The sequence below is a fragment of the Marinobacter sp. genome (assembly GCF_039977835.1).
In the GTDB taxonomy this organism is placed as follows: Bacteria; Pseudomonadota; Gammaproteobacteria; order Pseudomonadales; family Oleiphilaceae; genus Marinobacter.
In genome coordinates this window covers 57,672-106,030 of record NZ_JBDWCL010000037.1, presented here as the reverse complement: position 1 = coordinate 106,030, position 48,359 = coordinate 57,672, and the positions used below count along the sequence as shown (strand labels likewise).

Annotated in this window: 43 protein-coding genes and 1 pseudogene (1 of these 44 only partly in view); 35 read left to right on the top strand and 9 right to left on the bottom strand. The window is 57.6% G+C overall.

The annotated features are described in order from the left end of the window. Positions 1-367: 367 nt before the first annotated feature. Positions 368-667 carry a hypothetical protein gene (locus ABJM11_RS10960; RefSeq protein ID WP_008169415.1) on the top strand — a complete coding sequence of 100 codons (300 nt, stop codon included), beginning with the start codon at positions 368-370 and terminating at the stop codon, positions 665-667. A gap of 2 nt (positions 668-669) precedes the next feature. Here the strand turns inward: ABJM11_RS10960 and ABJM11_RS10955 are convergent, their stop codons facing one another. The 3 genes from ABJM11_RS10955 to ABJM11_RS10945 form a co-directional block, all read right to left on the bottom strand. Continuing rightward, positions 670-1,359: a hypothetical protein gene (locus tag ABJM11_RS10955; protein ID WP_053113969.1), complete on the bottom strand. Its 690-nt coding sequence runs from the start codon at positions 1,357-1,359 to the stop codon at positions 670-672. Between the two features lie 877 nt (positions 1,360-2,236). Beyond that, entirely contained in the window at positions 2,237-3,565 is a 1,329-nt protein-coding gene (locus ABJM11_RS10950; RefSeq protein WP_348292753.1) for a sensor histidine kinase, read from the bottom strand. Next, positions 3,552-4,217, bottom strand: coding sequence for a response regulator transcription factor (locus ABJM11_RS10945; protein WP_008169420.1), 666 nt, complete (start codon positions 4,215-4,217; stop codon positions 3,552-3,554). Before ABJM11_RS10945 ends, ABJM11_RS10950 begins: the two co-directional genes overlap by 14 nt. A 201-nt stretch (positions 4,218-4,418) precedes the next feature. Here ABJM11_RS10945 and ABJM11_RS10940 point away from each other — a divergent pair, with 201 nt between their 5' ends. The 9 genes and pseudogenes from ABJM11_RS10940 to ABJM11_RS22510 all read left to right on the top strand — a co-directional run. After that, entirely contained in the window at positions 4,419-4,946 is a 528-nt protein-coding gene (locus ABJM11_RS10940) for a cupredoxin domain-containing protein (protein ID WP_092031103.1), read from the top strand. Positions 4,947-5,033: 87 nt separating this feature from the next. After that, a complete protein-coding gene (locus ABJM11_RS10935) occupies positions 5,034-6,815 on the top strand; it encodes a copper resistance system multicopper oxidase (protein ID WP_348292752.1) in 1,782 nt (593 codons plus the stop codon). Continuing rightward, the gene (locus ABJM11_RS10930) at positions 6,812-7,561 is read left to right on the top strand and encodes a copper resistance protein B (protein WP_008169426.1); all 750 of its coding nucleotides are present in this window, start codon (positions 6,812-6,814) and stop codon (positions 7,559-7,561) included. The genes ABJM11_RS10935 and ABJM11_RS10930 overlap by 4 nt, the downstream gene beginning before the upstream one ends. Before the next feature lie 146 nt (positions 7,562-7,707). After that, positions 7,708-8,064, top strand: coding sequence for a hypothetical protein (locus ABJM11_RS10925; RefSeq protein ID WP_008169428.1), 357 nt, complete (start codon positions 7,708-7,710; stop codon positions 8,062-8,064). Between the two features lie 11 nt (positions 8,065-8,075). Then, positions 8,076-9,431, top strand: coding sequence for an APC family permease (locus ABJM11_RS10920; protein WP_348292750.1), 1,356 nt, complete (start codon positions 8,076-8,078; stop codon positions 9,429-9,431). A 27-nt stretch (positions 9,432-9,458) separates the two neighbouring features. Further along, positions 9,459-9,677, top strand: coding sequence for a hypothetical protein (locus tag ABJM11_RS10915; protein WP_099615972.1), 219 nt, complete (start codon positions 9,459-9,461; stop codon positions 9,675-9,677). Between the two features lie 113 nt (positions 9,678-9,790). Then, on the top strand, positions 9,791-10,207 hold the full coding sequence (locus tag ABJM11_RS10910) for a hypothetical protein (protein WP_139043634.1): 417 nt from the start codon (positions 9,791-9,793) through the stop codon (positions 10,205-10,207). A gap of 151 nt (positions 10,208-10,358) precedes the next feature. Continuing rightward, positions 10,359-10,721: an NADH-quinone oxidoreductase subunit A gene (locus ABJM11_RS10905; protein ID WP_008169436.1), complete on the top strand. Its 363-nt coding sequence runs from the start codon at positions 10,359-10,361 to the stop codon at positions 10,719-10,721. Then, positions 10,718-11,221, top strand: a pseudogene (locus tag ABJM11_RS22510) (hypothetical protein); the annotation flags it as partial. The gene ABJM11_RS10905 and the pseudogene ABJM11_RS22510, both read left to right, overlap by 4 nt. Here the strand turns inward: ABJM11_RS22510 and ABJM11_RS10900 are convergent. Further along, complete coding sequence (locus ABJM11_RS10900) at positions 11,129-11,740, bottom strand: hypothetical protein (protein ID WP_348292747.1); 612 nt, start codon at positions 11,738-11,740, stop codon at positions 11,129-11,131. The pseudogene ABJM11_RS22510 and the gene ABJM11_RS10900 sit on opposite strands and share 93 nt — an antisense overlap. A 27-nt stretch (positions 11,741-11,767) precedes the next feature. On the opposite strand from ABJM11_RS10900, the gene ABJM11_RS10895 reads away from it, so the two are divergent. From ABJM11_RS10895 to ABJM11_RS10865, 7 genes are read left to right on the top strand one after another with little or no spacing between them, the layout of a single operon-like run. Continuing rightward, the gene (locus ABJM11_RS10895) at positions 11,768-12,712 is read left to right on the top strand and encodes a Ni Fe-hydrogenase III large subunit (protein WP_348292745.1); all 945 of its coding nucleotides are present in this window, start codon (positions 11,768-11,770) and stop codon (positions 12,710-12,712) included. Then, complete coding sequence (locus ABJM11_RS10890; protein WP_153741174.1) at positions 12,709-13,605, top strand: complex I subunit 1 family protein; 897 nt, start codon at positions 12,709-12,711, stop codon at positions 13,603-13,605. The genes ABJM11_RS10895 and ABJM11_RS10890 overlap by 4 nt, the downstream gene beginning before the upstream one ends. Continuing rightward, a complete protein-coding gene (locus ABJM11_RS10885; RefSeq protein ID WP_053113952.1) occupies positions 13,605-14,141 on the top strand; it encodes an NADH-quinone oxidoreductase subunit J in 537 nt (178 codons plus the stop codon). The genes ABJM11_RS10890 and ABJM11_RS10885 overlap by 1 nt, the downstream gene beginning before the upstream one ends. Beyond that, positions 14,138-14,449 carry an NADH-quinone oxidoreductase subunit NuoK gene (gene nuoK / locus ABJM11_RS10880; protein ID WP_053113951.1) on the top strand — a complete coding sequence of 104 codons (312 nt, stop codon included), beginning with the start codon at positions 14,138-14,140 and terminating at the stop codon, positions 14,447-14,449. Before ABJM11_RS10885 ends, nuoK (ABJM11_RS10880) begins: the two co-directional genes overlap by 4 nt. Next, positions 14,446-16,344, top strand: coding sequence for an NADH-quinone oxidoreductase subunit L (locus ABJM11_RS10875; RefSeq protein WP_199456071.1), 1,899 nt, complete (start codon positions 14,446-14,448; stop codon positions 16,342-16,344). The genes nuoK (ABJM11_RS10880) and ABJM11_RS10875 overlap by 4 nt, the downstream gene beginning before the upstream one ends. Before the next feature lie 15 nt (positions 16,345-16,359). Then, on the top strand, positions 16,360-17,829 hold the full coding sequence (locus ABJM11_RS10870; protein WP_248185538.1) for a NuoM family protein: 1,470 nt from the start codon (positions 16,360-16,362) through the stop codon (positions 17,827-17,829). Further along, positions 17,829-19,205: an NADH-quinone oxidoreductase subunit N gene (locus ABJM11_RS10865; protein WP_153741177.1), complete on the top strand. Its 1,377-nt coding sequence runs from the start codon at positions 17,829-17,831 to the stop codon at positions 19,203-19,205. Before ABJM11_RS10870 ends, ABJM11_RS10865 begins: the two co-directional genes overlap by 1 nt. Before the next feature lie 161 nt (positions 19,206-19,366). Here the strand turns inward: ABJM11_RS10865 and ABJM11_RS10860 are convergent, their stop codons facing one another. Continuing rightward, positions 19,367-20,668, bottom strand: a complete 1,302-nt coding sequence (locus tag ABJM11_RS10860; protein WP_348461496.1) for an IS1380 family transposase — start codon at positions 20,666-20,668, stop codon at positions 19,367-19,369. A 451-nt stretch (positions 20,669-21,119) separates the two neighbouring features. On the opposite strand from ABJM11_RS10860, the gene ndhC reads away from it, so the two are divergent. The 15 genes from ndhC to ABJM11_RS10785 all read left to right on the top strand — a co-directional run bounded on the left by ndhC (position 21,120) and on the right by ABJM11_RS10785 (position 37,761). After that, complete coding sequence (gene ndhC, locus ABJM11_RS10855) at positions 21,120-21,527, top strand: NADH-quinone oxidoreductase subunit A (protein ID WP_008169454.1); 408 nt, start codon at positions 21,120-21,122, stop codon at positions 21,525-21,527. Positions 21,528-21,614: 87 nt separating this feature from the next. Continuing rightward, a complete protein-coding gene (locus tag ABJM11_RS10850) occupies positions 21,615-22,292 on the top strand; it encodes an NADH-quinone oxidoreductase subunit B family protein (RefSeq protein ID WP_008169455.1) in 678 nt (225 codons plus the stop codon). A 48-nt stretch (positions 22,293-22,340) separates the two neighbouring features. After that, the gene (gene nuoC, locus ABJM11_RS10845) at positions 22,341-24,119 is read left to right on the top strand and encodes an NADH-quinone oxidoreductase subunit C/D (RefSeq protein WP_008169457.1); all 1,779 of its coding nucleotides are present in this window, start codon (positions 22,341-22,343) and stop codon (positions 24,117-24,119) included. Then, positions 24,119-24,634, top strand: coding sequence for an NADH-quinone oxidoreductase subunit NuoE (nuoE, locus tag ABJM11_RS10840; protein WP_348292739.1), 516 nt, complete (start codon positions 24,119-24,121; stop codon positions 24,632-24,634). Before nuoC ends, nuoE begins: the two co-directional genes overlap by 1 nt. Next, a complete protein-coding gene (gene nuoF / locus ABJM11_RS10835) occupies positions 24,631-26,031 on the top strand; it encodes an NADH-quinone oxidoreductase subunit NuoF (protein ID WP_303291899.1) in 1,401 nt (466 codons plus the stop codon). The genes nuoE and nuoF overlap by 4 nt, the downstream gene beginning before the upstream one ends. A gap of 60 nt (positions 26,032-26,091) precedes the next feature. Further along, complete coding sequence (gene nuoG, locus ABJM11_RS10830) at positions 26,092-28,848, top strand: NADH-quinone oxidoreductase subunit NuoG (protein WP_348292736.1); 2,757 nt, start codon at positions 26,092-26,094, stop codon at positions 28,846-28,848. Continuing rightward, positions 28,845-29,822, top strand: coding sequence for an NADH-quinone oxidoreductase subunit NuoH (gene nuoH, locus ABJM11_RS10825; RefSeq protein WP_008169464.1), 978 nt, complete (start codon positions 28,845-28,847; stop codon positions 29,820-29,822). The genes nuoG and nuoH overlap by 4 nt, the downstream gene beginning before the upstream one ends. 9 nt (positions 29,823-29,831) lie before the next feature. Then, positions 29,832-30,392 (top strand): NADH-quinone oxidoreductase subunit NuoI, encoded by a 561-nt coding sequence (nuoI, locus tag ABJM11_RS10820; RefSeq protein ID WP_039881756.1) that lies wholly within the window; start codon positions 29,832-29,834, stop codon positions 30,390-30,392. Positions 30,393-30,410: 18 nt separating this feature from the next. Continuing rightward, a complete protein-coding gene (nuoJ, locus tag ABJM11_RS10815; RefSeq protein WP_008169466.1) occupies positions 30,411-30,935 on the top strand; it encodes an NADH-quinone oxidoreductase subunit J in 525 nt (174 codons plus the stop codon). After that, the gene (nuoK, locus tag ABJM11_RS10810; protein ID WP_153741180.1) at positions 30,932-31,240 is read left to right on the top strand and encodes an NADH-quinone oxidoreductase subunit NuoK; all 309 of its coding nucleotides are present in this window, start codon (positions 30,932-30,934) and stop codon (positions 31,238-31,240) included. The genes nuoJ and nuoK (ABJM11_RS10810) overlap by 4 nt, the downstream gene beginning before the upstream one ends. After that, positions 31,237-33,105 (top strand): NADH-quinone oxidoreductase subunit L, encoded by a 1,869-nt coding sequence (gene nuoL / locus ABJM11_RS10805; RefSeq protein ID WP_008169468.1) that lies wholly within the window; start codon positions 31,237-31,239, stop codon positions 33,103-33,105. Before nuoK (ABJM11_RS10810) ends, nuoL begins: the two co-directional genes overlap by 4 nt. Then, positions 33,102-34,625, top strand: coding sequence for an NADH-quinone oxidoreductase subunit M (gene nuoM, locus ABJM11_RS10800; protein WP_348292735.1), 1,524 nt, complete (start codon positions 33,102-33,104; stop codon positions 34,623-34,625). Before nuoL ends, nuoM begins: the two co-directional genes overlap by 4 nt. Further along, the gene (nuoN, locus tag ABJM11_RS10795) at positions 34,622-36,067 is read left to right on the top strand and encodes an NADH-quinone oxidoreductase subunit NuoN (RefSeq protein WP_407069991.1); all 1,446 of its coding nucleotides are present in this window, start codon (positions 34,622-34,624) and stop codon (positions 36,065-36,067) included. The genes nuoM and nuoN overlap by 4 nt, the downstream gene beginning before the upstream one ends. 136 nt (positions 36,068-36,203) lie before the next feature. Continuing rightward, positions 36,204-36,524: a P-II family nitrogen regulator gene (locus ABJM11_RS10790; protein WP_092031077.1), complete on the top strand. Its 321-nt coding sequence runs from the start codon at positions 36,204-36,206 to the stop codon at positions 36,522-36,524. Between the two features lie 100 nt (positions 36,525-36,624). After that, positions 36,625-37,761: an FAD-dependent monooxygenase gene (locus ABJM11_RS10785; protein WP_348292732.1), complete on the top strand. Its 1,137-nt coding sequence runs from the start codon at positions 36,625-36,627 to the stop codon at positions 37,759-37,761. Positions 37,762-37,969: 208 nt separating this feature from the next. Here the strand turns inward: ABJM11_RS10785 and ABJM11_RS10780 are convergent, their stop codons facing one another. Further along, the gene (locus tag ABJM11_RS10780) at positions 37,970-38,473 is read right to left on the bottom strand and encodes a hypothetical protein (protein WP_348292731.1); all 504 of its coding nucleotides are present in this window, start codon (positions 38,471-38,473) and stop codon (positions 37,970-37,972) included. A gap of 480 nt (positions 38,474-38,953) precedes the next feature. On the opposite strand from ABJM11_RS10780, the gene ABJM11_RS10775 reads away from it, so the two are divergent. Then, positions 38,954-40,309: a hypothetical protein gene (locus ABJM11_RS10775; RefSeq protein ID WP_348292730.1), complete on the top strand. Its 1,356-nt coding sequence runs from the start codon at positions 38,954-38,956 to the stop codon at positions 40,307-40,309. A gap of 167 nt (positions 40,310-40,476) precedes the next feature. Here the strand turns inward: ABJM11_RS10775 and ABJM11_RS10770 are convergent, their stop codons facing one another. Then, complete coding sequence (locus tag ABJM11_RS10770) at positions 40,477-41,241, bottom strand: copper resistance protein B (protein ID WP_199451743.1); 765 nt, start codon at positions 41,239-41,241, stop codon at positions 40,477-40,479. Between the two features lie 20 nt (positions 41,242-41,261). Next, positions 41,262-43,100, bottom strand: coding sequence for a copper resistance system multicopper oxidase (locus tag ABJM11_RS10765; RefSeq protein ID WP_348292757.1), 1,839 nt, complete (start codon positions 43,098-43,100; stop codon positions 41,262-41,264). A gap of 234 nt (positions 43,101-43,334) precedes the next feature. On the opposite strand from ABJM11_RS10765, the gene ABJM11_RS10760 reads away from it, so the two are divergent. Both ABJM11_RS10760 and ABJM11_RS10755 read left to right on the top strand, forming a co-directional pair. Further along, on the top strand, positions 43,335-44,006 hold the full coding sequence (locus ABJM11_RS10760) for a response regulator transcription factor (protein WP_104270570.1): 672 nt from the start codon (positions 43,335-43,337) through the stop codon (positions 44,004-44,006). Positions 44,007-44,031: 25 nt separating this feature from the next. Further along, positions 44,032-45,354, top strand: a complete 1,323-nt coding sequence (locus ABJM11_RS10755) for an ATP-binding protein (RefSeq protein ID WP_199451741.1) — start codon at positions 44,032-44,034, stop codon at positions 45,352-45,354. 52 nt (positions 45,355-45,406) lie between these two features. Here ABJM11_RS10755 and ABJM11_RS10750 read toward each other — a convergent pair whose 3' ends face one another. Beyond that, positions 45,407-48,359, bottom strand: the 3' portion of a protein-coding gene (locus ABJM11_RS10750; RefSeq protein WP_348292728.1) for a CusA/CzcA family heavy metal efflux RND transporter. 245 nt of this gene lie beyond the right edge of the window; 2,953 of the gene's 3,198 nt are visible here — the last part of the coding sequence; its start codon lies off the right edge, out of view; it ends in the stop codon at positions 45,407-45,409.

Sequence of the window (48,359 nt, the reverse complement as noted above, 5' to 3'; positions counted from 1 at the left end):
GCTTTATCCAAACTCATAATGAGAAGCTGGCGAAGCCATTCCGCTGGCACAAGAGCGCAGAATCGATTATGACTTCAGTGGCGCGAGCAAAGCTGAGTGTCATTGATAATAAATAAATGGATTACCCAGACGGGACACTAGTCAATCAGGATTATCAGAATAATGTTCGAATATTCAGTTTTGGGTCAGAGGTGTTCCATCACTCTCAATGAGCATCGGTTACTGTCCGCATTGCCTTTGGAAAGGTTACGGTATTTGCCTTCTGACCTTACTAGTTGGAAATCCACGTGAACGGGATTAGCGAGCTGAGGACGGAGTTTCGTCGCCGACACAATATGACTACGCCACCCTTCAAGCGTTTGCGTCAATGGAAACCGTCGGCATCGTTACAGAAGATAATATTGAGCTTTCTCATTGGCTCGGCGTGGCGGACCGCAGGATTCTACGATTAGTTCTAGAGTTAAAGTCGGTTCTATTGGATATCGAAGCTTGGCGAACGATGATTCTTGAGCCCTACAAACGGCTTGGCCCCGGTGTCTACATGGTAGGGGCTTTCATCGGACATGACAGAATTGTTGGCGTCGTGGAAGGACGACAGCCAATGGTCAGGGTTTTTTCGTCTAAACCGGACGCGCTGGGCCGGTCCTTCGGCCAAGACACTGAATAGATCTAATTCCGAAACTCTGACACCTGGCGCTCTAGGTTCGCGTACATTGCCAGAAGATCATCCTCGTTGAGCGTTCCTCTGGTGGTTGCCTTAGCCTTATGTTTTTCCAGCTGGCTACGTTGTTCGGCGTAAACATGATGGAGGACGCTGGCTTGATAGTCGCAGCCCTCGTGATTGTTCAGTTGTTTTCGAAGCGATTTGAACTGATCAGGACTGGGAACCTGTTCGAGCTTTTTAGCTATGTCTTTGGGTCGGATATTGAACACTTCTCCCCAATGTTTTACGGCATGCTCCCAGGCCTGAGATAGAGATGCCCGCTCATCTATGTAGAATTTGTTAGCAGCTCCTCGTTTGTTTACGGAGAAATAGCAGGTTTCCTGTGCAGCACTTTTCCCGCTTCCGATGCCAAGCGTGATGCCCTGGAAGCCAACACCGCGACAGGGGAGGGTTGAGGGATGGTCTTTTCCAATGAAATCCAGATATTGAAGTGCTGCGGAGCGGGCCATGTAACGGGCCTCATAGTACTTGGCCCTGGTCTCTTGATACTGGTACCAGAGTTCTTGAGTAATTCTGTTGTTCGGCCTCTTAAGAGAGAAATACTTCTGATAGCGTTTGCCTCGGATGGTGGCAACAACTCGCCAACCGTGGAAGCCAGAGGTCAGCTCCCCTTTTTCATAAAAGCTAATAGCCATGGATAGTCGATCTTTCCCGTCCAAATCACGTTAAAGATAGTACGCAGCCAAGCAGGCGTCGCCTGCTCTACTCTGAGGCCTACGTCAGCTTGCTGCAATCGAAAATGGTCAATAAACTTCTCAGCCTCTTTGGGCTGCAAACTGGAAACACCGACCTTCGGTCAATCGTTGTCGCTTCCTAGGAGTGAAGCATCGTCCATGGAGTGTAAGGCTGCGAGGGACCATACGTGTGCAGCCTTCCGTAAGTTTACACTTGAGAGAGCCTTTACACATCATGGTTTGCGCTTTAAGAATCCTCCCCCTCTTCGTTTTTGTGGTAGCAGGTCTTATCAGTGCTCCGGCTCATGCTTCCAATATAAAAAGTCGAGCAGCGGCCTTTGCCATCCACCGCAAGGAAGTTGGTATGAGCGAATCAAGAAATATCAACCCTACGACTCTGTTGATGCCTGCCTGGATTCAGGCGGTAAACTTCCGGATGGTGTCTCTTTGGCCTCGGTTCAACAGGTCCAAGAGCAGAAAGGCAAGTTACAAAGCTACGAACGGTCTGCGTTCGGGCAAGGTTGGGAAGACGCCGATGGAGATTGTCAAGACAGCCGTACTGAGGCATTGATTGCACAATCCACGACCAAGGTCCGGCTTGCAGATGAACGTCGTTGCAGAGTGGTTTCGGGCCGCTGAATCAGTCCGTTCACAGGCAAAGTCATCCAGAACAGCAGTGAGATCGACATCGAGCATGTGGTCCCGCTGAATGGTTGCCACCGTCAGGCCAGTGCGGTTGTGTGGCAAATCGTACTTGTTTGACTGCGTTGGTTCTTGCTAAGGGTAGAGTTGTCAGAGTTTTTCAGGCGCGATAACCCACTCGTTAACTTTCGTGAATTCAAAATTCAATCGTGACCTTTAATCCACCCCGTGGGCGATTTGAAAAGACGATCTTCCCACCATACCGGCTAACAATGTCTTGAACGATTGCAAGGCCGAGCCCGTGGCCCGGAGTCTGTTCGTCCAGCCTTAATCCTCGTTGACCAAGCTTGCTCAATTCAGCTTCCTCAACGCCGGGACCATCGTCTGTCACGACAATTCGTTTTGAGGGGCCGCATTGTTCCAATATTAGCTCCACCTCTCTATGTGACCACTTCCCCGCATTGTCCAGCACGATCCCCAGTATTTCAGATAGGTCGTATTCTACAATTGGCCAACGGCTATTCTCTGGGAGAGAACTTGATAACTCAAATGATTTTGCCGGGTATAGTCTTCCCATCATCCACAGAAGGTCCCGTGCTTTTTCTACTGGATAGCAGCTTTTTCCTACCTGCGGCCCAGCAAACCGGCTGCGGCGCATTTCAGCTTCAAGTTGTTTGTCAATATCCCCGAGACGCGCAGCTATTTGCTGCCTTAACTCGCTATCTAGCGGCGTAGAAGTGTCGCTGAGAATTTGTTGGACAGACGCAATCGGAGTTTTAACGCTGTGGGATAGGTTTGCCAGCGCATTCCTCGAGCGCTCCAATCGTTGATCAAGTGAGTCAAGCAGCTGGTTCAACTGTTCGACGAGAGGGTGGAACTCCTCGGGGACAGTCATATCTATACGCGAGACGCTCCCATCCTGGAGTCTTTTCAGTGACGCCTTGAGTCGTGTGACAGAATGCATGGACAAATTGACGCCGAGCCAGATTGCACAAACCAATAGCGAGATAAGTAAAAGAGATGCGATTGCCGTCCATGCATGTAGCTCTGCCTGGCTATTCTTCAATGCGCCGAGGTCTTCTGCAACGATAACAACAAACGGTTTTTCGTTTGCGATGAAGGAACTCCGATATGCCAATATGTCCGTTGGGGCCCCTGCTATTTCAGAATTTTCGACCCGAATCGTGCCCTCTTTTTCCGATTTGATGAGCGGCGATAGTAGCGGTTTCCATGATTCTGGCGAAATGATGGTCCTGGAATCGGAGTGTTGAACAAAAGCATGGTGGAATACGCGCTGAAAGTAATCGCCCGTCTTGAGTCCGTCGAAGGCTCCGTCACTGTCCCGAATCTGATGCTCTAAAAACGAAACCTCCTCTTTCAGCCTGTCCGTGACAAATTCACGGGACATTCTTTCGAGCAGAGCACCATGTGCAAACCAGGCTATTGCCATCAAGGCAACACCTGCGGGCAGCAGTATTACAAGCAGGGTGCCTTTTACAGAGGCAGGTTTCTTAAACGTTGTCATTGAACATATAGCCTTGGCCACGTCGGGTTGAGATTGTGGAATTTCCCACCAGTTTTCGCAGCCTCCGAATATATGCCTCGATAACGTTCGCGCTTGGGCTATCTTCGAGACTGTAAAGCTGCTCTAGCAGTTGGTCTTTTGAAAAGACATGGCCCGGCTTACTCATCAGGCAGCGCAGAAGACGAAACTCTGTGCCGGTAAGTGGATGTTCAGTTCCATCGTCCACCGACAAGCATTGACGATTTTCATCCAGCACAAAGCGGCCTGCCTTAACCAATGAATGTGTTCTCCCTTCGCTCCTGCGAACAATAGCATTCAGCCGTGCAATTAACTCTTCGGTCTGGAAAGGTTTTGCGAGGTAGTCGTCTGCCCCTGCCTTTAGTCCAGCCACTTTATCATGCCAGTCATCTCGCGCTGTCAGGATTAGTACGGGAAAGGCAATGTTCTTTGCGCGCCACTTTTTTAGAACATCTAAACCGTTGCCGTCGGGCAGCCCCAGATCCAAGATGCTGACCCGATAATCTTCCTGTTCACCCAGAGTCATTGCTTCTTTTGCCGTATACGCAGGGTCCACGCTGAACCCCGATTTTTCAAGTTGATGCAAAAGGCTGTTTGAGAGCATCTGATCGTCTTCAACCAGTAGTAAACGCATTTTTTTTCCTTTTTGCTGAGCGGCGACTGTGAATTCAACGTAATGTCTTTAGTAGTCCTGAATTCAGCCTAAATAAATTTTTTTGAATTTTCAGTAAGAATTCAGGTTGGTAAGCGATCTTATGTAACGATTCTGGACATTGATCAAGTGTCCTGAAAATACAATTAATTGTTGCTGAACGATTTCACAGGAGAAGATGGTATGAATGTATCAAAGTTGTTGGTAGCGGGTGTGGCCTTTTCAATGTCAGCGGGTGCTTTTGCAGCAGGAGCCCACGGTGGCGGGCACGGGGCTAGCAGCGGAGAGCCCGGCAAGGCCTCCGAGGTTGCTCGCACCATCACCGTGGAAATGTACGACAACTACTATGAGCCGGAAGAAATAACTGTGAAGCCTGGTGAAACCGTGAGATTTGTGGTGGAGAATAAGGGCAGTCTTGTCCATGAGTTCAACATTGGCACCCCCGCCATGCACGAGAGCCATCAAAAAGAAATGATGATGATGGTTGAGCATGGCGTGATTCAGGGCGGCAAGCTGAACCACGACATGATGAACATGGATATGGGCAATGGTCATTCCATGAAACACGACGATCCCAACAGCGTCTTACTGGAACCCGGGCAGAGCAAGGAAGTTGTCTGGAAGTTCTCTGATAAAGGCAATATCGAATTTGCCTGTAACGTGCCGGGCCATTACCAGTCAGGAATGTACGGTGACGTAAATTTCGAATAATACAGTGTGCTGAGCGCCGCACGATTGCAAGGGCTGGTGAAGGCTTTCCAGCCTAGCTCCAATGAAGTGCAGTTGGGAATAAAACAGATGAAGATACGCCTTTTGACAGGGCTTTTGACCCTGCTGATGCCGGCCATGGTCATGGCCGGTGAATACGGCCTGACGGTTGACCGGGTTAAAATTGATACCGGCGATTTCGTGAAAGAAGGTATCGGCTACAATGGTGCATCTCCGGGACCGGTGATGCGCTTCAAGGAAGGTGAAAATGTCAGGATCAACGTAACCAACAACCTGGACGAGATGACCTCGATCCACTGGCACGGACTGATCCTTCCCTTCGACCAGGATGGTGTGCCAGGTATCAGTTTTCCAGGTATCAAGCCGGGTGAAACATTCACCTATGAATTTCCTATCCAGCAAGCAGGCACCTATTGGTTCCACAGCCACTCTGGTTTTCAGGAGCCAGACGGAGCCTATGGCGCCATTGTCATTGAGCCCGAGGGCCGTGAACCGTTCCGCTACGATCGTGAATACGTGGTGCAGCTGACCGATAAACACCCCCATTCCGGTGACCGCATCATGCGCAACCTGAAAATGATGCCGGATTATTACAACCGTGAGCAGCAAACTGTGGGCGAGTTTTTCTCGGACGTGTCCGAAAACGGCCTGATGAGTACTGTCCGAGATCGGATGGCATGGGGCGATATGCGCATGATGAAAGCGGACGTTGAGGATCTGCAGGGCTTTACGGGCCTGATCAACGGTAAAGGACCGGACCAAAACTGGACCGGAATCTTTGAGCCCGGCGAACGCATCCGGCTGCGCTTCATCAACTCCTCGGCGATGACCTATTTTGACGTCCGGATCCCTGGCCTGGATATGACGGTCGTGCAGGCGGACGGCAACAACGTTCAGCCGGTTAACGTGGACGAATTCCGTATTGGTGTGGCGGAAACCTACGATGTGATTGTGCGCCCCAAAGATGAGCAGGCTTACACCATTTTCGCCGAATCCATGGGGCGTTCCGGTTATGCGAGGGCAACACTGGCCCCCGAAGAGGGTATGGAAGCGGCCGTGCCGCAACTGCGTGAAGCTGCCCGACTGACCATGGCGGATATGGGCGGTATGCCCGGTATGGACCATGGCAGCATGGCAGGCATGGATCATGGAAACATGGATATGGGCAGCTCAGAAGGTGTGTCCGGAATGGACCACTCAAACATGGGCAGCATGGACCATTCGAATATGAAAGGAATGGATCACTCCAACATGAAAGGAATGGATCACTCTGACATGTCCGGCATGGACCATGGTTCCATGGCGATGGGAAAAGGCGGTCCCAGCGATCCCTTCTATGCCAAGGGCAGTGGCCTTGTGCCGACGGCGGCCAATGGTGGCAAGTTCCTGTCCTATGCTGATCTGAAGGCTCAGGACCCGTTGTACGAAGACCGCGAACCGACTCGGGAGATCGAGCTTCGTTTGACCGGCAATATGGAGCGCTACACGTGGAGTATCAACGGTGTTAAATACGAAGACGCGGATCCCATTCGTCTCAAATATGGTGAACGGGTCCGTTTCAAGTTTGTGAACGAAACCATGATGACTCACCCCATGCACCTGCACGGTATGTGGTCCATCCTTGATGTTGGCGCAGGTCAGTGGAACCCGATCAAACACACCGTTAACGTGAACCCGGGCACTACGGTGTACATGGAAACCGAGGTTGACGAGCCAGGCCAATGGGCGTTCCATTGCCATCTTTCTTACCATGCGGCTGCCGGGATGTTCCGCAAGGTGATTGTTGAGGGTGGCCCTGAGTCCACGCAGGCCAAGACAGGCGTCGTTGCTGAAGATGGAGGTGAGGCATGAGCTGTATTCGATCACTTGCCGCAGTCAGTTTCCTTGCCTCTATTGGTTTCTCAACGACGGTGATAGCTCAGGAAATGATTTCCGATACCACCGCTCGTAAACAACCGCTCACAGCCTGGGGTGTTCAATTTGAGGAGTTTGAGTACCGATACAGCGATGATGATGAGGAACTGGGCGTCTGGGATGCGGATGCCTTCTATGGCACCGACGAGTTCAAAGTCCGGCTGCTCACAACCGGGGAATACGAGATAGAAGAACAGGCCTACGAAACACTGGAAAACCAGTTGGTCGGCCAGATCCCCATCTCCAAGTTCTTCGACGCCAAAGCGGGTGTTCGCTTCGACACCCCTGAAGGGCCGGATCGCACTTATGCCGTGCTGGGTGTCGCTGGGCTTGCCCCACAATGGTTTGAAGTCGATGCCAACCTGTATGCCAGCAAGGATGGTGATACGTCTGCCGAAATCGACGCGGAATACGAGCTGCTTTTCACCAATTACTGGATCCTGTCTGCAACCCTGGATGCGACGGTAGCATTCAGCGAGGATGAGGAAATTGGCGTGGGCAAAGGCTTGGTTTCCACCGAAACTGGGCTCCGGTTACGCTATGACCTGATCGATCGCGCATTCTCGCCTTACGTGGGCGTGGTGCATGAGCGCAAGTACGGTGATACCGCAGATCTCGCTAAAGCCGAAGGCGGTGGCACAGAAGACTGGTTCGCAGTCGTCGGTGCCCGCATCTCGTTCTGATCGGAATGAATAAGGAGCCAGGGGTTGCCCTGGCTCTATTTTATGATGTACGTCAATTTCATCGAAAACCTTCACTGATTTTCAGTCGCAGTTCAGGTCCGCATGTTGTCATTGAGGGGAAATGATGAGGCGAAGAGGGGCCCGCCATGACTAAAGCACATAAAACATCGAACCAGGAACAGTTCCTGCTGCGACGGAAACTTGTCGTGGAAGGTTTTGAAGAGAGTGAATGGTCTGACTTTATTCACGAACTCAATCATCACCCCTGTGTTGATTTTGCCGAACGCAAGCCAAATAATCTGTTAGACGTTACCTTCGATGGGACTCATTGGTCTACCGACGAGTTATTGGAGGTGATTGGAGCACATGGTGGCCGGTTGAAGGCGGGGTGGTGGGCTCAAAGGAAGCTGGCGTGGTATCGATTTACAGATGACAACGTTCGTGCCAATGCCAAGCATGATCCGTTTTGCTGTTCAAAGATCCCGCCCATGAAACGAAAATAACCGGAGGTTAAATGAGCAGGGAACAAGATAGAACCACTCGCTATAAGGAAGGCAGTCTCACACTCGCGGGAACCGTTATGCTCGGTACCGGAGTCATGATCGGCGCCGGTATCTTTGCACTTACCGGGCAGATGGCGCAGATGACCGGTGTTCTTTTCCCATTGGCGTTTCTGGCGGCTGCGGTGATCGTCAGCTTCAGCTCTTATTCCTATATCAAGATTTCTGATGCCTACCCCTCAGCCGGGGGCATTGGCATGTACCTTCACAAGGCTTACGGAAACCGGCTGCCGACGGCGTTTAACGCCCTGCTGATGTATTTCTCGATGGTGATCGCCCAGAGCTTTCTTGCGCGCACCTTTGGTTCCTACACCATGCAGCTGTTCGGTGGCGATGAAAGCGGTCGCATGGTGCCCATTCTCGGCGTGTCCCTGATCCTGGCAGCGTTTCTGATCAACCTGCTCGGTAACCGAATGATTCAGGGGGTGGCCTCCTTCATAGGCATCCTGAAGATCGGAGGCATACTGATTTTCGGGGTCGTGGGTGTTTGGGTTGCAGATAGTCTGTCAGTCGACTTTTCAGGCACGGGCGAAGCCGGAGCAACGGGTAATTTCCTGGGTGCAACGGCACTTGGAATACTGGCCTTCAAGGGCTTTACTACGATCACTAACAGCGGCTCTGAAGTCATAGATCCCAAGCGGAATGTAGGGCGGGCCATCATTATTTCCATCGCGGCCTGCGTGGTGATTTATACTTTGGTTGGTTTTGCTGTGGCCAGTAACCTGTCGCTGGCTGAAATCATCGAAACGCAGGATTACTCGCTTGCTGCCGCCGCGCGCCCGGCTCTGGGAGAGTACGCGGTCTGGTTCACCGTTGCCATTGCCATGATGGCCACCGCCGGCGGTATTCTGGCCAGTATTTTTGCGGTCTCACGTATGCTTGCGATGTTAACCGAAATGAAACTGGTTCCCCATCGTCATTTCGGTATGCCGGGCAGTATCCAAAAGCACACGTTGGTGTACACCGTGGTCCTGGGGCTGGTTCTGACGGCTTTCTTTGATCTCTCCCGGATTGCAGCATTAGGTATCGTATTCTATTTGGTAATGGATATTGCCATTCACTGGGGAGTCCTTCGTTATTTGCGCCACGATGTGAAGGCAAAGGCGTGGGTGCCAGCGGTTGCCATCCTCCTGGATTTGCTCGTACTCGGAGGGTTTGTTTGGGTCAAACTGAACTCTGACCCGTTTGTGATTGGCGTTGCGGTTGGCACGATGGTTGTTATTGCGGCAGCAGAGCAGTTTTTTCTGAAAAGGTTCCAGGAAACCGGACATTCGGGACATGATGAATCTCATGCCCATGATCACCACTAATCAGTAGTCAACCGGGAGGGCAGCACCGTGATGGAAGGTGATATGTTTGGCAACACAATGTGGGCAGGTCACTGGCTCTGGATGCTGGTGATTGGCATTGTGGTAGTGATACCGGCCTGGCGTATTTGCCAGCGCACGGGATATCCGGGGTGGATGGGGGTCTTGATACTTATCCCCATCGTCAATCTGGTTTTGCTCTACTTCATCGCTTTTAGTGACTGGCCAGTTGAGCGGAGTGGAAAATAAGTGGACTGTTGTAATGCAATTGATACATTGAGCTTTCTTCACAATCCTACGATACGACTTAAGGCTGTTGTTCGTGTGATCACAATAATTGAAAGAAACTGGGAGATAACCAGATGAAAGCAATAAATTTTAAACTGTTCGTATTTTTGACTTTTTTGCAAGCGCCATTTTTGCACGCTGAAGAAGTTCTTTCTGGCGAAGATGTCGCAGATGTTGTCGTCGGAAACACGGTGCAAATGGAATTCCGAGATGCTCAGGACAATTTTCGCACTCGAACTTTTCATGAGTACTATGATCCTGATGGTTCGATCTATGGAATGACCAAATATCGCGAACAGCAGGGAAACCTTACCCACTATATCGGAAGATGGGAGGTCAAAGACGGTAAATTTTGCACATCTGTCTATGGTCGCGACTATTCCTGTAACAAGATAAAGCCTTTGTCTGGAAATGATTTCGAATTGCTCAATGAGGGAGGCAAGATAAGGAACGTCAAGGTATATGAAGGGAAGCATCATGGACTGGAGTAAGGATATCTGCGGGTGAGTTTTTAGCCTCTGTTTGCTCGGGAAGTACGGTTCGCCCATGCGGAACCAAGAAGCGAGTTAAGGGCATATTGATCTTGTCTCTGGAGAACGCTATCGGAGTGCAGACTCCGTTGCGCGACTTGAGGATTGGATGATGAGTATTTTGGAGCAGTACGGTCTGCTGCTTGCCTTGGTGCTTGGCATCGCAGCTACGGTTTTGGCCCTGTTTGGGATTGCCCGTGCCATGGGCCCGACGCGTCGGGAGCCGGGCAAGGACGTGCCAGCGAGTTCCGGAGTGTTGTCACGGGACCCGGTCTGGGGCCGCTATCACGCACGGTACTACGGCTACGCGCTGCTCTTTCTGGCCTTCGACATGGAAATGGCATTTATGTACCCCTGGGCAGTTGTATACAGGGAAGTAGGGCTGGTTGCTTTGTATGACATGGGGGTGTTCCTTGCCATTCTCTTTCTTGGTTTGCTCTACGGCTGGAGTCAGGGGGCATTGAGGCGGCAATGACTTCTGACCCGACAATGACCATTACGGGCGCGCGCCAGCGGCAGGAGCGGTTCACGGTACTTCAGAAGTGGGTTTCCCGGGCCCTCGCGGGCAACCTGAGCTGCCTGATCGTCCCGGGGCCTGAAGTGGCACTGTCCCATGGCCTGGATGTGACAGCGGCAGGTATGCGCATCACCGCGACACCTCGCGATGCGAGCATGCTCCTGATTATCGGCGAGCTTTCAGAGAAAATGAACGAGGCCGTGGCGGTGCTCTATGCGCAGATGCCGAGGCCGCGAGCCATTGTCAATTTGGGCGGACAGACGCCGTCAACGCTACCGGACCCTGATTTTTCCGCGGGTGTTTCGCAAGCCGGCCTGATCGACGCGGTTGACTGGTTGAAGCGCGCGCTGGCCAAGGGCGCATTCTCAGACTCCCCCGAGGATTTCGACGCCCCTGTTCTGCACGCCAGGATAGAGTATGTCTGCCCCATGCACCCGGAAGTTGTCCAGAACGAGCCGGGTAGTTGCCCCAAGTGTGGCATGGACCTGGTCGCCCGGGAGGCAGGGGAGCCGGCCCCCGAGCATGACCATGGGCACGATCATCGCGAGCACCGGCACCATGAGCACGAACACCAGCATCATGAGCACGAACACCAGCATCATGATCATGCGCAGCAGCACGAACACCATGAACACGAACACCATCATGGTCACTGCCATGACCATCATGATTCGCATGAGCACGATCATGAGCAGCACGAGGGTCATCAGCACTCGCACGAAAACCATCATGATCACGGACACAAGCACGAGCACGGTGAGTCCGACGGCGACGCGGAGGAGAAAGGTTCTGGGCATGATCACAGTGGCCACCATCACAGTGGGCACGGTCATGATAGCCACGAACATGGCGGCCATGATCATGTAGGTCACGGTCATAGTGGTCATGATCATAGTGGTCATGATCATGGTGGTCATGATCATAGTGGTCATGATCATGGTGGTCATGATCATGGTGGTCATGATCATGGTGGGCATGACCACGGCGCCTCGGGATTCATGTCCATGATTGAAGTGACCAAGGACCTGCCTCGTAGCGCCGACGGGTTGGCGATGGACTGGATGGAGGTGCCGTTCGGTCCGGTTTTCCCCGGTCTGCCTGGTGGGCTCAAGTTGACGCTGACTCTTGACGGTGACGGCGTAACAGAAGGACAGGCCACATCCTTGGTGGGCATGATCAATGAGAGTGAAGAAGGCAAGGAGATCGGCGCCGAGACCTTTATCGAGCGCCTGGCGTCGGCCATGCCACTGGCCAGCGTGAGCTACCGACTGCTGGCCTGCCTGGCAATCGAGCGGGCGGCTGGTCTGGAGAACGATTCGGCAACCGATCAGGCCCGGGCTGTGGCGCTTGAATGTGAGCGCATCGCCAGTCACCTGGGTTGGCTGGCGCAAACGGGGCGCCAGCTCGGCTTCGCCTGGTTGACGGATCGTGCCGCAACCCTGCAACTGGAGATCCGCCGCGCCAGTGGAAAACGGCTTTTGGAACTGACGCCCGCTCTGCATGCATTGGCGGCTCGTCTTGGGCGAACGCCTTTGCTCAAATCGCGATTGAAGGGGATCGGCATACTGCCATCGGGCACTGGGGGCCTGAGTGGCCCCGTGGCGCGCGCTGCTGACGACGCCGGAGATGCCTGGGCGCGCCTGTGGCAGCGCCTGGACGAAATCATCACGAGCCTCGACTACATCAAGGCAACCGGGGAGCCGGGGCTACCTGTTTTGCGAAACATCGGGCGTGGATCAGGCACCGGTGAGGCCACCGTGGAAACCCCGCGCGGCGAGGCTCAACTGAGCCTGATTCTGGAACACGGCCAGGTGAAATCCTACAGGTTGGACACCGCCTGCAGTCACCATATCGGCCTGGTCGCAAAGCTTGTCGAGGGCCGGGAACTGGGCGACGCACTGGTGGCGGTCGGATCACTTGACCTTTCGCCCTGGGAGGTGATCTCGTGAACTTCGTCATCGTGTTGGTTGCGTTGCTTGGTAGCGTCTGGCTGCTCGCCGTGGTCGAGGGCTGGACGACAACGGGCCGCCTGCGTCCGGCCGCGCCCCTACTCAGCGGCCTGGCGCACCTCGGTCGTGAATCCATTGTACCGCGCACGCCGGACCGGGTCTTTTTCGAGACGGCGCCGGTGCTACTGCTGATCGTCGCGGTGCTTGGCGCGGCGGTTCTGCCTCTGGCGCCGACCCTGGTGATCGCGGATCTGGCTACCGGTGCGCTGTTCATCAACGCGGCGCTTGCCTATGTGCTGGTGGCGCTGATCATGGCCGGCTGGGGCCCGAATGGCGCCTACGCCATGATCGGCGGCTGGCGATTCCTTGGCCAGCTCATCGCCTACGCCATGCTCATTGTCATGCCCATCACTGCGGTGGCGATGCGCGCCGAATCCCTGGTGACCACGGTGATCGTTGGCTCCCAAGACGGCTTGTGGAACATTGTCTATCAGCCGCTTGGTTTCGTGCTGTTTTTCATTGCCGCCATGGCGCTGGCGTTTCGTGCGCCTTTTGATCTGCCAACCGCACCCGGGGAACTGGGCGGGGGTGTGGACGCGGAATACACCGGCGTGCGCCTGGGAGTGTTGCGCCTGGCCAGGCTGACGCTGGTGATCACGCTGGCTTCTGCGACCACGGTGTTCTACCTCGGCGGCTGGCATGGGCCGCTGCTGCCTCCCTGGGCCTGGAGCCTGATCAAGACCCTGGCCGTGGCCGTGTCGATGCTCCTGGCCGGTCGCTATCTGCCGCGCATTCGCGAGGCGGATCTGATGCGGTGGTGCTGGACCCTGGGGATTCCCCTGGCACTGCTCAATATCATTGTTGTCGGTTTACTGGTTCTGGTGGTTCCATAATGTACGCTCAGGCTTTTTTTGTTGCCGTTTTCGGGCTGGCCGCCATCGGCTTCGGCGTGGTGGTGTTTCGCACATCGTCCATGGTGCGTTCCGCGCTGGCGCTGTTGTTTTCTCAGACTGCCGTCGGCTGCATGTTCCTGGCGATGCAGACCGAATTCCTGGGCGTGCTGCAGATCATGATGATGGCCACGGAGATGAGCATCATGGCGATTTTCATGGTGATGTTCATGATGGACCCGGGCGGGATGGGGGGCATGGATATGACCCACCAGAAGCGCTTTTCAATTGGCGCTGGCGTGGTCGCTGCCGGTGTTGCGATAGTGGTCGCGTTTTGGGCCGATTGGGGACCTGTAACGGCCGAGGCGCCGGATGCGGCGATGCAGACACGGGCGCTGGGCATCGAGTTGCTGGGACGTTCCATGCTGATCTTCGAAACCGCCGGCGTTACTATCCTGACCGCAATGATCGCGGCCACGGCGGTGGCGATACCGGTGCAAACGACGGCCAATAGTGCTGACAAGGAGGATACGGAATGACTCTCGTCCTGATCGTGGCGCTTGTAACCGGTGCAATCCTGTTCGGTATTGGTGTTTATGGCGCGTTGTCCCAGACCAATCTGGTTATGATCATGATGGGGGTGGAGCTGATTCTTGCGGGCGCGTTGGTGAACCTGGTCGCCTTCTGGCGTTTTCTGCACCCCGAAAGCTACTCCGGCCAGATGTTCGTGCTGGTGGTGATGACCGTCATGGCGGTCGAAATGGCGGTTGGCTTCGGTGTCGCGATTGCGCGTTTCCGGGCCAAGGGCTCGGTTGAAATGGAAGAAGCCGGGGACCTGAAAGGATGAGTGCAGTGCTTCTACCGATAATGCCACCGCTGATCGCGGCCATGGCGTTGCTGGTCCTGCGCCGGGGCTCCACGGCGCTGGTTCTCGGCGGGGCGACGTTGAGTCTGGGCGGTAGTCTATGGTTACTGACCCGGGTCGCCGGCGGGCAGGCCGAAACCCTGCTTCTGCCGGGGCTGCCAGACATGCCGCTTCGAATGGTTGCCGGACCTCTGGAAGCGCTGTTGACGGTGGCGGTGGCCACCGTAGGCACGTTCGTGCTGATTTATGCAGTTGGTTATATGAAGCGGGAGTCCGGCCTGTGCCGCTTCTACGCCGTAATGTCCCTGTTCCTGGCTGCCATGCAGGCGCTGGTGCTGTCCGGCGACTGGGTTCTGTTGCTGGCGGCCTGGGAATTGATCGGTTTGTGCAGTTACCTGCTGATTGGCTTCTGGTTCCAGCGACCCGAGGCCGCGGATGCCGCCGGTCGCGCTTTCCTCTACACTCGTAGCGCCGATCTGGGTTTGTACGTGGCGGTATTTATGCTGATTGGGTCGGCCGGTACCGGCGAGATTGCCGCCTCCCTGGAGGCCGGCGGCAGTGCCTCGACCGCCGCGGGGCTTTTGTTGCTACTGGCCGCCATGGGTAAGTCGGCCCAGGTCCCCTTGCAGGACTGGCTTATGCGTGCCATGGCGGGGCCGACACCGGTCTCGGCGCTGCTGCACTCGGCCACGCTGGTGGCGGCGGGTGCCATCCTGCTGATCCGTTCGGCCCCGCTGCTGACACCCGAGGTGTTGCTCGTCGTCGGACTTGTCGGCGGCGTTACCACGGTGGCAGCCGGGGTTATTGCACTTGCCGAGCGTGATCTCAAACGCCTGCTCGCGGCTTCCACTGCCAGTCAATATGGCTTGATGCTGGTTGCGGTTGGAGCCGGCGTTCCGCTGGCGGCTCTCATGCATTTGCTCGCCCATGCAGCCATCAAGAGCACCCTGTTTCTTGCCGCCGGCGACTTCCAGCATGCTCGCGGGGGTACCGGGTTCGATCAGTTGGAGGGGGTTGGTCGTGACAGACCCTGGACTTTTGCCGGCTTTGCGCTGGCAGCGCTGGCACTGGCCGGTATCCCGCCACTGAGTGGGTTCTTCTCCAAGGATGCGGTAATCGCCGCCGCCCTGTCTGCGCAGGGTGCCGCCTGGCTCGGCCCCCTGGCGCTGGCCGGTACCCTGCTGACCGGCGGCTATATGGCCCGGGCCTTGTGCCTGCTGTGGCGAGGCTCCGGCGAAACCCGACCGGTTGCCGGTAGTGCCTGGATGCGCGTGGGCATTTGGGGGTTGGCGGTCCCTGCCACGATTCTCGGCCTGGCCTTCGGCCCCATCGAGGCCGTTCTTGATCTGCCCGCCGTCACCGCAGGCACATTGGCCGTGCTCCTCGGGCTTCTTGCTGCCGCGTGTGGCCTCGGCCTGGGCTGGCTCGTGCCGGCTCCCCGCCTGCTAGGTCCGGTCTATCCGTGGGCGCGACGCGGACTTTCCGTTGGCGGTGGGCTTACGGTCTGGGTCGGTAGGCCAGCAATGGCTGTAGCCCGAGGATGTGAGCGTTTGGAAGGGCGTCTGTATGAAGCTGTGCTTTCTCTTGGGCGCGCCGGTCTCTTCCTTGCCTCTGCGGGCGAGCGAGCGGAGCGGGGCTTGTTCAAGATTGTGCTTTGCGTGGGCAGAGTGAGCCTGAGGGTCGCGACCTACGTGCGGTTTGGAGATGAACGCCGTATCGACGGCCTGATTTTCGCCCTGGTGGCGGCTGTGCGTGCACTGGGTGCACGAGCCCGAAACCTCCAAAGCGGCCTCATCCACCACAGCCTGGCGATCAGTGCGGTCGCAATCGCCGTCACATTGGCTGTTCTGCTTTTTGCTTCATCGACGAGCTTTTAGAGGAAACCCATATTCATGTTACCACTTGTCTCGCTCACCCTGTTTTTGCCGCTGGTCGGCGCGGTGCTGATTCTGTGTCTTCCGAAGCCCGCAACGCGTACGGTACACGTCATAGCGATTATTACCGCCGCCCTTACACTGATCGGTGCTCTGTCCATGTGGTTTCAGGGTGCGAGCGGTGCAGGCTTTTCCCAGGTCGAAGAGCTGCAATGGATACCGGCCATCGGTGCCGCCTACCGGGTTGGAGTTGATGGGATCAGTCTGCCTTTGGTGCTGTTGAGCGCTGTTCTTTTCCTGGTTGCTGTGATCTATACGTCGTCGCTTCGTGAACGTCCGCGCGCCTATATTGCTCTGGTACTTCTTCTGGAAACTGCGTCTATCGGTACCTTTACAGCCCTCGACGGTATCCTGTTCTACGTCTTCTTCGAGGTTTCCCTTGTCTCCATGTATTTCATGATCGCCGGGTGGGGCCACGAAGACAGGCAACGGGCAGCGTTGATGTTTTTTATATACACCTTGCTGGGAAGTCTGCCGCTTCTGCTTGCTATCCTCGGGCTTTATCTGGGCAGCCCCGAACCGACCTTCGACATGCGAGCCTGGATTGAGAATCCCCCCCTGGAGGGCGCGGCGGCCATGTGGGCATTGATCGCTATGCTGATCACCTTTGCGGTAAAGATCCCCGCGGTGCCCCTGCATACCTGGTTGCCCGCCGCACACGTGCAGGCGCCGACCGTCGGCAGCGTCATCCTCGCCGGCGTCATGCTGAAATTCGGCACTTACGGGCTGGTTCGATTTGCTCTGCAAATGACCCCCGATGCGTTCCGTGAAGCGGGCGTTGTTGTTCTTGTTCTCGGTGTTGTCAGCGCGCTCTACGGGGCTTTTGCCGCTCTGGCCCAGAGTGATCTGAAACGCTTGGTCGCCTATACGTCGGTTAACCACATGGGGTATGTCATTGTCGGTGTGGCCGTGGCGGCAATAACTCTGGATCCCTCGGTGCGAACTGTTGCTTTGGATGGTGCGGTATTGCAGATGTTCAGCCATGGACTGGTTACCGGTGCCTTGTTCTTGCTGGTGGGCATGATCCAGGACCGTGCCCACACCCGTGAAATGGGCGAATTGGGTGGGTTGCTCAAGACGGTCCCAATGCTCGGCTGGACCTTTGTGTTGGCGGCCTTTGCATCGCTGGGCTTGCCCGGGCTGGCGCACTTTCCGGCCGAGTTTCAGATATTTCTTGCCACTTTAAGCGCTTCGCCTGCCGCGGTGGTTGTGATTTTGGGTATTGCCATTATTGCCGGTACGTTTCTCAAAGCACTGCGGGAAACCTTTCTGGGCGAGCCCCGGCAGCGCTGGCAGTCCATGCCTGATTTGAGCGCTCGTGAGTGGCTTGCTGTGGGGCCATTGCTGGTGCTCACTGTCGGCACTGGCGTGGCACCCTCCTGGGTGCTGGGTATCATCCACCGCACTACATCGGCGCTGGCACTGTGATGGCTCGTGATCTTGCACTGTTGATTCCTGAAATTGCCGTACTGTTGACGGCTGTCGGTGCGCTGATCGCGGAAATGCTGCGTAGGCCGCAAATTGCGCTGCTGGTCGCAGTTAGCGGTCTGATCGTTGCCACGGGTCTGACCGTCAGTCTGATTGGTGAGGACACAACGGTGTTTGGTGGCAGTTTCCGGGTTGACGACCTCAGTGTGTGGGCCAAACTCATTCTGCTGCCGGCCACCATCCTCGCCATATTTTTGGCGAGAGTGGATGTGAGAGGCACCGTGCGAGAGGGCACGGTTTACAGCCTGCTTTGCTTTGCCACCATCGGCGCGCTCGTTCTGGCAGGCGCGGGTGATACGATGTTCCTTGTATTGGGTACATTATTAACTGGCCTGGCCACCTTTGCCTTGGTTGCCTACCCGGATACCGACCCTGCCACAGAGGCCGCCATGAAGTTTTTCGTGTTCGCCTCGGTCACAGGTGCGATCATGATTTTCGGCCTGAGTTACTGGTTCGGCGCTGCGGGATCCACGTTACTCGCGGATCTTCCTGGTATGGATACCATGCCAATGGCGGTTCTTCTTGGGTTCGTGGCGGTGGTTGTCGGTCTGGGTTACAAAGCCTCGCTGGTTCCATTCCATTTCTGGGCGCCAGATGCCTATGAGGGTGGGCCACTGTCAATAGCGGCCTACCTGTCAGTGGTGCCCAAGATCGGTGCTCTGTTCGCACTCGCTCAGGTGGTTCGCGATCTACCCCCGGAAAGTGGTTGGACCGCCATCATCGCCGGTCTGGCTGTTCTGACCATGACCTATGGTTATCTGGCCGCGCTGGTGCAGGATAACGTCGTTCGGCTGCTGGCCTATTCGTCGATTGCCCAATCCGGCTATTTCCTTCTGGGTATCCTGGCAGTCGGCGCCAGTGAACTTGCTCTGCCATCCATTATACTGTTTGCTGCCGCCTATGCGGCCATGAATCTGGGCGCTTTCGCCGTTGCCGCCAATATCGGACGGACTCTGAACGATTTTGACGGATTGGGGCGCGCCCAACCGCTTATTGGCATCGCAATGGTGGTCTTTCTGCTATCGCTGGTCGGGATTCCGCCACTTGCCGGCTTCGTTGGGAAGTTCCTGCTGTTCGCCGCCGCCATTGATGTCCAATTCACCTGGCTGGCGGTGGTTGCAATTGCCAACAGTGTACTTTCACTGGCGGTATATCTGCGCATTGTCGTGCCCATGTACCAGCAGGCGGCGACGGAATTCGCGCCGGTGGGCAAAGCTCTTGGCACGGTGGTAGTGACAACCTTTGCTGCCACGCTGATCCTCGGTCTGGCGGCCCAGTTCTTTCTCTTGGGACTGGTAGCGTGGTCGTCGTCCTAACCCGGATTTCTCATAGGTCCCCAGCAAGTCTCGCAGACTGTGCGGGTTACCGCCATTACCGCTCATTGGCGGCCGTGACTGATCAATAATCGATCAATTCCTGTTGTCCGGACACACGGCCCCCTTTCCCCCATTGAGTCGGGCCGGGGGAGCCCGGGCTTCTATCCCGGAACCAGTTGACGCACCAGGTCAGAGAGTTCGTCTTTGTAAGGATAGGCATCGCTCATCAACACCCGTATGCGCCGAGTGTTGCGAATGATGACCGCGCCCACCTTGATCAGCTTCAGCCGCAGGTTACTGGCGCTCATTCTCTCGAAGGGCGTCTTCTTCAAGTGGGCCCGTAATCGCTCGAACAGCGTGTAGGCAAAGCCCGACAGGAGCACCCGCCACTGATTGGTCCACCACCGCGTGCTGGAGGTGCGATCTGCGAACAGACACAACTGCTGATCCTTGATCCGGTTTTCCATGTCACCCCGGGCACAGTATTGCTCGTAGTAGAGTTTAACGCCGTCGTCGTAACGGGAACTGATAATGAACCTGGGGTTGGCACCCAGTTCGCCTTCCTCCAGACGCGCGATCACCCAGCGGGGGTGTTTCCAGGTTCGGGCCTGGTACTGGAACCGGTAGGTGGCGGAGACTTTTTCACCCAGTTCGTTGTGAGCCTTGCGAACCAGCATCGAGGGTACGTCTACCTCCTTGAGCAGCCGGCTGTTCTTGCTGATGCCGACCAGATAGTCCACGTTGTTCCGGTCGCACCAGCTCAGCAATCGGGGACGGTAAAAGCCGCTGTCACCCCGGAACACGATGCGGGTATCCGGCCAGTACTGCCGGATGAACTTCACCAGCAGGGCCAGAATGGCCCAGCTATGGCGGCTGTCGCTTCGATTGCTGGTGCGCAGGTAGCTCACCAACAGGTGACGGCCGCAGAACACGTACAGCGGGAAGTAACAATGGTGATCGTAGTAGGCGTTAAAGAACTTGCCGGGCTGGTCGCCATGCACCGGAACGTCGGTGCCATCGAAGTCCAGCACGATTTCCTTGGGTGGGGCGTCGTGCTGCTCAATGAAGTGATGCCACAGCAGTTCGTGGGCCTTGACCACGGCCTGCCGGTCCACGCGCTGCTCCATTCGGCACAGTGTTGATTTGCCCGCTAGAATGGCCGCTTCGCCAGTCGCGGTCTGAAGTGCCTGGTCAGCGCGTAACGTTTCGTGATCGTTCAGATCTTCGTATCCGGCGGCTACGCCAAAGACCCGTTGCCGGATCATGGTTTGAAGCTTGTGGCGAACCAGTACCGGATTACGGGCATCGTCCAGCACCGTAGCCAGGCGCTGAGTGAGCTGGTGTTGGTTGTCGACTTCGCGAAGCAAAAGCAGGCCGGCATCGGAGGTGATATGACCACCGGAGAAATCGGCTTCAATTTGACGGCGAGACAGTGGCGAGAAGGTCAGTTTTTCAGGTACCATTTTGGATAGCGGCTGTTGGTGCTTGGTGAACGGTGTAAGGTCCTGAAACTATAGCACTTTCAGCCGCTTTCTTTTATCCCATCATGAGAAATCCGGGCTAATTCCTCCCCTGGCGATGTTGGCAATCGTGCTGGCAATGGTTACTGCACGAAGGCCTCAATCGGTGCGATGAAGCCATATTAGTAGACAACACAGTCTGTGCGGTACCTGCTTTCAAAGCAGCGCCAGTATGAAGCCTTCAGATACCTTGCTCTACTCGATTATGCCCGCGGAGTTGCTGTTTCCTGCAGGTCTTGATTTATGGCAGTGAGTAGTGCGCTCTGCTGACTGAGGCCGGCTGGAAACAGTCTTGTGAATTTGATCGGGATCAAAAATTGAGAACGATTGCTCTGCTGATTCAGTTCCGTTTCAGGCTGGGCGGATAGGGTGATGATTCAGAACAGGAGGGGGTATGTCGGACACGGTCAATGAGTTGCTGGTCAACTACTGGGCAACCGGTTTTTTTGTGATCGCTGCCCTCGGCTTATGTGCCTTCATGGCAGGCGTTTCCAGCCTGCTTGGCGGGCGCAGCCATGGCGTCAGCAAAACCATCCCGTTTGAGTCCGGTATTGTCGGTGTCGGTGACGCCCGCCAGCGGTTTTCCGTCAAGTTTTATCTGGTCGCGATGCTCTTTGTGATCTTCGATATTGAGGCGGTGTTTCTGTTTGCCTGGGCGGTTGTGATTCCGGAAACGGGCTGGAGCGGGTTCTGGGGCGCGGCGGTTTTTATCCTGATACTGCTTGCCGGCCTGCTCTACGACAGTCGCTCCGGGGCGTTGGAGTGGGCCCCCGAGGGTTCTCAGGGACACGGGGAGGGCTAATCGTTCGGTTCCAGGGTGTATTTAGTCCCCGATGATTGTCGTCCGGACCTTGATCACTGTCAGCAAACCTTTATATGGAGACCAGCCATGCCTTACAGACTGACACGGGCCGAGGAAGAGCAGGAATCCAGTGACCGTTACCCGATGGGGCGCCGGCAGTCATCGGAGGAATACGTCAAAAGCCAGCTTGAACGCAACGTATTCACCGGCAAGCTGAGTGACGTCCTCAACTCGGCGGTGAACTGGGGGCGCAAGAACTCCTTGTGGCCCTATAACTTCGGTCTGTCCTGCTGCTACGTGGAAATGACTACCGCATTTACCTCGCCCCATGACATTGCGCGCTTCGGGTCGGAGGTGATCCGCGCCTCGCCGAGGCAGGCCGACTTTATGGTGATAGCGGGTACCTGTTTCATCAAAATGGCTCCGGTTATTCAGCAGCTCTACGATCAGATGCTGGAACCCAAGTGGGTCATTTCCATGGGCTCCTGCGCCAACTCTGGCGGTATGTACGACATCTATTCGGTGGTTCAGGGGGTTGACAAGTTCTTGCCCGTGGATGTCTATGTAGCGGGCTGTCCGCCGCGGCCCGAGGCCTTCCTGCAGGCACTTCAGTTGTTGCAGGACTCGATTCAGGAGGAGCGCCGGCCGCTGTCCTGGGTCGTGGGGGATCAAGGGGTTTACAAGGCCGAGATGGGGTCCCAGCGGGAGCAGAAACGGAGCCAGCGAATCGAGGCCACCGAACTGAGGACTCCGGACAAACTCTGAGCGCCGCCTCCCGATTTGCCCAACCTTGACAGGAGATGAGTCAGCATCATGAGCACAGACGCTCTCGACAGGCATGCACCGGCCCAGTCCGGCATTGACCGGGCCCTCGGGCTTCTGGACGGATTCCGGGAACACATCGAGCACGTTCAGCCTACCCTGACCGGGCTTCCGGTGCTGTGGGTGCGACGTGAGCGGATAGTGGAGATACTGCGCCACCTGAAGGCGCCGCCGGCGTCTTTTTCCATGCTTTACGATCTCTCTGCCGTGGACGAGCGGCTCCGTGCCCACCGTGACGGGCTACCAGCCGCGGATTTCACGGTCTTCTATCATCTGCTGTCGGTGGATCGTAATGAAGACCTGATCATCAAGGTGGCGCTGACCGGTGGCGACCCGAACCTGCCAAGCGTGACCCGGGTGTTTGCCAATGCCAACTGGTATGAGCGGGAAATCTGGGATCTGTTCGGCATTACCGCAACCGGCCATCCCCATCTGCAACGGCTGCTCATGCCGCCCACCTGGCATGGCCACCCGTTACGCAAGGACTATCCCGCGCGGGCCACGGAATTCGACCCCTACACCCTGACAGTGGAGGGGCAGCAGACGGAGCAGGAGGCGCTGAAATTCGAACCGGAAGCCTGGGGCATGCAGCGTGAGCGGGATGGCAGCGAGTTCATGTTCCTCAATCTGGGCCCCAATCATCCCTCTGCCCACGGTGCCTTCCGGATCGTGCTTCAACTGGACGGCGAGGAGATCATCGACTGCGTGCCGGATATTGGCTATCACCACCGGGGCGCGGAAAAAATGGCCGAGCGCCAGACCTGGCACAGCTTCATTCCCTATACCGACCGCATCGACTACACCGGCGGCGTAATGAACAACCTTCCCTATGTCCTTGCGGTTGAGAAACTGGCGGGTATCGAGGTGCCCGACCGGGTCAAGACGGTCCGGGTGATGATGGCGGAGATGTTCCGTATTAGCAGCCATTTGCTGTTCCTGGGGACCTACCTGCAGGATCTGGGCGCCATGTCGCCGGTGTTCTACAGCTTCACTGACCGCCAGCGGGCCTACAAGGTGATTGAGGGCATCACCGGTTTTCGCATGCATCCGGCCTGGTACCGGATCGGCGGCCTTGCCCAGGACCTGCCCGTGGGCTGGCAGCAACTGGTGCAGGAGTTCCTTGACTGGATGCCGCCGCGGCTGCGGGAATACGAGCTGGCCATGATGAAAAACGCCCTGGTGCGGGAGCGGACCCGGCATGTGGCTGCCTTCACCACCACCGAGGCCCTGGAATGGGGCGTGACCGGTCCCAACCTGCGGGCCACTGGCTGCAACTTCGATCTGCGCAAACAGCGGCCCTATTCCGGCTATGAGAACTTCGACTTCGAGGTGCCTCTGGGGCAGCACGGAGACGTTTTTGACCGGGGTCAGCTGCGTATTGAGGAAATGCGGCAGAGCCTGCGCATTATCCAGCAATGCGTCGATCACATGCCCGCGGGCGACTACAAGGCGGACCACCCGTTGACCACCCCGCCACCCAGGGAGCGGATGTTGCAGCACATCGAAACGCTGATCACGCACTTTCTGCAGGTGTCCTGGGGTCCGGTTCTGAAACCCGGCGAATCACTGCAAATGGTGGAGGCCACCAAAGGCATAAACAGTTATTACCTGACCAGCGACGGCAATAACATGAGCTACCGAACCCGCATCCGGACTCCGAGCTTTCCGCACCTGCAGCAGATACCGTCCTTGATGCGCGGAGGCTTCGTGCCGGACATGATCGCCCACCTGGGCAGTATCGATTTCGTAATGGCAGACGTGGATCGCTGATGATGGCAACAACCCCGCACACAACCGAACTGATCGGCAGTGACCGTTTTGAACTGCACCCGGACGACGAAGCCGCGATTCTCCGGGAAAAGGAACACTACGAGCAGCCCCAGGCCGCTTGTATCGAGGCGTTGAAAATCGTCCAGCGCCGCCATGGCTGGGTTCCCGACGGTGCCATCATAGCCGTTGGGCGGTTGCTGGGCCTGGGATTCGCCGCGGTGGACGGCGTGGCTACCTTTTACAGCCTGATTTTCCGTCAGCCGGTAGGGCGCCATGTGATCCTGGTCTGCGACAGCAGCTCCTGCTTCCTGACCGGGTATGAAACGCTGAAACAGGCCCTGGTGGAGAAGCTGGGAGTGGACTACGGCGCCACCACCGCCGATGGCCGCTTCACCCTGTTACCCGTGTGTTGTCTCGGCGCCTGTGACGGTGCCCCGGCGCTGATGATTGACGGCGAAACCTTCGGGCCGGTCACACCGGAGGATCTGTCCGACCTGCTGGAGGGCTACGAATGAGCGGATCCACCTCAGGTCAAGGCAACCCGCTGCGTTATCACAGCCGGATACGGCAATCCGGTACCGAGCGTCAACCCGAAACCCATCCGCTGACCTGGAGGCTGAGGGACGACGGCGAGGTGGTCTGGCTCGGCGAATATCTGGATAAGGATGGTTATCAGTCGGTCCGCCGGGCATTGGCCGAGAGCGACCCCCAGGGCATCATCACCGTGGTGAAAGACGCCAATGTGCGTGGCCGGGGCGGCGCCGGTTTTTCCGCTGGCGTCAAGTGGAGCCTGACGCTGCAGGGGGGTGACATGCCCCGGGGCTACCTGATCTGCAACGCGGATGAAATGGAACCGGGCACCTTCAAGGACCGGTTGCTGATGGAGCAGCAACCCCACCTGCTGATTGAGGGGATGATCCTCGGAGCCCGGGCCAACAACGCCCGGCAAGGCTACATTTTTCTGCGGGGTGAATACGTGGAGGCGGCCCGGGTGCTGAACCGGGCCATTGATGAGGCCCGCGAAGCCGGCTGGCTGGGGCCGGATATTGATGGCAGCGGGTTCGATTTCGACATCGCGGTGCATACCGGGGCGGGGCGCTACATCTGCGGCGAGGAAACGGCTCTGATCAATGCACTGGAGGGGAAGCGCGCCAATCCCCGGGCCAAGCCGCCGTTCCCCGGCCAGTCCGGAGCCTGGGGCAGGCCCACGGTAGTTAACAACGTCGAGACCCTGTGCAACATACCCGCCGTGATTCTCCATGGCGCTGACTGGTATCAGAACCTGTCCGGCAACCGTACCGGTGACGGCGGCACCAAGCTTTATGGCGTGTCGGGGCCGGTTGCGGAGCCGGGCCTCTGGGAGCTGCCCATGGGCGTCACCGGGGCCGAGCTGCTCGACCGGGCCGGGGGGCTGCGGCAAGGCCTCCGGCTCAAGACATGGTTGCCCGGCGGCACCAGCACCGGCTTCCTGTTGCCGGAGCATCTGGAGCTGCCCCTGGACTTTGACTCTATCGCCAATGTCGGCAGCCGGCTGGGCACCGGCCTGATGATGGCGGTCCCCGAGGACCGGGGCATGGTATCGCTGATGCGCAACCTGGAGGAGTTCTTCGCCCGGGAATCCTGCGGCTGGTGCACTCCGTGCCGTGATGGTCTGCCCTGGGTGGTAAAACTGCTCCGGGACCTGGAAAAGGGACAGGGGCAGGCCGGCGACATCGAATTGCTCGACAAGCTGGCGGCGGACTGTGGCCCGGGGCTGACATTCTGCGCCCTTGCCCCTGGCGCCGCCATGCCGCTGGAGACAGCGCTGCGGCACTTCCGGCAGGAGTTTGAGCAGGGCATTGGCAAGGTAAGCGGCGACACCCGGGGCGTTCCGGACCGGGTCGCAGCGGACGCGCCGGCAAACAACCGTTAGTTTCAACAGTCACTTTCAACAAACAGTGATCGTACTTTCTAGGTGAAGGCAGAAGCAAGCATGGCGACGATTCACGTGGACGGAAAAACCTACGAGGTCAACGGGGCGCACAACCTGCTCCAGGCCTGTCTGTCACTGGGCCTGGATATTCCCTATTTCTGCTGGCATCCGGCCATGGGAAGTGTCGGCGCCTGTCGCCAGTGCGCGGTGCGCCAGTACAAGGACAAGGACGACAACAAGGGCGTTCTGGTCATGTCCTGTATGACCCCGGCGGCGGACCAGACCCGAATCGATATCGATGACGAGGAAGCCCGGGCTTTCCGGGCCAGTGTGGTGGAGTGGCTGATGATCAATCACCCCCACGACTGCCCGGTGTGCGAGGAGGGCGGCCATTGCCACCTGCAGGACATGACGGTAATGACCGGCCATGACCGCCGCCGCTACCGGTTCAACAAGCGCACTCGCCGCAACCAGTACCTGGGGCCGTTCATCGCCCACGAAATGAACCGCTGCATTACCTGCTACCGGTGCGTGCGCTTTTACAACGACTACGCCGGTGGCACCGATCTGGGCGCCTTTGGTGCCCGGGACAACATCTACTTCGGACGATACGCCGAAGGCGCACTGGAAAGCCCGTTCTCCGGCAACCTCACCGAAGTCTGCCCCACTGGGGTGTTCACCGACCAGAGTCATTCCGATCACTACACCCGAAAGTGGGACCTGCAGTATGCCCCCGGCATCTGCCACCAGTGCGCGGTCGGTTGCAACATCAGCCCCGGGGAACGCTACGGCGAGATTCGCCGCATCGAAAACCGCTACCACGGTGAGGTTAACAGCCACTTCCTCTGTGACCGCGGCCGGTTTGGTTACGGATACGTCAACCGCGCCGACCGGCCACGGGTTCCGGAATGGACCGAACGGCCGGGGCAGGAGGCCGTGACGCTGGGGGTGGATCCGGCCCTGGAGCGTATCACCGGCGCCCTGCGTCAGGCCCGGCGCATCATCGGCATCGGATCGCCCCGGGCCAGTCTGGAAAGCAATCACCAGCTATTGGCCATGGTGGGGCCGGAAAACTTTTCCACCGGGATAGAGTCCCGGGAGCAGGCGTGCCTGGCCATGATGAACCGGCTGCAGGAAACGTCGGGACTGCCCACCCCGACACCCCGGGAAATAGAACGCCACGATGCCATTCTGGTGCTGGGCGAGGACCCGGTCCAGAGCGCCGCGCGCCTGGGGCTGAATCTGCGTCAGGCTGTGCTGTCACGGCGGGAAGAACTGGCTGAACAGATCGGCGTGCCGGCCTGGAATGCCGAGGCCGTCAAGACCCTGGGGCAGGACCGGTACCACCCGCTGCACATTGTCTGGCCAGCGCCCACCGAGCTGGACAGTGTCGCTGTCGCCCGCCATGCCCTGGCGCCGGATGATATCGCCCGGCTCGGTTTCGCGGTGGCTCATGCCATCGACCCGGCGGCGCCCCCGGTGGACGGCCTCGACCCGGCCAGCCAGGAGCGGGCCGGAGAAATCGCCGTCAGCCTGTTAAAAGCGGCGCGGCCGCTGGTTGTCAGCGGCGGCTCCCTCGCCAGCGAGGCCATCCTGGAAGCCGCCGGTGCGGTTGCCCGGGCCCTGTCCAGGCGGGCAGCGCAGGGTGGGCTGGTGTTGATCCGGCGGGAGGCCAACAGCACCGGGCTGTCGCTCATGGGGGGGCAGACACTGGACTGGGCGCTGGATGAGTTGAGTGAGGGCCGGGCCGATGCGGTGGTGGTGCTGGAGAACGACCTGTATCAACGCCTGCCCGCCGACCGGGTGGAGCAGGCCCTGGCCCGTGCCAACACCCGCGTGGTGCTGGACCACCAGCGGACGAGAACCGCCGAGGGGACGGACTTCATCCTGCCTGCTGCCAGTTTCGCGGAAGGGAGCGGAACCCTGGTAAATCTGGAAGGGCGGGCCCAGCGCTTCTTCCGGGTGTTCGAACCGGCCTACCTGCGCCCCGAGACCCGAATTCACGAGAGCTGGCGCTGGTTACACACCCTGGCCGCCGGGCTGCGGGGCGAAGCCCCCGGGGATATCAGCCTGGATCTGGCCACCCGGGCCTGCGCCGGGGCCCATCCAGGCCTGGCCGGGATTGTGGATGCCGCGCCCGGGCCCGATTATCGCATAGAGGGCCTGCGGCTGGCCCGTGAGCCCCAGCGTTACAGCGGCCGCACCGCCATGCGCGCCAACCTCGATGTAAATGAACCCCGCCCGCCACAGGATACCGATACACCCTTCGCTTACTCCATGGAAGGCTACAGCGGATTTGACCGGCCCCGGCAGCAGATACCTTTCGCCTGGGCGCCGGGCTGGAATTCCCCGCAGGCGTGGAACAAGTTCACCGATGAAGTGGGCGGTCACCTGCGCGGAGGGGACCCGGGCATAAGATTGATTCGGCCTCAGCCCGGCCATCGCGAATACCCCGACCCGGTCTTTGATGACGGCGCCACTGACAGCAGCGGGCTGCGGGCGCTGGTGTTGCCACGGGTGTTCGGGGGCGAGGAAACGTCTGCCCGGGCTGAACCTGTCCGGCAGCGGATGACCGCGCCGGTGGTCATCCTGGCCCGCCCGGATGCCGAGGCGCTGGGCGTGCGCGACGGCGACAGCCTGACGCTGCTTGGTGTGCGTGAGGGTGACAGCCTGATGCTGTTTGGCGGTCCGGACATTACGGTATCGGAGCAGGAAGACTGGCCCCCCGGCTGGGCTGGCCTGCCCGCGGGATTGTTGCCCGGCCTGGGGCAGGGCGCGACACTCACTTTAGGAAAACCCACGGGAGGTGAGTCATGAGCTGGTGGACTCCACAACTGGCAGCCACTCTCTGGGCCATGTTCCAGGCGCTGGTGATCCTGCTTGCCGTGGTCGTGGTGGGAGCGGCACTGACCGTGGTCGAACGTCGGCTGCTGGGCCTCTGGCAGGATCGTTATGGTCCCAACCGGGTAGGGCCATTCGGCACTCTTCAACTGATTGCCGATATGCTGAAGATCTTTTTCAAGGAAGACTGGACTCCGCCCTTTGCCAGCCGCGCCCTGTTTATGCTGGCACCCAACCTTGCCTTCGCTTCCCTGCTGCTGTCTTTCGTTATTATCCCCATAACACCGGGGTGGGGGGTGGCGGACATGCACATCGGGCTGCTGTTCTTCCTCGCGCTGGCCGGCATCAACGTCTACGCGGTGTTAATCGGTGGCTGGGCCAGTGGCAATAAGTATGCCTTGCTCGGCGCGTTGCGAGCCTCGGCCCAGACCCTGTCCTACGAAGTGTTCATGGGGCTGTCGCTCATGGGTGTGGTGGCCATGGCCGGCTCCTTCAACCTGCGCGACATCGTCGCGGCCCAGGAAGGCCTGTGGTTCGTGATTCCCCAGTTCCTGGGTTTCGTCACATTTCTGATCGCCGGCATCGCGGTGACACACCGCCACCCTTTCGACCAGCCGGAGGCGGAACAGGAACTGGCGGATGGTTACCATGTCGAGTACTCCGGTATGAAGTTCGGCATGTTTTTCATTGGCGAATACGTGGGCATGGTGCTGGTTTCCGCGCTGATCGTGACATTGTTTTTCGGCGGCTGGCAGGGCCCCTGGCTGCCACCCATTGTGTGGTTTGCCCTCAAGACCAGCTTCTTCCTGATGCTGTTTATCCTGCTCCGGGCATCGCTGCCACGGCCCAGGTATGACCGGGTGATGAGCTTTGGCTGGCGGGTGTGTCTGCCGCTGACCCTGGTCAATCTGCTGGCTACCGGGGCGGTGCTGCTACTGACCGGTTCATAGGGAGGAAAGATGCGAAAAAACAAGGTGTTGTCGGTGTTATGGCTGATACCGGCCAGTTGGTCGCTGTTGCGTACCATGTGGATGGTATTCATGCACGGCTTCCGCAAGCGGGAAACCGTGAACTATCCGGAAGAGGAGGTTTATCTGCCTCCCCGGTACCGGGGCCGCATCATACTCACCCGGGATCCGGACGGCGAAGAACGATGCGTGGCGTGCAACCTTTGCGCGGTGGCCTGCCCGGTGGATTGTATTTCCCTGCAGAAAGGTGAAAAAGACGACGGCCGCTGGTATCCGGAGTTCTTCCGCATCAACTTTTCCCGTTGCATTTTCTGCGGCATGTGTGAAGAGGCCTGCCCCACCTCCGCCATCCAGTTGACACCGGATTTCGAGATGGGCGAGTACCAGCGTCAGCAGTTGGTGTACGAGAAGGAAGATCTGCTGATCAACGGCCCCGGCAAGGACCACGACTACCACTTTTACAAGGTTGCCGGCATGGCTATCGCCGGCAAGGATAAAGGTGAGGCACAGAACGAGGAGGTCCCGGAGGATGTCCGTACGCTTTTACCCTGACCAAAAAAGGAACTACTGATGGAACTGGGATTCTACCTTAGCGGCCTGGTGGCGGTGCTGGCCACGGTCGGTCTTATCAGCGGCTCCAGTCCGGTGCATGCGGTGGTGTACCTGATTGTTTCGCTGATTGCCGTCGCCCTGGTGTTCTTCGCCCTGGGTGCGCCCTTTGCCGGTGCTCTCGAGATTATCGTCTATGCCGGCGCCATAATGGTGCTGTTCGTGTTCGTGGTGATGATGCTCAACCTGCGTCCGGAGGCCAAGCGGGATCCCCTGTGGCTACGTCCGGGCTACTGGCTCGGGCCGTCGCTGCTGGCTCTGGTGTTGCTGGTGGCGCTGGTGGCGCTGATCAGCGACGGGCAGGCAGGCATGACCATTGACGGTGAGCTGATAACCGCCCGGGACATCGGCCTCACCCTGTTCGGCCCATGGCTGATAGTGGTGGAGCTGGCCGCCATTCTGCTGCTGGCGGCGCTGGTGACGGCGTCCCACGTGGGCCGGCGCAACAAACCCCGGGGCAATCGCAACCGTGGAGGCACCCGATGACTGGTATCCCGATGGAGCATGGCCTGATCCTGGCCGTTATTCTTTTCAGCCTGGGGTTGGCCGGGTTGATGCTGAGGCGCAGTATGCTGTTCGTTCTCATGAGCCTGGAAGTCATGCTCAATGCCGCCGCGCTGGCCTTTGTGGTGGGCAGCACCGCCTGGAACCAGCCGGAGGGGCAGGCCATGTTCCTGCTGGTCATCACCCTGGCGGCAGCCGAGGCCAGCGTCGGCCTGGCGCTGATGATACAGCTTTACCAGCGTTTCCGTTCACTTGAGCTGCACGAAGTCAGCAGGATGCGTGGATGATGATGGCTGCGACTTTACTGTCATTTCTGTTACCTCTGGCCGGTGCCATTGTTCTCGGCTTTTCCGGCGGGCGGCTGGGACCGCGGGCCAGCGCGGCCATTGGCGTGGGCAGCGTAGGGCTGGCCGCGCTGGCCACCGCCTGGGCCCTGCTGACCTTCTCCGGCGACAGCCAGGGCTTCACGCTCTGGACCTGGGTTTCCGTGGGCGAGTTCCAGCCGACCATGGGCGTGGTGGTTGATCGTCTTTCGCTGGTCATGATGTCGATCATCACCGGCGTGGGTTTCCTGATTCACCTGTTCGCTGTCTGGTACATGGTGGGCGAGGCCGGTATAACCCGCTTCTATGCCTGGATGAACCTGTTTGTGTTCAGCATGCTGGTGCTGGTGCTGGCCGATAACCTGCTGTTGCTGTTTCTCGGTTGGGAAGGCGTTGGCCTTTGCAGCTACGGCCTTATCGGCTACTACTATCAGAACGAAGCTAATGGGCGGGCGGCGTTCAAGGCGTTTATCGTGACCCGCACAGGTGACGTATTCCTTGCCCTGGGGCTGTTCCTGATCTTCGTGGAACTCGGCACCCTCGATATCGGATTGGTGCTGGAGCAGGCACCACGGGTCTGGGCCGAGGGGAGTGTCACTGCCAATCTTGCGGCATTGCTGGTCCTTGGCGGTGCCCTGGGCAAGTCTGCACAGGTGCCGCTGCACACCTGGCTGCCGGATGCCATGGCAGGCCCCACTCCGGTGTCGGCCCTGATCCACGCGGCCACCATGGTGACCGCCGGCGTTTATCTGATTGCACGCCTGAACGGGCTGTTCCTGCTGGCACCGGATGTGATGTGGCTGGTGGGCATCATCGGAGCCCTGTCGCTGTTGCTGGCGGCCTTCGCGGCCCTGGCCCAGACCGACATCAAGCGGGTGCTGGCCTATTCCACCATGAGCCAGATCGGCTACATGTTCCTGGCGCTGGGGGTCGGGGCGTTTGACGCGGCCATTTTTCACCTGATGACCCACGCCTTCTTCAAGGCATTGCTGTTCCTTTCAGCCGGGGCCGTTATCATCAGTTGCCACCATGAACAGGATCTGAGCCGGCTGGGTGGGCTCTGGCGCAAACTGCCGGTCGCCTATGCCGGTTTCCTGGCGGGGGGCGCGTCGCTGGTGGCATTGCCGCTGGTAACCGCGGGCTTCTTCAGCAAGGACGAGATTCTCTGGCAGGCCATGGCCTCGGGCCACTACGGACTGTTCGCGGCGGGTCTGACCGGAGCCGTGCTAACCGGCCTGTACACGGTGCGGCTGATCCTGGGCATTTTTCATGGCCAGCCCCGCAGTGATCATGCACGCCATCCCCGGCCGGGCACCAGTCCCCTCAGGCATCACCTGCCTTTGGCAATCCTGGCCGTGCTTTCCACCTTCGTTGGTGCCTGGCTGTACCCGGGGCTTGAGGTGGTGTTCCCGCCGCCCCCCGATGATGCCACGAACGCCGGCCACACCCTGTTTCAGTTCCTGGCGACCGGAGCGGTGCTTGCTGGCCTGGCTCTGGCTGGCTGGCTGTTCCTGGCGCGGCGCCGGTGGCTTGACGCAAAGGTCGGTCGGGGTCTGGGGGCGCGGCTCTGGATCCTGTTCAACCGGGCCTGGGGCTTCGATGCCCTGTTCGACCGGACACTGGTCCGGCCCTGGCAGGCCCTGGTACGCGTGCTGCGTTTCGACTTTATTAACCTGGGGATGAACCTGCCGGCCGTGATTGCCCGCCTGTGCAATGCGGGCCTGGTGCGGTCCCAGGACGGCCAGCTGCGGACTTACGCCAAAGTGATGGTATTCGGTGCCACGGTGATACTGGTTGGCCTGGTAATGACTCAGGGAGGTGGCGCATGATTCTGTTCTGGCTGATTCTGATTCCGTTCCTCGGTGGCATGCTGTGCTGGCACTCGGAGCGTTGGGGCGAACAGGCGCCGCGCTGGATTGCCCTGGCCACCATGCTGTTCGTGCTGGCGGTCAGCGTCGTGCTTTGGGCAGGCGGTGATTTCAGCGCCTATGGCACCGGCGAGAGACCGTGGCTGCTGGAGTGGCGAGTCCCCTGGATTCCTCGTTTTGGCATCGAGATTCATCTGGCTCTGGACGGCTTGTCGCTGATCCTGATTGCGCTGACCGGCTTTCTCGGTGCCTTGGCGGTACTTTGCTCATGGAAAGAGATTGTCGAGCGGGTGGGCTTTTTTCATCTGAATCTGCTGTTTGTTCTGGGTGGCGTCGTGGGTGTGTTTCTGGCGCTGGACCTGCTCCTGTTCTTCCTGTTCTGGGAAGTGATGCTGGTACCCATGTATTTTCTGATTGCCCTCTGGGGGCACAGCGGCTCCCCGGGGCAAACCCGGATTCGTGCCGCCACCCGCTTCTTCATCTACACCCAGGCCAGCGGCCTGCTGATGCTGGTGGCGATCCTTGCGCTGGTGTTCGTGCATTACACCAACTCCGGCGAGATAACCTTCAGCTATGACGCACTGTTGAATGCCGACGTGCCCGACAATCTGTCCTTCTGGATTATGCTCGGGTTTTTTATTGCCTTTGCGGTGAAGCTGCCTGCCGTGCCTTTTCATGGCTGGCTGCCGGATGCGCACGCCCAGGCGCCCACTGCCGGCAGCGTGGACCTTGCGGGCATTCTGCTGAAAACCGCCGCCTACGGCATGCTGCGCTTTGCGATTCCGTTGTTTCCGGAACAGTCCCAGGCCTTTGCGCCGGTGGCCATGGCGCTGGGGGTCGTGGGTATTATTTACGGCGCGGTCCTGGCCTGCGGCCAGCAGGATATCAAGCGGCTGATTGCCTATGCCAGCATATCCCATATGGGGTTCGTGCTGATTGCCGTTTATTCCGGATCCGAACTGGCGATCCAGGGCGCAATCGTACTCATGGTGGCCCATGCGTTCTCCAGTGCCGCTCTGTTCATTCTCAGTGGCCAGCTCTTTGAACGCATTCATACCCGGGATATGCGTCGCATGGGCGGGCTCTGGGGCCGAATACCGGTGTTGCCCGGCGTGACCTTGTTTTTCCTGGCGGCCTCTCTGGGGATGCCCGCCACGGCCAATTTCCTTGGCGAGTTCATGGTACTGTTCGGTACCTTCCGCAGCGCTCCGGTGGTGGTGGTCATCGCCAGCGCCGGGCTGGTGCTTGGCGCGATCTATTCACTGCTGATGATGCAGCGGGTGCATTTCGGTCGCGAACAACAACCGGGCCTGCTCGCGGGTCCGGATGTGCGGGAGTACGGCATGATGTTGGCCTTGATCGGACTCACCCTGGCGGTGGGCCTGAATCCGCAACCCCTGCTTGATACCACGGCGTCAATGGTCCGGCCGGTGGCGGACCTGTTCATGGCGGGCCCGGTCCGGGCAGGAGGGATGAACTGATGCTGACCCTGATCGATCTTGTGGGGCTGCTGCCCCTGCTTATTGTCGCCTCGACAGCCGTACTGGTAATGCTGGGCGTCGCCTGGCGACGCCATCACGGTGGTACCGCGGCGGTCACTGTCAGCGGTCTGGCCCTGGCCCTGGCGAGCCTGCCGCTGGCCTCGGCCGCGCCCTCTTCGCCGCCGCTGATGATCTTTGACGGCCTTGCCCTCATGGGCAGCGCGCTGGTGTTGGTGAGCGGCCTGTTTATCGCCGCCATGAGCCATGGTTACCTGGCCGGCTACAGGGGGCCGCGGGAAGAGTTTTACCTGCTGTTGCTTTGCGCGGTAACGGGTGCCCTGGGCCTTGTGGCCAGCAACCACCTGGCCAGCCTGTTCATCAGCCTTGAATTGCTGTCGATGCCTTTGTACGGCATGGTGGCGTACAGTTTCCGGACAGAACGGTCCCTGGAGGCGGGGATCAAATACCTCATATTGTCCGCCACCGCCACCGCCTTTCTGCTGTTTGGCATGGCGTTGATCTATGCCCGCACCGGCCACCTTGAGCTGACGGCACTCGCCGCGGGGGTTGCTGGCAGTCCGGACCCCTGGATTCTGGGCGGCGCCGCACTGTTACTGGTGGGGCTGGGGTTCAAGTTGTCCATCATACCGTTTCACCAGTGGACACCGGACGTATACCAGGGAGGTCTGGCGCCGGCGACCACTGTGCTGGCCACGGTGAGCAAACTGGCGGTGTTTCTGGTATTACTGCGGCTGGTACTGGTGGCCCCGGTCTTCGGCAGTGGATGGCTCCTTGGCCTGATCAGCCTGCTGGCTCTTCTCAGCATGTTCGGTGGCAACCTGCTGGCCCTGTTCCAGCCTGACCTGAAGCGCCTGCTGGGCTACTCTTCCATCGCCCATATGGGCTACCTGCTGGTGGCCGTTATAGTAGGTGGCCCCCTGGCGTTGGAAACCACCGGGGTTTACCTGTTCACCTATATTGTGGCCACCATGGGGGCGTTTGGCGTGATTATGCATGTCTCCGGCACTGGCAGTGGCGAGGATGCCTCCGGGTTGCACCATTACAGGGGATTGTTCTGGCACAGCCCCTGGCTGGCAGCATTATTGACTCTGAGCATGTTGTCCCTGGCCGGCATTCCGCTGACCGCCGGATTCTTCGGTAAATTCTATATCATCGCCCTGGGTGTGGAAGGCAGCCGGTGGTGGCTTGTTGGAGGGATCGTTATCGGCAGCGTTATCGGGCTGTTCTACTACCTGAGGGTGATCATCACCCTGTATCTGCGCGAACCGGGTATGCAGCAGGCGGTGGCGGATGCCGGCCGGGGTCGGGTAGAGAAGCTCGCCCTTCTGATTGTTGCCGTCTCAATACTGCTGCTGGGTATTTACCCGGTGCCGTTTATTGACTGGGTGGCGGGTCTCGCCTGGGCGGCCAGGCTTCTTTGACTTAAATCAGTATAGCCCCGGCTGGTTTCAGATTGTTCCCTATTTTCAGTGTCAGTTCAGTTGTGGGTGATTAACTGTCATTTTCAAGCCGAAGAACCGGAGCGATCCTTCTTCAGCTCACTGACGAGGAGGCGAAATGAATACGAAGTTTTGCAAAGTGACTGCGATCTTCTCCAGTCTGGACTTGAAGAAAGTAGAGGATGCGCTGATCGCGGCTGGTTTTTCCGGTATGACGGTGTCTAAAACCCATGGCCGTGGCAGATATAAAAACTACTATGCCAAGGACACCATGGCCGATTCCGTTCGCGTGGAGATATTCACGGAAGCCGAGCAGGCAGACGAGATCGTTGACCTCATTGCCCGGACGGTGCACAAGGGGCTTGCCAGCGACGGAATCATAGCCGTGCTGCCGGTGGAAGACCTGCTGCACATCCGTGACTTCAAGGAGGCCCAGTGATCGGGTATCGCTGTGTTTTATGTCTTTGTGACAAGGTGAGGGGAAGGCGGGTGCGGACATGATGGGCGTCAACGAGGCTGGGACTGGTATCGGAGCCATGATGTCAGACAACAGAAATGGCGCGGTCGAGATTGCCGGCGCCGGACCGGCCGGGCTGGCGGCCGCCATCACACTGGCGCGGGCGGGGCGGTCAGTCATCGTGCATGAGGCCCGGGCCGAGGTGGGTTCCCGCTTCAAACGGGACCTGCAGGGGCTGGAGAACTGGAGCACGCAGCAGGATGCCCTGGCGGTGTTGCAGGAACTCGGAATCACCACCGACTTCAAGCGAGTTCCCTGCCGCCGGGGTACCGCCTTTGATGCCTGGGATTCCCCGTACGCCATTGAGAGCATTGAGCCGCTGTTCTACCTGGTGGAGCGTGGCTCCGGGCCAGACACATTGGACACGGCGTTGCTGAGACAGGCCAGGGAACTGGGCGTGCAGGTGCATTTCAAAAGCCGGCTGCGGCATGCCCGGGGCCCGGCCATCCTGGCGACTGGCCCAAAGGCCGCCGATGCCATTGCGGTCGGCTATCATTTCGATACATCCATGCCGGACGGTTTCTGGGCAATTTGTGATAACAACCTTGCCCCTAAAGGGTATGCCTACCTTTTGGTAATGGGAGGCAAGGGAACGGTAAAGAGTTGCATGTTTACTGGTTTCAGGGATGAAGCAAAGTATGTGGAGCGAACTGTCAGTGCGTTTCAGAGGCTGGCCGGCATGGAGATGATGAATCCTCAGCCGCACGGCGGTGTTGGAAACTTCCGTATCCCTGTAACCGCATTGTCCGGGGTGCACCCGGTAGCGGGTGAGCAGGCCGGTTTCCAGGATACGCTGTGGGGCTTCGGGATGCGCGCGGCCATCACCTCCGGCGTGCTGGCCGCACGCAGTCTGCTGCATGGTGACGACTACAACCGGCTTTGGCGAGAATCCCTGGAGCGTCCGATGGCGGCGGCGTTGGTGAACCGCGCGTTTTATGGGCTGCTGGGTAACCGCGGTTATCGCTGGTGCATGCGCCGCCAGGAAAACCATCTGGATGCGCGCGAGTTTTTGCGCCGTCTCTACCGGCCCACACTTGCCAGGCGTCTGCTGGCGCCGTTGGCGGGTTTGCATTTGCGGAGCCAGCGACGGGATATAAGCTGCAATCACGTCGACTGCGGCTGTATCTGGTGCCGGCATGGCCGGGAGTGGCATACGTAATGCCAACCGTTCGCAAGGACTTCGGAGTTGAGTGATGGATGAGTCGATCAGTCACAGTGGAACATCGTATTATTGTGATCGTACTTGTCTACGTCTGGCAATGGTGGCAATCATCAATAGTGTAGTGTCGCTGACCGCCACACTCGTGATTGGTGTGGATGTGCAGTTGTCTGTAGGGCGGTTTATATGATGCCCGGGGCTCCGGCATTCATTGCTGGGGGTGATCACCGCCCTGACGTCTGAGATCAAGCCAGCCTCTGTAGAGCCAACGCAAACCAAAGAGCGAGACTGTTGGAACGATAATCCACTGCGCTAGAGGGGCGATACCTGTGCCAAGGAAGGGAAACAGGGGCATAGAATCATTGTAGCTCCAGCGCTGGCCTGCGCCTGTGGCCCAGGCTTCAAAGACTATGGTTATAAGCAGACCGGTAGCAAAATACGCTCCTAAAGCATGGCGGCGCCACCGCCCCTGTATCCAAAAGCCATCTTTAGTTGCCGCTGCGGCGACGCCATAGGCAAATAGTGCAATATTGGCATCGCCGATTGCCGCCCGCGTGCACAGCCAGACGACCGCACCATGGGACGCCTCCATCATCCCTGTAAAGAAAGGCACCTGGATCATTTCCCAAAAAAAATGCAGCAAAAAGCTGACAGACCAGATTAAAAAAAACAGGAACCAGCCTCTACGTGATGGTCGACGTGAACAATGCATAATCTATCCAGCCAATCTAATAACTTCAGGCAGCCGAAGTTGAAATCGCAACCCTTCATCGCAGCGGCCTCCTGACCACCCGATAATTCGGAAATGGCCAGAACCGGTCCACCCAAAAACAACGGCAGCAGCAAGGAGATAACTCGTCGGTTCATTGCGGCCATCTCGATTTCATGCGCCAAATGGTCGGATTGCATGCTTGGCGCCCAGTATGCCTTTCAATAGTGAGCAATCATAGCACCTCTCCAAGATGGGCGCTGGGGGCGAAATAGCCTCTTTGATGCGTCGTCAGGTCTGACAGTCTGACGGGTGGGGATGTCAGTACGAAAATCGGGAAAATGAAATTTAGCTGAAAATTCAGGTTCGTTTCAGTTGACCACTACAAGCTTTGTGCGTCAAGATTAAGTGCCGTTTAACTGGCACATCCATATTGAGGCAATAAATCGTTGTCGATATGAAAATTAAAATAAGGAGTTTCAGGTGAGCAAAATCTTCAAATCAATAAGCGCTCCGCTGGCGATAGCTTTAGTAGCAACACCTGCGTTGGCCGCGGAGCCGGTCGGGCGTGCGTCACCAACCGTAGAAGACCTGAAGGTTGAAATAAATCAACTGACGGCTGAAGTGGAAGAGCTCAAGAAAGGCGATTCCCCCTTCACGGTGAACGGTTATTACCGCCTGCAGGCGACCTCAGAAAGCCTAGATACGACCGACGATAACAGTACTGCTTTTGTTGACCAGCGCCTGCGTGCAAAGATCACCGGCGACCTCAACGATAACGTGAGCCTGGTTTGGTACGGTGAGCTCGATTCTCCCTGGGGTGAGAAGGGAAGCTGCCAGGGTGACAATTGCGGCAAACTCAGCGCCGACGGCGTTGGCGTTGAGACCAAAAATGTCTACGCTGAACTGAAGGTGCCGAACAGCGACTGGAAGGTGCGAGCGGGCGTCCAGGGGTATGGCTTCGGCAAGTACGAGAGCCTTGTTACCAACGACGACATGAATGGCGTCTCCTTTGCGGGCAATGTTGGTATGGCCACGCTGACAGGTGGCTGGTTCAAGTGGGAAGAAAACGATAGAGATTCTGCGGACGACGTGGACTTCTACATGTTGAGTGCCGAACTTCATCCCAGCGAGGTTTTCCACTACGGCCTTACCGGAGCTCAGATCAGCAACAGCAGTCAGGCTGCTCTGAATGGTACGGCGGCTCGAACGGATGACAACTATTTCGGTGCCTACGCCGATTTTACCTTTAACAAAATGGCCTATAGCGGCTCGGTACTTTACAAAAAGTCGTCCGGGCGTGACTCTGACGCAACAGATGGCGACACGTACATGTTGAATCTGTATGCCCAGAGGCATTGGGGCAACGCAAGCCTCAAGATTCACGGCATCTACATTCCGGCTGATGACAGCAGCAATGGTGCAGATCGCTTCGCGGCAAACCAGTCAGGCTGGGAGCTGAATAGCAGCAATCTGCAAATCTTCGGAACAGACTACTACTACAACAATGGTTCCCAGGGGGCCAAGTCAGTTTCTGACGCAGCTTACCAGGGATACGGTCTGATGGGGCTGATAGTCTCGGGTGATCAGGAACTTTCCAACGACTACTACCTGAAGTACGGCACAGGATACTTCCGCGCTGCCGACGACGCGCCCGACAGCGCTGCTCAGGCCAACGGCTCAACCCTTGGTACTGAAGTCGCTGCTCAGCTTGGTAAAAAGTTTGCCGGCGTGTATGACATCAGCCTCCGCGGTTCTTACGGTTTCATGGGAGACTTCTACGGAGATGACCCGGAGGATACCTATAAGGTCGTAGCTATGGTCAATATCAGTTACTGATCAACGTGTAATTTCATGATCTGATACAACGGCCGGGCCTTAGTCCGGCCGTTTGTCATTGAGCCGAACATGCGGAAGGTCGGCAATGATTTTGACGAAATCCTCCAAATGAGGACACTAGCTGACCCACGCAAAGGGGCCAGCCTTTTCTACTGGGCATTATCGTACTAAAACCACCACCGGACGCCCGCCACGAAGCTGGAGGACTCGACGTCTTCCCCCTCGCGCTCACGAAGGTCCTCTGTGTTGCCCAGAAAGCGGGTGTAAGAAACACCCACGTAGGGCGCAAACTCCCTCGAAAAGTGGTATCTCAGACGGAGCCCCAGGCCCACATTATTGATGCCACTACCGACGCCCCACTCCTCAACATCGCTGAAGGCAACGAGCGTTTCGCCGCGGCCCTGCAAAATGAGCCTTTGGGTCAGCAGCCAGTCGTACTCGGCTTCAAGATCGTATGACACGTCACCGTCGTCGGTGACTCGGAGATTTGTGTCTACCTCAAACCAGTAGGGGGCAAGTCCCTGCAATCCAACAATGGCCGAATAGCGCTCCTTATTAGGGCTGGGGCCAAACGTTGTCTGGGCACCCAATCCTGTCTGTATATCCCAGAAGCGATCGAAGCGATAGCTGTACTGCACATCAAAATTTTCGATGTCGCCGCTGTCGCTGGATAGATCAGTCTCACCTTCCGTTTCGACCCAGAGCCGATTGCGATCTTTACCAATCCAGGCCTGGGCGTCCCACAGGGCCAATTCGTTGTCGCCGTCACGCTGGTATTCCATCCGGTCAAACAGAACCTGGCCAAACACCTGGTTGTCGTGTATCGGCAGCGTCCAGTCCGGTTCGGCCTGAACGCCAGTACCGGCGGCGCCGGCTCCCGAGGCAAGCGTTAAGGCTGAGGCACCCACAACCCACTTGATGCGATTCATCATAATGTTCATCCCCTATCCCGTTAAACGACCGACACGACACGAAACATGCCTGCGTCCATGTGGTACAGAAGGTGGCAATGGAAAGCCCAGTCACCCGGTGCATCCGCTGTGATCAGCGCGGATACACGCTCGCCGGGTTTGACGGAAATCGTGTGTTTGCGTGGACGATATTCACCTGCACCGGTTTCCAGTTCCATCCACATGCCATGCAGGTGAATGGGGTGATCCATCATCGAGTCGTTGACGAGGATCAATCGCAGGCGCTCGCCATGGTAGAACTTGACCGGGCCATCGACTTCAGAGAACTTTTTGCCGTCGAACGACCACATGTAACGTTCCATATTGCCGGTAAGGTGCAGTTCCACCTCGCGTTCGGCCGGGCGCTTGTCGGGCCAGCCCTCAATGCTCTGCAACTGGGAATAGGTCAGCACCCGATGGTTGGCTGTTTCAAAGCCTACACCAGGGTCATCCAGACGCGATTGCGGGCTGGAAGCCACCATGGCCGCCCCGGGACCGTGATTATCAGGGCCATGGGATATCGGCCGACCCGCCGTCGGGACCTCATTCATCGTTGCTTTGTCGGAGTTCATCTTGCTCATTCCCGAGTCGGCGCCATTCATCATCATTTGGCCATGGGCTTTGTCGTTGCTGCCTGACATCATTTCCATCTTGCCACCCATGTCCATGCCGCTGTCCATGTTCATATCGCCGTCCTTGCCCATGGCGCCCATGCTCATCGCGCCCATGCCCATGGCGGCCATACCGCGCTCGGTTCGCGGATACATGGGCGGTACTGGCGCCTCCATTCCCTTGCGGGTGGCTAACGTTCCGCGCACATACCCCGACCGATCCTGTGACTGGGCAAACACGGTGTGAGCCGTGTCGGTTGGCTGTACAATCACGTCGTAGGTTTCCGCCACGCCAATGCGGAATTCATCCGTTTCAACGGGTTGCACTGGTTGGCCGTCAGCGGAAATAACCGTCATCGGGAGGCCCGGGACACGGACATCAAAGTAGGTCATCGCCGAGGCATTGATGAATCTCAGGCGAATTTTCTCGCCGGGACGGAACAGCCCGGTCCAGTTACTGGCGGAAGGCGATCCGTTCATCAGGTAGGTATATTCAGAAGCGGTTACATCCAGAATATCCCGGGGGCTCATTCGCATTCTGCCCCACATGCCGGCTTTGCTCCACGCAGCATCCCAGCCCATGGTTTCAACATCCTTGAAGAAGTCGCTAACGGTGCGCTGGTTGTAGTTATAGTAGCCCTCTGCCACTTTCAGGTTGCGGAATACGTCCTCGGGAGAGTCAAAGGTCCAGTCAGATAGAACCACAACGTATTCGCGATCATAGGCCACCGATTCGGGCTCGGCAGGATCAATGATAATCGGCCCATAGTGGCCTAGCTGTTCCTGAAGGCCAGAGTGGCTGTGGTACCAGTAGGTGCCATGCTGTTCGACCGGGAAACGGTACTCAAACGTTTCGCCGGGCATGATGCCGGGAAAGCTGACGCCAGGAACGCCATCCATCTGGTACGGCAGAATCAGACCGTGCCAGTGAATGGATGTTGCCTCCGGTAGCGTATTGGTGACACGCAAGATTGCCTCGCGCCCCTGTTTGAGGCGCACCAGAGGCGCTGGCAGAGTGCCGTTGATGGTGATGGGCTGTTCCGAGACTGTGCCCCCTATCTTGAGAGGTGTTCTCGCGACGGTCAGGTCGTAGATGTCAGCGCCATTACGCACGGTGTGAAATGCGTTCGTGTTGTCCAGTTGTCCTCTAGCATAGGCCGGCAACAAGCTGTCGAAACCGGCAAGAAGTCCCATCGTGGCAGCTCCTTGGATAAGGCGCCGCCTGGACATACCTGCATAGAAATGTCTATCGCTCATAGGTTGCTCCTAAAACCATGTATATACAGCTTCTTGCGTTCGTGACTCGATTATTGATGCTACCCGGTGCAACTGAAATCAAACTGAAAAGTCGACCGGTAACCCCCCATTTTTAACGGGTTGCTGTTTTTCTGGGGAGTTGCCGTTACTGGTACAATCCATGGCAGACTGGCGAAACTTTCCCACCACGAAAAACGGCGCTTACAAATGAAAATTCTGATTGTTGAAGACAATGCGGTACTTGCCAAAAAAATATCGGACTGGCTTGCGCAGGCGCACTACACAGTCGATGTCGCCAAAACCGGCAAAGAAGCAGACTCGTTGATTGAAACAAGCTCCTACCAGGCCGTTATTCTCGATATCGGACTGCCCGATGAAAATGGACTGTCTTTAATGCAAAGATGGAGAAAAAACGGGAAAAAAGAGGCCATCCTTATTCTGACCGCACGCTCCAACTGGACTGAGAGAGTAGAAGGGTTGAACGCGGGTGCCGACGATTACCTTCCCAAACCGTTTGAGTTTGATGAACTGAAAGCCCGGCTCAATGCAATTATCCGAAGGAAGGATGGCAGAACAACAGATCAAATCAGTGTCGACGGATTTCGTCTCAACGCCAGCTACCGAACGCTGACCACGCCCGACCAGAAAGAGTTCAGACTGACAGCCACTGAATTCCGCCTTTTGCAGTGTTTCCTGCGTTCACCAGACAGGGTATTTTCACAGGATGAACTGGTTGAAACCCTCTACAACATTGAAAGATGTCCCACCAGGAATGTTGTTCAGGTCTATATAGCCAGGCTCAGAAAAATAATAGGGGGCAATAAAATCAAGACTTTGCGTGGCCAGGGCTACTTCTTCGAAAAAGATCCTACTGGCTGAACGCCCGAACGAACCAGGTCAACATATGCCAGCTCCAAAGAGTATCCGAAGAACAGCCATTCAGTATGGGGCTGTTTTCAGCCTCGTCTATTTCACCCTGATATTCTTTTCACATGCCTACGTGATAAAACAACTATCGGACGAGTCCAGGAAACAACACCTGAGTAAAGAGCTGGAAAACTTTCAGGCAATCATTGAAGCCGAGTCCCCGACAACTGACGACCTCAGGAACATGATCCATCAGTTTGAAATGCTTCTGGGGCATGCCATCATCATCGAAACGGCAGGCGGGAGCGTCCTGACGGGCAACAACTTTGACCTGAGCCAAATGCAGGGCGTTGTGGATAAGCCCGAGGGTTTTATTCACATAGCGCAGGGCGCGAACACGCTTTTTGGGCTTAGACGTACGTTCACTGCTACTGGAAAGCTGGCCTCAATCACCGTTCTTGAAACCGAGGGGGCGCTCTCTGAACGACCGCTGAAGGCCCACCTGACATTGCTCGGTGCCTCGGCCGTTCTTCTGGCGATACTGCTGGCACTGATTGGAACCACCACACATCTGACGTTAAAGCCCATCAGTAGGATAAAAGAGGACCTGAGACGGCTCCAATCCGGGAAACAAAGTCGTCTGAACCCTCACGTGCCGGAAGAGTTTCGTCCGCTGATCCGGCAGCTCAATGATTTGCTCGAGCTGTCAAACCGGCGGCTGGACCGCCACCGCCGCCTGAATTCCGATCTCTCTCACCTGGTCAAAACCTCCATTTCTGCCAATCTTGCCATTTTGTCGGATATCGATACCTTGCCTCCGTCCCGGGAGGATGTTGTGTTTATGGCCTCTAACTTGCGGGAGCTTGACAAATCCCTGAAATACCGGATGAGCAAAGCAGACATATCAGGCAGACAGATGGGACGGACGTGCATGCCGGTTGAAATCACGGCAAGTGTCATCACCGTTATGGAAAAAATCTTCCCTGACACGGTTTTTCGCCTCCACACCAACTTACCTGAAAACTTCAGCTGGCCAATGGAGCGACAGGATCTTTCAGAGCTACTTGGCAATTTACTCGAAAATGGCGGGAAGTGGTGCCAGACAACCGTCGACGTTACAATCGCCCGCACGTCATCAGGACTCTCCATAGAAGTAGCGGACGATGGCCCCGGAATTTCTCCCGAGGCGGCAGCCACTGTCATGAACAGGGGTACCAGGCTGGATGAAACGGTCGCGGGTTTCGGGCTCGGATTGTCCATCGTGTCCGAGATTGTCGAAGACAACCTCGGACAGATGAACATGGGTACCTCAAAAAACGGAGGAGCCAGCATTGTCATTCTACTGCCACTTCCGGATTAGAAAACCTCCAGAAAGGCAACCGTCGATGACGCAGCGCGGCTTCTCCCATTTTTTACCGTTGGATATCACTCACCTTGGCTCTTGAAAAGCGACCGAACAGAACCGGCAAAACAAAGAGTGTCAGGAAAGTTGCAGTCACGAGACCACCAACAATCACGCTGGCCAGTGGCTTCTGGATTTCCGCTCCCACGCCCGTCGACAACAGCATCGGTATCAAGCCGAGCGCCGAGGTTATTGCTGTCATCAAGACAGGACGTAAACGGGAGACGGCACCTTCAAACACCGCGGCATCCACGTTCAACCCATCCTGTATTCGCTGATTGATGCTTTCGACCATAACGACCCCGTTAAGCACCGCCACACCAAACAGTGTGATAAATCCAACGGAACTGGGCACTGAAAGATACTGGCCGGAGACCCAGAGCGAAAAGACACCACCAATTACGGCAAGCGGCACGTTGACCAGAATCAACAGCGCTTGACCAACCGAACTGAAAGCGAAGTAGAGCAACAGCGCAATCAGCCCCAGAGATACAGGTACCACAATGGTCAATCGTTTCTGAGCTCGCTGCTGGTTTTCGAACTGACCACCAATATCCACCGAATAGCCGGGGGGAAGGTTCACTTCTGACGCGATGGTATCCTGAATATCGGCAACCACACTGCCCATGTCACGACCCTGCACATTGGACTGAATGACCACACGGCGCTGAACGTCGTCGCGGCGCACCTGGGGCGGGCCGGACTCAATAGACACATCGGCCACATCACCGAGTCTCACCCAGGCTCCGGAAGGCGCCTGCAACCTGAGATCAGCAATGGCATCCCGGTCTTCCCGGAAACGTTTGGCCAGGCGCACATAGATATCGTACCGCTCATTTCCGTTGATGATCTGGCCCGCGGCGGCACCACCCAGTCCGTCCCGGACGACACTCATCACATCAGACACGGCGAGTCCGTACCGGGAAAGTGCCTGACGGTCTGGCTGAACCACCAACTGCGCTTCACCGGCAATCTGCTCCATGGCCACGTCCCGGGTCCCCTGAACAGTTCGGACCGCCGCTTCGATCTGTTGGCCTTTCTCGGCCAGCACCTTGAGATCCGGGCCAAAGAGTTTGATGGCCAACTGCGCGCGGACACCAGACAACAATTCGTCAACCCGAGTTGCAATAGGCTGAGAAAAGTTAAACAGTAGCCCCGGGTGCTGTTCGAGCTTCGCCTCAAACAGGGCCTGCAATTCATAGCGATTACTGGCGCTGGTCCACTCGGCTGTTGGCTTGAGGCCAATGTAGATTTCGATGTTGTTGACGGGCTCCGGATCGCCGCCTATTTCCGGTCGGCCCGCCCGGGACAGCGCGTAGGTCACCTCTGGAAACTCCATCAGCATGGCCTCCAGTTTCGGCGCCACTTCAAGCGCCGTATCGAGGCTTGATGAAGGGGCCAGGGTCACCCGGAGGTTAATCGTGCCCTCTTCCAGTTCAGGCACGAACTCCGTGCCCAGTCGTGGAACAATCAGCGCCGCCAGTACAACAAGAACCGCCGCCGCGCCAACAACCACGCGGCTATGCTTCAGTGACCAGGCAAGCCCCATGCGATAGAGCTTTTCCAGGGGTTTTAGAATGAAGCTTTCCCGCTCCCGGATACCCTTACGGAACATGTATGACGCCAGCGCGGGTACAACCACCAGAGCGACGATCACCGCCGACACGATAGCCAGCATGATGCTGATTGCCATTGGCTGGAACAGCTTGGCTTCCACACCTTCGAAGCTGAACAGAGGCATGAAAACGACCAGGATAATCGCCGTCGCGAAAAAAATCGGCCGTGCCACTTCCCGGCCGGCTTCCTGGAGACGAAGGGCAATGCCATGATCATCGTGTGACGCGTCCAATGGATCGGGGTCATCTCCAGCCAACTCATCCCGATGGGCGTCATGCTCAGCATCAGGATGGGTCAGATGCTTGAACATGTTCTCAACCATAACAACAGAGCCATCCACCAGCATGCCGATTGCCACAGCAATACCGCCCAGAGACATCAGGTTGGCCGAGAGACCGAACCAGGCCATGATCATCAGTGCAATCCCGATGGAAATCGGTATTGAAAGCAGCACCAGCGTTGTTGCCCGCAGATTCATCAGGAACAGGGCAAGCACGATCGCAATAAACACAAAAGCCAACAGAAGCGCATTGGTCACCGTCTCTACGGCCTTGGTCACCAGATCCGCCTGGTTGTAATAGGGCTCGAAACGAACCCCACTCGGAAGCGCCTGATTTATGCGATCAACGCGGGCCTCGATGCCGTCGATGGTCGCTTTTGTGTTGGCCCCCATTCGTTTGAGTACAATGCCGGAAACCACTTCACCCAGTTGTTCAACCTGACCGTCTTCACCCTTCCGGGTCATGGTCACCGCACCCTGACGAATCTCAGTGCCCAGCGTCACCTGAGCGACGTCGCTCACGGTCACCGTAATGCCATCACTGGTTTTCACGGGTACTTGTCGGATCTGCTCCAGGCCCTCCTCGCCACTGCCCAACCAGCCCATACCACGGATAACCAGTTGCTCCTGCCCGCGGCCCATGTACCAACCGCCGACATTGGAGTTGTTGTTCTCCAGAGCTTCCATGATGTCGTTCTGTGATAGGTCATAGGACAGCATTCGAGCCGGGTTCAGGTTGACCTGGTACTGGCGAACCTCTCCCCCAAACGACAGGATCTCCGTAACCCCTTCAGCAGGTATCAGCAACAGCTTGACCAGCCAGTCATGCAGGCTGCGTAGTTCCATTGCGTCGTACCCCGAATCCGGGTCCGCTATCAGCAGGTACTGGTAGACCTGGCCGAGACCGGACGTATTCGGGCCCATTTCAGGCACCCCGACGCCATCCGGAATCAGCTCCCGCGCGGCCTGTAACCGTTCGAACACCAACTGGCGCGCGAAATAGATATCCGTGCCCTCTTTAAAGACCACGGTGACACCGGACAACCCGGTTTTGGAGATGGACCGA

Excerpts from the sequence above, each read along its gene's own strand:
- ABJM11_RS10960 (WP_008169415.1), top strand. The coding sequence starts at position 368 with ATGGAAACCGTCGGCATCGTTACAGAAGATAATATTGAGCTTTCTCAT.
- ABJM11_RS10955 (WP_053113969.1), bottom strand. The coding sequence starts at position 1,359 with ATGGCTATTAGCTTTTATGAAAAAGGGGAGCTGACCTCTGGCTTCCAC.
- ABJM11_RS10950 (WP_348292753.1), bottom strand. The coding sequence starts at position 3,565 with ATGACAACGTTTAAGAAACCTGCCTCTGTAAAAGGCACCCTGCTTGTA.
- ABJM11_RS10945 (WP_008169420.1), bottom strand. The coding sequence starts at position 4,217 with ATGCGTTTACTACTGGTTGAAGACGATCAGATGCTCTCAAACAGCCTT.
- ABJM11_RS10940 (WP_092031103.1), top strand. The coding sequence starts at position 4,419 with ATGAATGTATCAAAGTTGTTGGTAGCGGGTGTGGCCTTTTCAATGTCA.
- ABJM11_RS10935 (WP_348292752.1), top strand. The coding sequence starts at position 5,034 with ATGAAGATACGCCTTTTGACAGGGCTTTTGACCCTGCTGATGCCGGCC.
- ABJM11_RS10930 (WP_008169426.1), top strand. The coding sequence starts at position 6,812 with ATGAGCTGTATTCGATCACTTGCCGCAGTCAGTTTCCTTGCCTCTATT.
- ABJM11_RS10925 (WP_008169428.1), top strand. The coding sequence starts at position 7,708 with ATGACTAAAGCACATAAAACATCGAACCAGGAACAGTTCCTGCTGCGA.
- ABJM11_RS10920 (WP_348292750.1), top strand. The coding sequence starts at position 8,076 with ATGAGCAGGGAACAAGATAGAACCACTCGCTATAAGGAAGGCAGTCTC.
- ABJM11_RS10910 (WP_139043634.1), top strand. The coding sequence starts at position 9,791 with ATGAAAGCAATAAATTTTAAACTGTTCGTATTTTTGACTTTTTTGCAA.
- ABJM11_RS10905 (WP_008169436.1), top strand. The coding sequence starts at position 10,359 with ATGAGTATTTTGGAGCAGTACGGTCTGCTGCTTGCCTTGGTGCTTGGC.
- ABJM11_RS10900 (WP_348292747.1), bottom strand. The coding sequence starts at position 11,740 with ATGCCCACCATGATCATGACCACCATGATCATGACCACCATGATCATG.
- ABJM11_RS10895 (WP_348292745.1), top strand. The coding sequence starts at position 11,768 with ATGATTGAAGTGACCAAGGACCTGCCTCGTAGCGCCGACGGGTTGGCG.
- ABJM11_RS10885 (WP_053113952.1), top strand. The coding sequence starts at position 13,605 with ATGTACGCTCAGGCTTTTTTTGTTGCCGTTTTCGGGCTGGCCGCCATC.
- nuoK (WP_053113951.1), top strand. The coding sequence starts at position 14,138 with ATGACTCTCGTCCTGATCGTGGCGCTTGTAACCGGTGCAATCCTGTTC.
- ABJM11_RS10875 (WP_199456071.1), top strand. The coding sequence starts at position 14,446 with ATGAGTGCAGTGCTTCTACCGATAATGCCACCGCTGATCGCGGCCATG.
- ABJM11_RS10870 (WP_248185538.1), top strand. The coding sequence starts at position 16,360 with ATGTTACCACTTGTCTCGCTCACCCTGTTTTTGCCGCTGGTCGGCGCG.
- ABJM11_RS10865 (WP_153741177.1), top strand. The coding sequence starts at position 17,829 with ATGGCTCGTGATCTTGCACTGTTGATTCCTGAAATTGCCGTACTGTTG.
- ABJM11_RS10860 (WP_348461496.1), bottom strand. The coding sequence starts at position 20,668 with ATGGTACCTGAAAAACTGACCTTCTCGCCACTGTCTCGCCGTCAAATT.
- ndhC (WP_008169454.1), top strand. The coding sequence starts at position 21,120 with ATGTCGGACACGGTCAATGAGTTGCTGGTCAACTACTGGGCAACCGGT.
- ABJM11_RS10850 (WP_008169455.1), top strand. The coding sequence starts at position 21,615 with ATGCCTTACAGACTGACACGGGCCGAGGAAGAGCAGGAATCCAGTGAC.
- nuoC (WP_008169457.1), top strand. The coding sequence starts at position 22,341 with ATGAGCACAGACGCTCTCGACAGGCATGCACCGGCCCAGTCCGGCATT.
- nuoE (WP_348292739.1), top strand. The coding sequence starts at position 24,119 with ATGATGGCAACAACCCCGCACACAACCGAACTGATCGGCAGTGACCGT.
- nuoF (WP_303291899.1), top strand. The coding sequence starts at position 24,631 with ATGAGCGGATCCACCTCAGGTCAAGGCAACCCGCTGCGTTATCACAGC.
- nuoG (WP_348292736.1), top strand. The coding sequence starts at position 26,092 with ATGGCGACGATTCACGTGGACGGAAAAACCTACGAGGTCAACGGGGCG.
- nuoH (WP_008169464.1), top strand. The coding sequence starts at position 28,845 with ATGAGCTGGTGGACTCCACAACTGGCAGCCACTCTCTGGGCCATGTTC.
- nuoI (WP_039881756.1), top strand. The coding sequence starts at position 29,832 with ATGCGAAAAAACAAGGTGTTGTCGGTGTTATGGCTGATACCGGCCAGT.
- nuoJ (WP_008169466.1), top strand. The coding sequence starts at position 30,411 with ATGGAACTGGGATTCTACCTTAGCGGCCTGGTGGCGGTGCTGGCCACG.
- nuoK (WP_153741180.1), top strand. The coding sequence starts at position 30,932 with ATGACTGGTATCCCGATGGAGCATGGCCTGATCCTGGCCGTTATTCTT.
- nuoL (WP_008169468.1), top strand. The coding sequence starts at position 31,237 with ATGATGATGGCTGCGACTTTACTGTCATTTCTGTTACCTCTGGCCGGT.
- nuoM (WP_348292735.1), top strand. The coding sequence starts at position 33,102 with ATGATTCTGTTCTGGCTGATTCTGATTCCGTTCCTCGGTGGCATGCTG.
- ABJM11_RS10790 (WP_092031077.1), top strand. The coding sequence starts at position 36,204 with ATGAATACGAAGTTTTGCAAAGTGACTGCGATCTTCTCCAGTCTGGAC.
- ABJM11_RS10785 (WP_348292732.1), top strand. The coding sequence starts at position 36,625 with ATGTCAGACAACAGAAATGGCGCGGTCGAGATTGCCGGCGCCGGACCG.
- ABJM11_RS10780 (WP_348292731.1), bottom strand. The coding sequence starts at position 38,473 with ATGCATTGTTCACGTCGACCATCACGTAGAGGCTGGTTCCTGTTTTTT.
- ABJM11_RS10770 (WP_199451743.1), bottom strand. The coding sequence starts at position 41,241 with ATGATGAATCGCATCAAGTGGGTTGTGGGTGCCTCAGCCTTAACGCTT.
- ABJM11_RS10765 (WP_348292757.1), bottom strand. The coding sequence starts at position 43,100 with ATGTCCAGGCGGCGCCTTATCCAAGGAGCTGCCACGATGGGACTTCTT.
- ABJM11_RS10760 (WP_104270570.1), top strand. The coding sequence starts at position 43,335 with ATGAAAATTCTGATTGTTGAAGACAATGCGGTACTTGCCAAAAAAATA.
- ABJM11_RS10755 (WP_199451741.1), top strand. The coding sequence starts at position 44,032 with ATGCCAGCTCCAAAGAGTATCCGAAGAACAGCCATTCAGTATGGGGCT.